Here is a 57,671-nt window from a genome sequence, read left to right as displayed (position 1 = left end):
ATCTGCAACGGTTCCTCCTGTCCCACGTTAACGGTGGTTACATGCAGGTGGTCGGAATCGGGGTGATCTATGCAAGTAAGCACTTCACCGATAACAAGGCCTTCCAGCCCGCCTTTGACAGTTTCTACTTCTTCCACACCGCCTGTTTCCAAACCCAAAGATGTAAGGGCAGCGGATGTTTCCTCCGGAGTTAAATCGAAATCAAGGTAATCTTTCAACCAATTGTACGAAATATTCATTATATGATAGTTTATATTTTTTTATTTTATTTGCACTCAACACAATCAAAATAAATGTTGCTTCTGATATTGCTTTTTGAAACGTTCAAAAAAAGTCCGTCAAAAATACAAAATATATTTTAGTAAACAGTAATCAGAAATAAGCAAACAACGGACATAAGATATAAAAGGTAACAAAAAATAACAGATATATCAGTTAGCAGTCAACAGTTATCAGTTAACAATAAAATTCTCTTTATACATCTTGCTCTACATTTTCAGTTTTCCATTCTCTATTTTTCAATTCAAAAAGGTAACACATGTAACACCTTCCTACCATTTTTCAATCTAATTTTAACAACAACTCCTTCAAACACCTCATTAAATTAAGTGACATTTACACAATATAGTTAAAAGGTAACAGAAGTAACAGATATTTCAGCTATTAGCTGATAGCTTTTAGCCGTTAGTGGTGCGAAGCGACAAAACTCGTAATTTATTATCTTGTTTACGTTATTAACCATATTAACCATGTTTAGTTAAAACCTGACACATCTGACAACTTTGTTACAAGATATACCGCCCCTACAGTTTTTTCAAAAAGTAACAAAGGTAACACGGAAAGCAATTAAGAATGAATAATTAATAATTAGCTTGTCATGCTGAACAGTGTGAAGCATCTCGTCAGTGAATAGTTGTCTGCTCGTATCTCATATAACTTTCAACTTATTACTCAATACTTACTACTTTGAAAAGGTAACAAAAGTTACAGCTTTTCTCAGTACATGACGGCAAATCAGAAAGCAACTTGCCGCATTGCGTTTGCTAATTAATTACGTCAAAGAGCTGACAGCTATCAACTAACGGCTAAAAGCTATCATACACATATAGATAATTATTTTCCGCAAGAATCGGGTTTATTTTCTAATTCCCCTACCCTAACTTCGCTTTATAATATTTAAATTTGTTTCTTATGAACCAGCAAAACAATATAGACTTCGACCGCATCAAAGATGCTATCGGATATATAAATGATAATTACAGATCACAACCCGGCTTAGACGATGTTGCTGCCCATGTTGCGCTTAGCCCTTACCATCTTCAACGTATGTTTACCGAATGGGCGGGAGTAAGCCCTAAAAAGTTTCTCCAATACATCAGCCTCGAAAATGCCAAGAAGATACTCAAAGAGAGTCGTGCCACGCTTTTCGATGCTGCTTTTGAAGTCGGACTATCGGGTACCGGACGCTTACATGACCTGTTTGTAAAAATAGAAGGGATGACGCCCGGAGAATATAAAAACGGTGGAGAAAACCTGACTATCAACTACAGTTTTGCAGAAACACCCTTCGGCGAGATTCTGATAGCATCTACTGCGAAAGGTATCTGCTATATGGCTTTTTCTGATAATGAAACGATCGCACTGGAAGAACTACAAAGAATATTTCCGAACGCAAGCTATAAGCAACTGACAGACAACAATCAACAAAGCGCACTCTATATATTCAGACAAAACTGGCTACAACCGGAACAAATAAAACTACATGTGAAAGGTACCGATTTTCAGCTCAAAGTATGGGAGTCCCTACTGAAAATACCAATGGGTAAACTATTAACCTATAGCGATATTGCCAGACAAACAGGCAATCCCAGGGCAAGCAGAGCTGTAGGATCGGCTGTAGGGGACAATCCCATAGCTTACCTTATTCCATGCCACCGGGTAATACTATCTTCGGGAGCATTCGGTCAGTATCACTGGGACAGCGGCCGTAAGGCTGCAATAATAGGATGGGAAAATATAAACACACATAATCATTGAAAAGCGTTTTACATCTTTTGCGAGAGATTTCTTTATTTAAATAATAGAATCAGCCGTTGAGTTTTAACGTTGGATTATTTTACACATAAATCCTACCCCTGTTTGCAACTTGCAACCTTATCTCATTACTGCCGCGCCCTCCCGGGCTTGTCCTCACTTTTGGCATTGCCCAAAAGTAAGCAAAAGGCTAGCGCTCCGTTCCTCGGCGCCCCACAACCGTTTTGCCGGCTGAAAGTGACAAACGGGCTATCGCCCAGTCCCTTTCTAAGCCGGCTGCGTCACTAATGCGCAGGGGCTGACGCATGACAAGGCTTGCGCATATCAGGTGTAGGGGCTTTCCCTCCTGTCGAGCGTCAGCCCGCGCCGTTAGCTTCATGGACGGGGTACCCGTAGGATTAAAAGACGAAAAAAACGGAAACGTGTTTGAGCTTATCCACTAATTTGGGTTATACGATCTTTCCAGCGAGTTTTTCCGTTTCGTCTTTTTTTCCGTTACGGGTCGGCCTTTGAAGCGGGCGCTAAAGAGCTTTTGATTACTTTTGGGGCTTTGGCCAAAAGTGATACAAGGAATTTTCAATTCCGCGTAGAAAAAATGTTTAAAAGAGTTCAACGTTAAATCTCAACTACTGATTCGCATTAATATCTAAAAAAGCAAACTTTCTGAAATATTTTTATTTCATTACCTTTCAATACTATTGTATATTTCGGAAAAAATCTTATTTTTGTATTAAGCTAAAAAAGCGAAAATAAACTATTAACAAAGAACTGCCATGAAAGAGTTTTTTTCAAGTATGGATGCTACACAACAGTTTTATTGGTATGTAGCTATAGGAGCTAGCGTTATATTTATAATCCAGACCATTATGACTTTTATCGGTGCCGATTCCGATACAGGAGTAGATGCTGACTTTGACGGCAATCTGGATAGTGCAGATGCTCCTTTTCAGTTATTCTCTCTCCGTAATCTGATCAATTTCCTTTTAGGATTCGGATGGACAGGCGCGGTATTATACAATGCATTCGAAAGCAAGTTCGTAGTGGGCATAGTATCCTTTTTGGTAGGAAGTGTGTTCATATTGCTTTTCTTTGTTATAATGCGTTTTATATGGAAACTATCCGAAGATAACACATTCAAGATGGAAGACACAATAGGAAAAACCGCAGACGTATATATGAATATTCCCGCATCAAAAAGTGGAAGAGGAAAAATATTTGTCAGTGTAAAAGGTTCTTCCCGTGAATTATATGCCGTTACAACAGCCGGCGAAGCGCTAAAAAGCGGATCATTGGTGAAAATTATCGGCATAGAAGGGGATATATTGGTCGTAGAACCATTCAGTAATATGAATAACTAAATTTTTTAACCCATATAATTTATACTAACATGTTTGAAGATCTATTAAATGGAGGAGGCGTCGGAATACTGGTTGTTGTTCTGGTTGTTGTCCTCATTGTTACTGCTTTGGCGATGATATCGAGATATAAACGATGTCCGTCCGATAAAATCCTGGTAGTATATGGAAAGACAGGTGGTGCATCAGCCAAATGTATTCACGGTGGCGGTGCATTCATTATTCCCGTTATACAGGATTTCGCGTATCTGGATTTGAAACCCATATCTATCGAAGCCAATCTGACCAGCGCACTGAGTAAACAGAATATCCGTGTAGATGTTCCGTGTCGCTTTACAATCGCCATTTCCACCGAAAAGGAGAATATGAACAATGCGGCTGAAAGACTTCTGGGTCTGACTACTTCGCAAATACAGGAACTGGCTAAAGACATCCTGTTCGGACAATTGCGTTTGGTTATCGCTACCATGATGATTGAAGAAATCAACTCCGACCGTGACAAATTCTTAGATAACATTGCGAAAAATGTTGACACAGAGTTACGCAAGATAGGTCTGAAACTGATAAATGTAAACGTTACCGACATCAATGACGAATCAGGCTACATCGAAGCTTTAGGAAAAGAAGCCGCTGCAAAAGCGATCAATGAAGCGAAGATCAGTGTGGCAGAGCAAGAAAAAATCGGGGAAACAGGTAAGGCTGTCGCTGACAGAATGCGCGATGTACAAATTGCCGAAACTCACAGAGACAGGGACGTATCTATCGCTGTGGCTCAAAAGGACAGAGAAGTAAGCATTGCTGGTGCTGCCAGAGACGAGTCTATTGGTAAAGCTGAAGCAGACAGAGATACCCGTGTAAAAACAGCCGAAGCAAACGCTATAGCTGTTAAAGGAGAGAATACTGCCAAAATTGAGATCGCCGGCTCAGATGCACTTCGTCGCGAAAAAGAAGCCGAAGCCGCACGCCTGGCTGTTGCCGCAGAGAAAGTGCAACAGGCAAAGGCTCTCGAAGAAGCATATCTGGCTGAACAAAAAGCTGAGTTGGCACGTTCGGAAAGAGAGCGTTCGACACAGATAGCCAATGTTGTTGTTCCTGCCGAGATAGAAAAGCAAAGAATTATCATTGAAGCGCAGGCTGCCGCCGAACGTGTACGTGAACAGGCTAAAGGAGATGCAGACGCTATCTTCGCCAAAATGGATGCGGAAGCACGCGGTTTGTATGAAATACTGACCAAACAGGCTGAAGGTTACAGGGATGTGGTAAATGCGGCTAAAGGTGATCCTGTGGCAGCTTACCAGCTATTGTTGATAGAGAAACTGCCAGAACTGGTTAAAACACAGGTTGAGGCCGTTAAGAATATTAAGATTGACAAAGTTACTGTTTGGGATACAGGAAACGGTGCGGGTGACGACGGCAGGACATCTACCGCCAACTTTATATCCGGACTGATGAAATCCGTACCTCCGTTGAACGACTTGTTCGGCATGGCAGGAATGAACCTTCCGTCTTATCTGAAAGGACAGGCAGAAAAGGATAAAGAGGTAATAATTCCACTGGCTCCTACACCTACTGAAGATGAGAAAAAGAAAAAGTAATATCAGTAAATAGTTAAAGAAAAGCCTTGCATGAAAGATTCTGCGAGGTTTTTTTTATGTTCAGGCTTTATGGCAAATCAATAATACCTTCCTTTCATCGGCTAATGTGGTAGCAAATATGTATATATCTCCCCCATCCTTCAGCCCTGTTTTTTTTCTAATTTCCTGAACGGACAAAGGAAAATTACGAGTAGTAATATTCGCCTGCTTAATACCTAACAAAAAAGCTTTTACATCTTTCTTATTCAAAGAGCAGATATTGTCAACAACAAACTTTCGCCCCGGAAAATCCTCATACAATACATCCGACATATACAGATGGCTGCTGGGGTGCAGCTTGTCCAGAGAATATGCCTTTGCAATACTCTTGTATGCACCGCCTTTCAGTATCGAGGCATTAGATTCATACAGGTATTTTGCAATTTTAGTAGCATAATCTAAAAAGAGATTGTCTTCATCCTCTTTCCGGAAAGTATAGATATCCGTATTACTATTCTGTATGTTTACGCAATGGTAGAGAGTTTTATCCGTATTCCCCTTCTTCTTGATAAAGAGTAACTCTTTGCACTCATTATTCACGCTGATAATATACACATCCGATACAGATTTCATTGATCTTACTGCAAGAGAAATATCCAGCATCGGCGACAGTTTTATCATTACCTCTTCCGATTTTTCTTCCAGCAACGATTCTATATCGAGAACGTTCGGAGTACAGTCTTCTATCTGTACTGTCTTTTTACCTGTATTGTCCCTGCGGGCAGGATCGATATATATCAGGCTGGCAGGAGACATGGCTGACAGATACTTTACCGCATCTTCATTTACCACCTTTATATCCTGCTCCAATATTTTAAAATTATGGACAGCTATTTCAGCCAATTCCGATTGCTGTTCTACGTAAGTGACATCCTTGAAACTATGTGCAAGAAAAGAACAATCTACCCCAAAACCTCCGGTAAGATCAACCATAGATTCTCCTCGGCATAGCGAAGCCTTAAACCGTGCTGTCTGCTCCGACGAGCATTGTTCCATCGACAGATGTTTCGGATAAACTATGTTGTTATTGGCATGCCATGAAGGTATTTTCTCTTTAGCGATCTTGCGTCCGGCAATCTGACGAATAGCCATTTGCATATCTATACCGGGATATTGCTTTGCCTGTAAAGCGAGTGAATGCACATCATCAGCCTCATGAGTATGTATAAAAGCCTTTAATTCGTCACTGAGGTTCATTTTTTCTTCATCTTGATGAAAGGACTTAATGCACTACCTTTTTGTGTAGAGTCAGGCACAATCGGAGGAGGTGGCAAGACAGTATCTTTTTTGTGTCTTATCCATGGATAGTCAAACAAGTCACGTAGACCATCAAAGTCTTTCTTATAGATGATACCCACACCTTGCGTCTGTGTCGCATGATCCAGATAGTAAAATTTCTCGTTATAGTGATTATAAGCCTTTATTCGCCATGTACCGGCGTTATTGAGTAAGTATTCGATGTCTATATCGGTTATCATGGCTTCATTTTTCAAATTAATGTCGTTTCGGTAACCGAAGTTTCCGTTTATAAGAAGCCTGTCGTTCAATAATTTACTCGACAATAACAATTCAGCCTCCGTATACATCAATTCGGCATCACTATACCGTATGTTTGTACCCAGTTGCCATCTGTCATCGATGTTGCTCACTATTTTTGTCAACTGATTGGATAAGGTAGCAGAAGCCACTGCTGCAAAATCTGATGTCTGTGCACCTGGCGTCGCATAATTAGGCGCTTTGAATTTGGATAATATCAGCAGGTATGCAACCTGTTTATTTATTTCGTCCTGCGTATTCAACAGATTTTTCACCTGTCGCTCTACCTCCGCATCTGTAGATGGCAATGCTATATCCAGGTCTACATTAGGGTGCTTGAGCGGACCACTCAGATTGAGTACGCAATTGACCGGGATAGTTGTTTGCCCTACCCTTTTAGCCAAATCGTCATCCAAATCGTTAAGGCTCGCATTCACTTTATATACAGCACTCACATTCAGGGTTGCATCAAATGGGTCTCCTCTGAATTGTACATTGCTTCCATCCTGAATATCGAACCGTCTTTCCATCAGTCGCTGGAAAGTGAAGTTATAACTTCCTCTATTGATATTATATGTACCATAAAGACGTGGGGAGGACTTCAGATTCCATTCGAAGCGCATAGCTCCGCTACCGGTACCCCTCAGTATATCGCCGCCCACAGGGTCCATTAACAATTCCAATGTAGCATCAGGAGTAACATCAGCATAAATATTCATATTGATGTCCATTCCTGTATCATTGCGGGGAGCCAGCATCGATGGTTTTACCTGTTTTACGGTATCTTGGTCCTGTTTTTCCTTATATGTTATAAAAGAATATTCGGTAACCACATCTTCCATAAAATTCATACGTACAAGCGTATTGGGTTCTGTACGCATTCTGATATTTACATCCACAGCGCTTTCATCACCGCCTATAGTACCATTCCCACTACCGAACACTTTTCCGTAAAACAACGGATTCACGGATGATGAAGCATTATATACAAGGAAATTATCAGCCCTCAGGTCGACCTGATACATAAATTTACTGAAAAAATCGTGTGCCACTTTTCCACTTGCATGCGCTCTGTTATTGAACTGGTCTATCAGTGTTATATCATTAAAATAGATAAGATCTTTCTTCAAATAAACGGTATCGGAAAACGAGTATCGGGTATTTAGAAAACGGATTCCCATACTTCCGTCTTTGATAAATGCTTTCCCTTCTACCGTTACATTCGAAAAATCACCATATAAATGCACTTTTCCTGTACCCCGTCCTGTTATATTATCAAAAATTGTTTCGGCATACTTATTCAGGAAGCCGATATTGATACTATCGGCATCGAAATTAATGGATAATCTTTGCTTTACAGGGTCTAGGGTTCCATCTACTTTTGTCCGTTTATTCTCCTTGCTCACAATCAACCCATCGAGCATAACCTGATTGGTCTCATCATCCAGTTCACTGAATATATTCAGTTTGCCTAATTCCGCCCCGTTAAATTTAAAATCAGTTATTTCGAGGCGTGTATTGGCATATGGTTTTTTCTCTATACTGGACACGAACAGGCTGCCTGTAGCTGCCCCGCCAAACTGGAGAGCATCTATAGCCAATGTCTGGAAAACATATTCGAGGTTAATATTTTTGAGTTCGGCTTTTAATATGTCGTTCGAATCTTTTTGGGTATATTTCCCATTCACTTTTACCTCCTGACTACCATCTTCATTATATATCCGGAAATTATCCACAGCCACCAAGCCATCCTGTATCGCTATATGTGACTGGTTCATCTTCCAATCGGCATTATTCAACAATAATTCGCTTGGCAAGGTGTTTATATCTATCCTGAGCGGCTCTGCTTCATTTTTAGTGAGCAGCGTACTTATGGAAAAATTACCCATGGCTTTCTGCGCACCTGTATTCACTAGGGATATATTGGTATTGATCAGGTTATCTTTCACTTTAGCGTTGATAGCAACATCGTTGATTGTGTTTTTCTTACCTGCGATCAATACATTAACCTTAGCATCTATTGTATCGTGCGGATTTCGTATGGCAACATATCCCGACTGTATACTCATCCCCGCAGCTTTTACCGATGGTGCAAATATTTCGAGGTTAAACCTGTCATTTATATTATTATAAGACCCGATTATTTTAGAAGTACTCAGCACTGTAACAGGTAGATTGAGTATATTGCTTAATGATTCGCTATTGCTTATCTGTAACTCAAAATTAAGCATATTCGGCTTCTCTTCCGGTCTTTTCTTATTATCAGGCTTTATCAAAGCGGGTAAATACATGCTCAATGTCTGCTTCACACTATTTATCATCGACGACATGGAATACACCCCATTGATATCTCCTTTCAGTAAATCAGACCTTATACTCAACCTGCGATTGTCGGGAAAACCTGCAACCCTTGCAACAAGGCTATCCATCTGAAATAACTTATCTTCACGGATAAAATCTATAGAGTCTACCCTTACATATCCTTCTGCATTATCGATATGGCTACCTATAAAATCTGCATCTATCGCAAAAGAAAGATAAGAATGCTGCATCTTTTCGGCCAAATGCAGATTAGCCAGCTGAACGTTCTTTACTCTGGCCTTGAAATTCAACTCCGGATTTTCTTTATCTGTCAGATCAAACAGCCCGTTAACATTTAATATACCGTTCTCATCATTTACATCCAGTTGTCCGTCTACCCGTAAGCCGTCGTAAGCAGCATCCAGCGAAATTTCTTTATAGGTATATCCCTTGAAATCGAAATTGTGAATATCTCCGTCCGCTGTTCCACGGATTTTACCATATGTGGGTTTCTCTAAATCGACAGACAGATTCAATGATATCTTATTCAGATCTTTATTATCAAGAAGTTTTCCCAATTCGAAATCTGACATATAAACTTTCCCATGCACAAAGGAGCTTATACCATTTCTCGGATTCAGGCCAAAAAGCACATCCGTTTTGACAATACCTAAGTCGGTATCCAAACTACCAAAAGCTGTAAGTTGTTTTAAATAGCCCGAAATATCACCGATAAACGACAGTGTACCGAGTTTCTGCAATTGAGATGGTAACTGCGTCTTATTTTTAGAGAAGTTATTAAGAATGCTTTCTACTTCCCTGATTCCGATTGTTAATTCATCGACACTGCCCAAAAGATACGTTTTTTCGGAATCCCTTATATCTTTGACCTCTGCATTAGCAATCAAATGCATCTTTTCCCCATAGTCCACAGACAATTCCGAGAGAACCAGATTATCGAACGAACCTGAAATATGCGCGCGTATATTCACTAAGTCTTTGAAGTTCTGTAATACAGGCACAAATGCTGAGATATCTTTCGGAGCGATATATGAGGGTGCTACCCGGCAATCGACAACTGCATAATCGAGTATTTTAGCTGTATCACTGGTCGGCGTAAGATCTATTTCGCATCTTTCCAACGCCAAATGGGAGGATGGCAGGTTTAACTCAAACCCCCTGACCGATACCTTTTTTCCCTGACTTATTACTCTAAATACAAGGTCAGATATTTCCAGGCCGCTTCGTTCCTTCAGGCTAATTTTTTTCACCTGAATATTAAGAGAGTCTTCCAATACTGACTTTACGGTAAACTTAGCATCTAAACCTGATACTTGTATGTGATTTGCGTCAAATTGATTTTCCTTTAAAGGGCGGTCTTTTACATCATATGAAAAGCGTCCGTTAGACAAATTGATTGCATTCAGCTTAATATCCAGTCTGGCTTTCGGTTTATCGTCTTTCGATTTAAAAGCATCAATTACATACTGTATATTCAGCGGCGCATTTGTATTATCTTTTGATAAGTGAACTTCAAAATCAGTGAGCCAGGCGGAAGTGATTACTATCTTACCGTTTATAAGGGCAAGAATATCAACACCTGCCGAAACCTTATCAGCCATCAAAACTTTCTCGTTGGATTGGTCGTAAAGATACAGACTATCGATCGCAATAGTATTGAAAGGCTCAAAATGAAGACTGCCTATCCCCAGTTCTGTCCCCAATTTAGCCTTCAGTTCTTTCACAATAAGGCCTTTGGCATATTCCTGAACAGCGGGTGTGTTCAATAAGCCAAACAACAGGATAATCAGACCGAAAATTATCCCGAAAATGGTGAGAAATATTTTCTTAAACCGTTTTATAACTCTTTCCTTTAAGGTCGTCGACCTATTTTTTACTTTGGTAAGTATAATAACTAATGCAAGTTACCGCTCGAAGATATATCACAAAATACTTTCTTCTACTTGATAGTGCAAAAGTATTAAAAAAATGAGATTTTTCCCTATCCCCATATCGCTATCTTGAACAAAAGGAATGAAGTTAAGATAATTTATAGAAAATTCCTTTTCATCGCAAAAAGAACCGGTTTATGAACCGGTTCTTTTTGTGTGTTAATTAATCGTTATCCGTTTTTGGTTTCATCTCTTTTTTTATTCGTCCTGCTTTGCGAAGCGCCTGATCGAGAATATACTGTATCTGTCCGTTGGTACTGCGAAACTCGTCGGCAGCCCATTTTTCGATTGCATCCATCATCTCCGGATCGATACGCAGGACGAAACTTTTTACAGTAGATTCTTTTTCTTTTTTAGCCACAATAATATTAAATTCAAAATTGAATGATTTCAAAATTTCAAAATGATATTCCTTTCAGTTTTGAAATCTTGAAACCTGAAATAGGATTAATGATGCAGTGTTCCCGCATTCACAATCGGTTGAGCCGCCTCATCAGCACAAAGAACCACCAGCAAATTGCTCACCATAGCAGCCTTACGCTCCTCGTCAAGTTCCACAATCTGATCTTTTTGTAATTTATCCAGAGCTAGCTGTACCATACTTACAGCTCCCTCAACAATCTTTTCACGGGCGGCAATAATCGCATCAGCCTGTTGACGACGAAGCATTACGCTAGCTATTTCGGAGGCATACGCAAGGTAATTGATTCGCGCTTCTATAACTTCAATACCAGCGATGGCTATCCGGCTATTAAGCTCATCTTCTAACCGTTGGCTCACTTCATCACTATCCGATCTCAGGGTTATAGCATCTTTATCGTTATCGTTATTATCATAAGCATACATACCCGCTACCTGACGCAGAGCAGCATCGCTTTGTATCTGCACAAAATCAGTTGGTCCCGATGCAATATCGAACATCACCTTGTAAGTATCCTTTATCCTCCATACCAATACGGCTCCGATCATAATAGGGTTACCCATTTTATCATTCACCTTTATAGGCTCAATATCCAAATTGCGCGCGCGTAAAGTCGTTTTTCTTTTACTCAAAAAAGGATTTACCCAAAAGAATCCGTTATCGGCCAGTGTACCTTTGTATCTTCCAAACAACACCATCACACGCACATTGTTAGGCTCAACGATAATAAGTCCTTTGGTCAGCACAATGAACATTAGAAAAACAATCAAAGAGCCACATGTAATGAAGATAGGATCCTTTTGATAAATACATACCCCCAGTATGACAAGCACTAAAACCAAGGCTATCGCGATAGCCGAAAATGCTGAAATTCTAATTCCCGCAAACTTTTTCTCCTGTGTTTCCATATTATCTATATTTTGATATTAAAATGATATCATAAAGATATAAATAATTTATTATATACAAATAGGACAGGATATATTTAAATAAAAAATGTATCATAATATAATACCATAAAACTTTACTTAAATAATATTATATTTGAATCAGATAAGTTCAAACTCCGATATCTGCCCATACTCCGACAAATCATCGAAGGCCCCGGCCAAATCTGTTTTACCGAAATACACTTTAAAGCAGTTTATTACCCCGCCATGAGCAAAAACTGCCACAGTAGAATGATCCTGCCCTTTAAGTTCGTCAAGGAAAGACGCTATACGCTTATACATTTGTGCAAAAGATTCTCCGTTGGGTGCAGGAGTATTTATCCAGTCTTTCTCCCATTCGGTCATGTCTATCTTATCCCACTCCTGCATTTCCCATTCGCCGAAATTCAATTCCTTTAACCGGTCTTTAAGTCGTATATTTTCATAACCGCAATACTCGGCAAGTTTTTTTGCCCGGCTCAAGGGGCTGGAAAATACAGCATCGAAAGCTATGTCTTTCAGGTTTTGTTTTACTATTTCCGCCTCACTTTCAAAAGTTTCTTTCAGTGGCACGTCAGTTTGCCCGTAACAAACTCCGTTTACACCAACTGCTGTATGTCGTATAATATATATTTTCATAAAATCAATCAGTAAATCAGCCAATTTGAATATTTAGCCTATTAAACAGCTAAACAATTCAATATTACCATAACTCCCAGATAAAAAGACAATTCACACATCAGAAATGTAGCGCCACAACAGTCACCTGTATAGCCCCCGATTTTCTTCTTCATCAGGAATATCAATCCGGCAAAAACAAAGATAGGAAATATTATAGCCGGCAAAAAGTCAATTTTTAGTAATAAAATAAAAGGAAGCAGTCCGAATACAACAGAGATAACACCCGTACTGGCTGACATTTTATTATAAACAACCTTCGATTTGCTTGTTTCCTCATTCCGGGCATATGGCAGGAACAAAGTTATCAGTGATGCTATAAACTTACATAACGGATCTGCCGATAACACTACCAGACAAGCCATTTCCAAACTAAGATTACTCAGAAGCAAATAAAAGAATGAAAAATAAAATATCAGACTGATAACCCCATATGTACCGATGTGCGAATCCTTCATTATCTCCAACGTTCGCTCACGGGTATTTCCACCGCCAAATCCATCGAAGAAATCAGCTAATCCGTCTTCGTGCAATGCTCCTGTGACCAGCAAACGACTCAATATTGCCACTACAACAGCAATCGGATACGGCAGAATCTGCGCCGCACCCCAAAGTACTCCTGCCATCACAGCAGCCGTAAGCCATCCGGCAACAGGCCAATAATTGATTACCTGCTTATAATACACAGCAGGTACATTAAAGGCCTTTAACCGCCAAAATGGTAAACGGGTAAAGAAAACAAGGGAGGCAGCGATATTTTTCATCCGTTAGAAATACTTCGTTACTTTTATTTCCTTAAAAGAATGCATTTCATTTATCATATGCAGAGCAGAAGCCACAATAGGATAAGCACATAACGCGCCTGTCCCCTCTCCCAATCTGAGGCCAAGATTCAGTATAGATTTTGCTTTCAGGTAGTCCAGAACCAGCTTGTGGCCTGCTTCATCGCCCTGATGACCGAATATAGCATAATGCAATACATTTGCGTTTAACTTAGATGCTACAAGCATACAATTAGTCATAATGAAGCCATCGACCAGAACCATCATTTTCAGTTCGGCAGCTTTGAGCATAGCTCCCACAGTCATCACCATTTCGTAACCACCAAAGTAGCGCATGATATCCTCTACGGAAGCATCTCCTTTGTAATTCTCCATCGATTGTTTCAGCACATTGTATTTGTGGCTGATGATCTTTCCTGTATGGTCACATCCTGCGCCGATACACTGATCTAACGGAATTCCTGTAAGATAGGTCATCCATAGGGAAGAGGACGAAGTATTGGTTATACCCATCTCTCCAAAACCAATAACATTACAACCCTCATCGTAGCATGTCTGTACACATTCTGCTCCACGTTGTATAGCCAGCTCCATTTCTTCATATGTCATGGCCGCTTCGTGCAGATAATTACGTGTACTCTTCCGTATTTTCTTATCTATGATAGGGTCTCCATCTTTGAAATCAAAATTAACACCGGAATCCACCACTTTAAGATTGAATCCATGCTGACGGGCCAGAAAATTAATACCCGCACCTCCTGCCCAGAAATTAAGTATCATCTGGTATGTTACTTCCTGTGGTGAAGGGCTTACGCCTTCGGCGGCTATACCATGATCGCCTGCAAATACAATATGGCAGGGATTCGTCAGTTTAGGATTGAGGGATTGTTGCACCCAACCGATTTGCATGGCAAGGTCCTCCAATACTCCCAATGAACCTTTTGGTTTAGTAAGGTTATCAATTTTTTCCTGTAAATACGAACGAACTTCGTCGTTTGGTTTTTCGATGTTAAATTGTTGCATTCTATGTTAGTTTATACTGCCAGTGGAAACGGGCAGATTATATTAGTCTCTTTCGTCCCTCCAGATTCACAATCCGAAAGTTTTATACCATTCATAATCAGTATATATTTTGTTAAAAAGTAACAAAGGTAACACATATACCAGTTATCAGTTAACAACTCGTATCTCGTATAACTTAAAACTTACGACTTGTTAAAAAGTAACAAAGGTTACAGCTTTTTCAGTCAACAACTTGTATCTTGTCTACTTGTAACCTTTTTCAAAAGGTAACAAAGGTAACAACCTTTCGAAATATTTCACACTGTTACTTTTCTATCGACAACACGCTTGTTATCTGCACCATATAGATAAAATAATATTAAAAAAGCAACAGTTTCCGGGTCTGTAGGGACAAAAAACATTCACCCATTAATCAGGGCAAATTCTTTGTTCCTATGGAATCACTCGCAACTATTCTATTTATACCCGAAAGCATTCAATGCATCGGCCACTACAAAATTACTGCCACCGATAAATACAAAATCATTTGATGCCGCCCAATCTTTTGCCGCACGTACAGCTTCCGCCACAGTAGGGTACGAATATCCCATAAGTCCCTTTTTCTGAGCCATCATTTGCAACTCCCGCTCATTCATGGCACGTGGGACTGACGCTTTGGTGAAATAATAAATGGCTTTACGTGGCAATAGTTCGAGCACGGATGCAATATCCTTGTCATTTACCATTCCCAGCACAATATGCAATGTATCATATTTTTCATTTGCCAGTTGATCGGCTATATATTTTATTCCTGCAACATTATGTCCCGTATCGCACACGATCTTGGGATGCAACTCCTGTAATATCTGCCAGCGTCCCATCAGCCCGGTCAGTTTGGTTACATATGCAAACCCGTTATAAACAGCTTTGGATGGAATAGTATATCCTATTTTCTGTAATTCCTTGACAGCGCATAATACTGTAGCTGCATTCTTTATTTGCGCATAGCCAGATAGTTCGCCCTTCAGGTGCAGATAATATTTCGTATCGAAAAGCCAGCCGCTTGCAGTTTTCAGGCTCGATTGTATGATATGTTCGTCTTCAGCAAAAAGAATGGGAGCTCCTACCCTTTCGGCTGTATCAGTAAATACATTTTTCACCTCACCTTCTGCTTCCCCTATAATTACAGGTATATTTTTCTTTATAATACCGGCTTTTTCGGTGGCAATCTTTTCCAGTGTATTGCCAAGGAACTGCATGTGGTCGAAACTGATATTTGTTATTACGCTCAGGTCAGGCGTTATAATATTCGTACTATCGAGCCTGCCCCCGAGTCCCACTTCTATGATGGCAACATCTACGTGCATATCTGCAAAGTAGAGAAATGACATCATCATTGTCAGTTCAAAAAACGAAGGCTCTATCGGTTCGAAATATTCACGATGCTTATCTACAAAGTCGACTACATACTGTTGCGATATTTTTTCCCCATTAACACGTATACGTTCCCTGAAGTCTACCAAATGCGGCGAAGTGTACAATCCTACCTTATATCCGGCTTCCTGCAATATCGCCGCCAGCAAATGCGAAGTAGAACCTTTACCATTCGTTCCGGCTATATGGATTGTTTTATATTTAGTGTGAGGATGAGCGAAGTATGTATCGAGGGCAAGGCTGTTGTCCAATCCTTCTTTATAAGCACTTCCTCCTATTTTTTGATATACGGGTAATTGATTATATAAATATTCTATGGTCTCCTGATAGGTCATTATCCTGATTATATTTAATGTGAATGGATGCTATCGTGTAATTTATCCAGAAATTGTGCGACATGCAATCCATCCATTATAGCATGGTTTACAGTTATAGAAACAGGTAAAAGTATTTTTTGTTCTTCTGTGAAAAATTTACCTGTCGATATTTTAGGTATAGCACCATTATTACCAAACGACACAGCATGTTTCATATCCGTAAAACGTATCCAGGGTACAGATGAATAATGTACAACATCAGTACGTTCAGAGTTTTCGTCTAATCCCAATCCGGATGATTGTTTTACTTTAGCTATGATTTGCAGGGCATTTTCTTCAAAATCTTTCAGATCCGGGTAATAGTCAAAAAAAGAAAAACTAAATGTACCGTCATCACGTCCGACTGTGGGCGCAGAATGTACAGTATCGTATGAAACGACATCATCACCTTCTATCCTGAAGCGGAATACGTCTATGGCATTCACTGTCTGCATAATCTTGTGTAACGAATGAAGAAAAAATGAGGACTTCTTATCTTTGCTATAGTTATAAACAGGGGTAAAATCTACATTTGCCGTCATGCCGAAAAAAGGATCATCAAACGTTTTGAAGAAATTGAAATGTTCCTTCCTGTTCCATTTTTCGATATCTATGGGAGTTCTCACTGTTCTGTCGCTTTGTTTATAGGTGTATATCCTGTTTTTTCTATTAGATATTGTCCTTGTTCTGATAAAATCCAGTTTACAAAGTTAGTTACATTTTTGTTATTTGCGCCTGTTGTTATAGCATAAAAATCACCGGTAAAAGGATATGTATTGTTTTCTATCGTATTTTTGTCCGGGTACACTCCGTTTACCTTTATCAGTTTAATTTGATTATTCCCTATCATCTCTGTAGCAAAGAAAAGGAATGTATATCCTATCGCATTATTAAAGTTCTTATACTCAGCTGTACGATCAATAATTTCCCCCATACCTCCCGCAATATCATTTGTCGGCGGGCTCATTAATTCTTTATCTTCCATTATTTTTTCCAACATGGTCTGACTGCCACTGTTTACCGGGCGCTGAAAGGCTTTTATCTCTTCATCTTTTCCTCCCAGTTCATTCCAGTTTGTTTTTTTTCCCGAATAAACATCCTGAATTTGTTCGATTGTCAATTCCGATACGGGATTTTTAGCATTCACAAAAAAAACAAATGCTTCCTTACCTATTGGCGTCATACTGTATTCTATGCCTAGGGCAGCAGCCTTTTCGACCTGTGACCTTGATGGTGCGGCACAAAAGATAATATCAGCCACCCCACTGAGTAGATTATCATATGCTTCGGGTGTAGTATGACTAGACACAATACTATTGTAAGGGTTATATTCACCCCGAGGATAAGTCGCCTGAGCAAAAGCTGCATAAACTGGATACAAAGCCGTAGCTCCATCCAGCACAGGCAGGCTATCCGTAAACAAGAAAGCAGACTGTTCGCTTAATTTTGCCACTTTACTTCCATCCGAAAAAGGCTGGTAATCATATAAGTTTACACCTTGATCATCGACTGTCGGGATACTTTTGATATAGCTCCTGTACCCCTCATATACAGAGATAGACACGGCACAGACTAAGACTATTCCTAAAAGGCTAAACCATATAATTTTTGATTTGAGTAACCGAAATAATGCTATAATTATCCAAACAACAAGTAACAGTGTAACGATAAGAACTAAAGGCACATAAAAACCTTTACTTACACTAAACGCTGCTACAAGCATCATCCAAAATCCTAAAAACAGAGTAATGCCAATTAGTATAAAAGCAATGAAACCTCGTATAATACTATTTCCCATTTTCGCCGTAAGTAATATTTAAGCAACAAAAAAACGACCTGCTACTAACCGAAAAGCTGCCTGAAAGCCTCTTCTACCTTTCTCACCTGAATGATTTCGATATTGACTTTCGATGTAAATCCTTTCAAATTATTCTGTGGCACAAGTATTTTTGAGAACCCGAGTTTTTCGGCTTCCAGGATACGTTGTTCGATACGATTTACCGGACGGATTTCTCCGGACAGACCGACTTCACCCGTCATACAAACATGTTTCTCTATAGAAATATCGAGACTGGACGATAATACGGCACTGATAACGGATAAGTCCATGCCGGGATCGTTTACTTTCAATCCTCCCGCAATATTCAGGAAAACATCTTTTTGGATAAGTTTGAAACCCGCCCGTTTTTCCAACACTGCAAGAAGCATATTCATCCGACGAAGATCAAACCCGGTGGCCGAACGTTGCGGCGTACCGTATGCAGCCGTGCTGACCAATGCCTGCGTTTCGATTAAGAAGGGGCGGATACCTTCGATAGAGGCAGAAATGGATACACCGCTCAATCCTTCATGATTTTGAGTTAATAACAACTCTGAAGGATTGCTGACTTCACGTAATCCATTTTGACGCATCTCGTAAATACCTAGCTCTGCAGTACTACCAAAACGGTTTTTAATACTGCGCAGGATACGGTACATATAGTGCTGATCGCCCTCGAACTGGAGTACTGTATCCACTATATGCTCCAATACCTTTGGCCCGGCTATACTACCTTCTTTATTGATGTGTCCTATCAGTACAACAGGTGTATTTGTTTCTTTCGCAAACTTGAGTATTGCGGCAGAGCATTCGCGCACTTGCGATACGCTACCCGGTGAAGATTCCACTGCATCGGTAAAAACCGTCTGAATGGAATCGATAATGACAAATTCGGGATTCAGATTCTGTATATGCACGAATATATGTTCCAGATTAGTTTCGCAGACTATAAAACAATTTTCACTGTTAGAATTGATACGGTCGGCACGTAGTTTCAACTGGCGTGCGCTCTCTTCTCCCGATATATATAACGTCTTTATTCCGTTCAGACCTAATACAGTCTGCAATATCAAAGTAGACTTACCGATACCGGGCTCCCCTCCTATCAATACAAGAGAGCCTGGAACAAGCCCTCCTCCCAGCACTCGGTTGAGCTCTCCGTCGTGCAAGTCGATGCGCGGCTCTTCACCTGTCTGTACATCTTTCAGGAGCAAAGGTTTTGCTTTCGTGGTGTCGAATATATGCAAACCGCTTTTAGCCGTTGATTTTTCTTTACTTATTATTTCTTCTACATATGTATTCCATTCACCGCATACAGGACATTTACCCAGCCATTTGGGTGAATCGTTTCCACAATTGCTGCAAACATATACTGATTTTGTTTTTACCATGTTATTTTCTCCGCTTTCTTTGCCCCGTTCTTTGTCATAGTTTGTATGATATATGTATCCCTTGGTAAAATACTCATATCTATTACCTGTTCTTTTACATCAAGGCCTTTTTTATCAATGACCGTATCGCCGTTCAGATTGATTATTCGAACCCGCTTGATAGAATCGTCTTCCTTGTTAAGTGTTACTGTAAGTGTTTTTGTCCCTGTAATAGCATATTTCACTGTGCTGACCACCTGAACTTTTATTGCAGCCATTTTACTTTTTTTATCTCTAACCTCAATGATTGCCGCCCCATACTTAAGAGCCTTTATCGTGATCTTGTTATCATTTATTTCTGCTGCTACAATTTTATTATCCGATGATGAAACTGTATAATCACCATTACCATCAAGAATTGTAACCTCTGAATTTGTATTCAAGATAATGGATAAATCGTTATTATCTAAAACAATATTCTTTTCTATATCATCATTATTATTCAGCCCGGCCAGTTTCGTTACACCGGAGTTGGCAGGGTCTAAATATTTGCTCATATGCCTGCTCGCATCCGGATATTGATCCCAATGGTACCACAATTTTCCATAATAATCAGGCTCGGTCAGATTACAAAGCTGATTGTTACCACCTGTCAGTGTGCCTATTATTAACCCTGCCGAATTGAAAATAGGGCTACCTGATGAACCGCCCTGAGTTGCCCCTTTCGAATAGGTAACGACCCAATGTGTACCGGATGGCGAACTTGAGTTCCATCTGCCGGATACAGGTTCTTTTTCATAAAATGATATTTTCTTAACATCTCCCATCGGATGGTGGATCACAGCTCCACTGCTAGTTGCTTTATTCTCCCTGTTCCATCCGTTAAAATATACATCCCAATCGTCAGGAATACTCTCTGAGAGTTTGAGCAACGCCCCATCACTACCGCCGCTTATCGGATTTATTACCATAACTTCCGAACCTTTGTGGTATTTATATTTCGGAGCCTGCGCCCCTGTTTCCATTTGGCAGGTAGGATATTCATATTCAAAGATAAATGATGTATTGTCAGGAATTTGAGCTACACTCATATTTTCGAAACAATGGTCGGCCGTAAGTAAATATGGAGTCTTATCATTGTTTGTATTATTAATAAGAGAACCCGAACACAAGTAAGTTTTATTATCGCTTTTTGTCATTCTCAATAGTACCACTCCTTTCTTTTGGTATTGCCAATTTTCAGCATCAGGGCAATTTACATTAATCATACATGAAGCAGATGTATTGAAATCGGAATGCTCGCCATTTCCATTTGTATATTTATACCCAACATCGGATAAAAGTATACGGGGAAGTTCGGTCACTTTGTCCGAAACAACATATTCCAGTACCACATTATCACCTTTTAAATTTTCTATAGAATACGCTCCACCGGAAGGATTATCACTATGGATATACACAACAGCATCGCTCGTGTTATCTTTATTGTAAACATATAGCTTAGCCCCTTCGGGTAAATAAAAATCATCGAACCGGACAAAGAATCCTGTTGCCTGAGGTACATCTATGTTCAACTTCCAAATTTTATTTTTGTTCGATAAGGCCGACCAGGAGCCGATAGTATCCATATTGATACCGAGTGTATACACTTTGGCTTCTAATAGCGCGGTCCCCCGTTTATTGTATTGGATGTCGGCAACAGTGTATTTGGTCTGCTTTAGATCGACAATCAATGAAACCTTTGACTTATCTTCATTCAGTGAGTATTGTTTATCCTGGGCAATAGCAAAAACAGCGGATGTAAGCATTATTAGACCTGCTAAAAACTTCTTCGATAGATTAGATTTCATAATTTATCAATTAATTGCTGAACATATTTATTAACATCATTCCGATTTACCAGTTCTTCCGTTTCGAATATAATCTGCGCCTGGGTATAATACGGATTTCTTTTCTCCAGACTCTCTACTACGAAAGCGAAAAGCTCCTCTTCATTTTTATCTTTTATGAGCGGACGTTTTTCCTTACATGTGTTTAACCGTGCAGCGAGTGCCTCAGGCGCAGCATTCAGATACACCGTAGTGCCGGCCTTATTCATATACTCCATATTATCAAAGAAACATGGAGTCCCCCCTCCTGTAGAAATGACTACGTTTTCAAATTCGCCAACTTCTTTCAGTACACTGCTTTCTATTTTTCGAAATTCTCCTTCGCCAACATCCTGAAATAGTTGGCTCACTGTTTTCTGGTAGCGCGCTTGTATAAAGTGGTCTAAATCTATAAATTCAAGTTCCAGAACTTTTGCAAGTTCTTTTCCGGCAGTAGTTTTCCCGGCACCCATATACCCAATCAGGAATATTCTCTTCATTTATATTATTCGATATATACTAATCGTACAAAAATAGGAATAAAATAGTTAAAGAAGATTAGAGACCTTAATATTATTATGTTTTAACGACTGTAAATATTCTTTATCGAAATCTAAGAAGCTACGGAGTAATTTTACTATTATAAGCGTAGTGTTTCGGTGTAGCCGACAGAAGGAGGCCGACGCGACGCGAAGCTTTTGCCACTTACCTCTAAAATGTTAAAATTTTGTATGGATAGAAATTCCGTTTATCTATAAAGAAACTGATTAGCAAATTAGCAGATTTGTAAATAGCGCAAAGCGATATACCCGGAATTCATTTGCTAATATGCTAATATTCAAATTAAAAAATTTACTATGGCAAAGTACAGTACGGAATTGACAGAAAAGATTGTAAACCTGCTTGAAGACGAGTTTTTCACCGTATCGCAGGTATGTAAGGCAACAGGCATCAGCCGTGAGACATATTATTGCTGGATGAATACCAGAAGCGATTTCCGCAGCGAAGTGGAACAGGCGGTAGCGCGCCGCGAAGCCGAACTGATGACGATGGTGCATGCTTCGCTGAAAAAGAAACTTGAAGGCTATTACACCACGGTAGAAAAAGACATCTATGTCCCCGATGGACATACAGGCGAACTTGTTTTCAAACAAAAGACTGTTACGAAGAAGGAATGCCCGCCCGACCTGCGTACGATAAAGATGCTGCTTGACAGACAGGATAAGAGCCGGCAAGGAGAGGAGAAGTCCGCTAAAGAATGCGTAATGAAGAGTAAACCCGAAACCCTGAAGAAAAGAGTAGAACCTGAAGAAGAAATTATCCTGAATCCGGCGGAAGAAATATTGGAAACCTGCGCGGAGGCCATCACAGAGTTCCCCCCGAAAAACGAACATACAAAAAAGGATATGCAAATACTTACATCTTCACAAAAAAGAAAGGCCGAACACAAAAAGAAGAAAAATATGACAACCGAAAAAATTAAGAAAACTGTCAGATGTGTCAGGTTTTAACAAAAACAGATAAGTGATATAATTCAAACAGCTTCTGAGATTCCCACGTCTCAAAATAATAAAAACTGTTAGTCGACTAATCACCTGCTTTTTGTCTAAAAAAATAGTCCAGAAAATTTCATCGTCTAAAAATTTAGACATACATTTGCATTGTAATCAATAAATATAGTATGCAACTCACAAAAGCCGAAGAACAGATAATGCAGATACTGTGGACCATGGAAGAAGGCACAGTACAGGATATACTGAAAGGATTTACCGATAACAAGCCTGCCAGAACGACAATAGCTACAGTATTAACCATACTGGAAGGAAAAGATTTCGTATCGCACCGTAGCGAAGGACGTGTTAATATATATAAAGCCCTTATTTCTAAAGAGAATTACTCAAAAAAACAACTATTCGGATTTGTGAAAGACTATTTCAACGGGTCATTCTCTTCTATGGTTTCATTTTTTGCAAAAGAGACCAACCTCTCTATTGAACAGATGGATGAAATGCTGGATGAAACGCGTAAAGCACTTGAAGAAGAAACCAATAAAACTAAATAGCCATGGAAACATTCATTATTTACATAGCTAAAGCCGGCATTTGTCTGGGTATATTTCTCGTTATATACTCCTTATTTTTGCGTCCGACTACATTCTTTCGTTTCAATAGGATATTCCTGCTCTCCGGTTTTGTGGCGTCATTGATTATCCCTGCTATTAAGTATACTTATGAGGTGGTCATTCCGGTCTCTGTAGTCCAAAATATAGAAACGGCTTCAGAGTCTGCGCCTGTAACATCTGCCTCCGCCATCAATATCTGGATCGTATTATCAAGTCTGTATATGATCGGTACATTAATGTTGATAGGACGCAATATATATGCATATACAAAACTCCGGAAACTGGTAAAAAGCGGAGTGAAATACAATAACAAAGGTTTTAAACTTGTAGAGAACACTGATATAAACTCTCCATTCACGGTATTGAATTATATATTAATGAATACAAGTAATCTGAGCCAGATAGAAAAAGATTTGATCCTCAAGCACGAAATAACTCATGTAAACCAAAAACATTGGATAGACCTCTTATGTAGTGAATGTATACTGATATTACAATGGTTCAATCCGTTGGCTTGGGTTTATGTAAAACTATTGAAAGAAAATCATGAGTTTCTGGCGGATAAGGCTGTGATAGATTCCGGGGTTTCCCCTGCACTTTATCAAGCAGTGTTGATTAACCAAAAATTTCAGGGACCTGTGTTCTCGTTTTCCAATTCATTCAATTATTCCAAACCGTTAAATCGTTTATCTATGATAAAAAAAGCCAAAAGTTCACCATGGAAAAGGGCTATAGTTTTAGCCATCATCCCTATCTTCGGATTGTTTCTGTGGGCTTCGTCGAAACCTCGTTATGTATTTGACGAGCCGGATGTACAAGCCGTTCCTGACGACTCTATTGTTGTAATCGGATATGGATCAAAGAGCAATGTTCCCGCCGATTCTCTGATTAAAACCAAAAAGATAATTATAACGAAGAAAAAAGACTCCATTAATTCGGATAAAAGCAATACAAAAATAGAGATCAAAGGGGTATATACTATGACCGGAGGAGATGCAGACCCTATAGTTTTTATCGACGGTAAAAAATCGGATAAGGTAAAAATGGAAACTATAAATCCTGCAGACGTAGAATCTGTTTCAGTACTTAAAGATGTTCTCGCAGCAGAGATGTATGGAGAAGACGCTAAACAAGGCGTTATCCATATCAAGACGAAGGAATATGTGAAGAAGCATCCAGAGTTGAAAGGCAGCAACAAAGTTGAACTAAAAATGACTGGAAGGATGACATTGAAGGGAGATAGTATAAGTGTGAATGGAGTTCCAAGTAAAATAATAAAACATTGGAAATCAAATGAACCTGTAATTTATCTCGATGGTGTAAAAATAAAGAATTTAGAAAATATAAACCCCAACGATATAGAAAGTATCGACGTACTTAAGGACAAGAGCGCCATTTCCATATATGGCACCGAAGGAAAAAATGGTGTGATACTAATAACCTCAAAGAAGAAAGATAACACTAAACAGAGATAAATGATGAATAGGGACTGAAAATAAAAAATGTTCTGAAATTTAGATACCTTAAAGTTATTGTTACGTAACACACAAACAGAATGTGTCTGTGCGAGCAGGCCTATCATATGCTTTCAATCTCTTTTGAAGCATTGATAACTTCTTCGTCCAATCTACCCGCTTTTATACCTGCGACTAAATCTCCAATAGTAAGTTCTTTCTTTTTGGGATTTAAACAAGGCAATATTTTTCTTAAAAGATATATAATAATTTCCTCTGGAGTAAAATATATTTTAAAGTTAAAACTACTTGTATCAACCTCAAATTTCTTTCCATAGTAATAAATTAATTCAGCTGCTTCATCTCCATAGAAGCCTAAATCTTTTTCTATCCCCACATTAAAAGAAAAGTCAATGTCAAATTCTTCTTTACATAATCTATCAAGTATAAACCTTTTTAAATCTTCGATTTTATTCTCCATACAAATTTATTTATGAAAATTTACTTCCTTGGCGGTTTAACAATTGGGACTGGAATTGTAGGACTAAATATATTCCTTAACCATAAAGGACCTATTTCACCCCTCACTACAGCATCTCCTCCATACCAATATCCTAGTTTGCGGCCAATTGACCAAGATTCATATAAAGCAAAACCAGCTCCTACATATCCAATCGGTGCAGCTAATCTACTTAATTGCCCTGCATACGTTGTTCCGCTAGTCCAGGAAAGTGCTCTTTTTGCAGTAATTTTCCCATATCCTTTACGGTGAAGAATTAGAGAATATAAAGATGTTGTTTTTTTTGCTTCTCCAACAAGCCTACTTGGGGGCCAAATTGCTTTTGCTACAATAGAACTCTTATGAACCCCTCCGCCCAATGCATACCAAAAAGCTGAACCAGTTCCTAATCCTGTTAAATTACCATCTAAATTTAGTCCAGCTTCTCCCTCTGGTGCAAAAAGGCCATCCATATCAGAAGATGTTATGTAAGCATAATTTGTTTCCTTACTTCTCATTCCTGCTTTAAAATTTCCCTGATAACCCTCTAAATTGATATTAAAATTGAACGTATCATCATTAAATGAAACAGATTCATCTTTATTATGTTCTTTATATTCATCATCAGTCATGCGATTCCAACCTCCATAATCGAATGGGTTAGATGTCTTATTTCCTGAAACAGCTTGTAGATGATTTAAGAATCGAGCAATCTGGTCAGGATCATTTGTTGTCCAAACATCCGTTCCAAAAGGATCAATATTTCTCATCGGATTATTCCCCACCCAAGCATACGGGCTCCAGCTATAATAATTCTCCGCATGCGGGTCTGGTGTAGGCGTATGCGGTACTACAGGGTCGTACAGTCGAGCAAGATTATCGTACATATTCAGTCCATTCCTGCCATCCAATTCCTTATTTATACTTGTACGGCTGTACATTCTGCCCCGTAGCATCCGCAAACGGCATCCCGAAAGGATAATACTGCGTACTCTGCACCACCGAGGCCGCCGCATTGGCTACGATCCAGTTGTTGCCGAGATGGTCATTTATGTAAAAGTAATAATTTCTTGATTCATAATAACCGCCATCCACTAGAATTCTTTTAAATGACAGGAGTTATACCGCCAGCTCAAAAAGGTAACAAACGTAACAGTCTTTTCAATAGTTTTCATGCTGTTTCTTTTTTGCTCCGCTGAACAAAAGGTATATGCTATAGATAAATTATCCGGCTGATGATAAGACAGGATTGTTATTATTGTAGTGGTGGCATAGACAGAGTTTACGCTGAACGGGTAATTTAATCTATACCAATATAGATACCAGCCTGTTTACTCTTTTTCTTATTTTTTTCATAAGTTTTAATAAAATCTGAAATATAAAAAAGAATATCGGACTTGTTATAATGTTCATTATTTTTTAAATAAGTAATTAGCTTTTCCAAATTAGCGTTAAATGGTTCCCGCATATTAATTATCTGAAACCTTTTTTTATCAATTAGCAAATAATGTATATATCCATGTGCAGAAAAAGATGGAATATAGAAAATACCGGTTTTTCCATTTTCTATGTGAGATCTGTCTTTCACTTCTGTCAATATCGTATTAGGTATATAGTCTATTGTATAATTGCCTGGTATATCTTTTGTTTGTTTTAAAAATAATAGTAGACTATCTTTAATATTTCTTACTGGTATATCACTTGCATAAATAGCAGTAAATAGAATATTAAATATAACTAAAAAATAAATTCTTTTTTTCATATTATTTATTTTATTCGTTTATTTTATTTTTTTGAATTTCATCCAGAATCTGTTTTTCAATTTCGTAAGGCTTCTTTTCTAAATCAGTATCATCGACTGTCAGCAAAATGTGAGTTGTGCAACAGACACGGGACGTCTGCGCGAGCGGGCTTTGAGTTCGCTTACTTATAAATTTATATTATCAAATTGATAAAGTATTCAATGAAAATTAATAGCTAGAACATCAAAAGATTTAGCCTGTTCTTCAAACTTTTCTGAATCGAGATAGTATGCTTCTTTAGAAACTAATAAATCTATTTTTTGATAAATAGCTAATTCTATAATTATATTAGAACATTTTTGATCAATATTTATACTCTCAAAAAATATCTCATCAAAACTTCCTTTATCCTTTACTTCAAAATCTAAAATTTTATAGTTGTTATTAAGTACATCTAGAGGTATTACCAGTTTTATTTCACAATGTGGATTTATAGGAGTAAAACTATAAAGTGTTTTATATCTCTTTACTATTTTATCTTTCCCCAATATTATCACATCTGAAAGTTTCACTGATAAATAAGGAATTAAAGGTAGAGTTGATAATTTACACTTCTCTACATCCGCATTATAGCGATGAATATATTTCGATTTTATTAGCTCTGGAGTCAAATAGCTATCAAATAAATAAATAGTATCTGAGGTGTTGTTACAGATTTCTATAATAAAGTCATTTTTTACAATTCTCTTATTCACATAAATTTCATTGTTATACCTATCTTGTAGGTAAGTTTGACTTTTTTTGTCTTCTATTAAACTATTTTGTCCCCAAAGTGAAAACGAAAACAAAATAAAAACGAAAATAAAATAAATTTTCTCTCTCATATTCTATTTTATTGTTTTGTTATGTGTCTCATCTGGTTTTCTTACAGGATGTCCAAACATCCTTCTGAATATATTATTATACTTAAGAACCTTATCTTGACTTTGGCCTTGGTAAATAACATGCCCCAATTCATGATAGAATAAGTCTTGAATAGTTGTATATAAAGGTGCCTGTCTAAATCTAGGTCCATTGGCAGGACTTATCGGAGTTTTATAATATGCAGAAGTCACTTCCATTACGGTAGTTGTTTTATGATGCATACTTGGGTCTATTAAAATTGTATTTTGAGCAACCCCTGGATTCTCACTAGCAAGAACTGCTAAAGCCCCTCCTCCTTGAGATGCTTGAACTGTCTGCGTTGAACCATCTGCAAGTGAAATTTCCGTTTCTTTACCATAGATTACATTGGTTGTCATCTCTTCACTCATTACAGAATTCATCCCTTTAAAAAGATTCTTTTGATCTTTAGTCATCCCTTTAGTTGATCCATTATATACTAACATCCCGCTTTCTGTATAACTGAAATTTTTTGCATACCTACCAAATGCACTCGCTAATCCAATATAAAATAATTCCCTATACTCTTCAGCTACACTTATACTATCTCCTCTCAGATCTATATATCTAATAGGATTATTCGCCACATAGGCATACGGACTGATAGAATAATATTTCTCACTCATTGGATCAACCATCGGCATAACAGGAAAATCAAAAGCCAAATACCTCGCACTATAATCATACCAATTCAGCCCGTTCCTGCCATCCAACTTTTTGTTATTATATTTATATGGTTGAATATTCTGCCCCGTAGCATCCGCGAGCGGCATCCCGAACAGATAATACTACGTACTCTGCACCACCGATGCCGCTGCATTGGCTACTATCCGGTTGTTACCCAGATGGTCGTTGATGTAAAAGTAATAATTTCCTGATTCATAATAACCTCCATCAACCAGAATTCTTTTCAGGTTTCCGTTTTCGTAAATGATATTGCCTACATAATCTGTAGTACTGCTCATTGTCAAAGCACTTATATTTACATCAGAACCTATGACAGGCGCACTATTATAGTTTGGGTTCCATCGTTGTACCGCTTTCAGCTTTTGCCCTGATACTGAGTAAGTATATTCATTACGTCCTTCGGCTGTCTTACTCTTTATATCCACTATCCAGGGCAGGTTCAGGGAGTTATAAGCTATAGCTGATATTCCTTTATTCAGGTCTTTTACCATTGCCCCATTGGCATTGTAAGTATATTCGGTACCTGTCCCCTTGGTATAATCCTTAAAGTCCATAGAAGCATTCAGGGTTACATTAGGTCCTGCATCGGTGATATATTTTAACTGATTTCCGGTATGATCCGCCGTCAGGTTGTCTATTATCCCGTAGGTGGAGGCCGCCGTCATACCGTAGCGTTGCAGGGTCTTGATATTGCCGTGCTTGTCGTAGGTATACGAGGTATTGAAATTGCCGTCGCCTGTATAGGCTGCGGCTTTCAGGCGGGAAAGGTTGTCATAGGTGAAATTATATTTTCTGGTTTTGCCTGCCTGCCCCCACTGCATGGATGAAACATTACCGTTATAGCTATAGGTCAAGGCCTCGTTAAAATGCGCATTGGCTATGCTGTTTGTCCACGACCTGACATTATAGGCATAAGTAGTATTCAGGTTTGCCTGTCCTCCTTTCTTATTTGTCTTTAGCCTTCCCAGTTCGTCATAGGTGTTCTCCGCCAGTGTTACCTGCGGTTTTACCGTTGTCCCATCTGTCAGTTGATGAGTGGTTTTCAACAGGCGTCCTGCATGGTCGTAAATATAAGCATAGACTTCTGTCTGGGTGTTCTTGCCTGTAACCTGATGCACATGTTTCCTTTGGGTCGGCTGTCCAGTATAGTTGTACTCGAAGTATTCCTTTTCAACCCCCATTAAATGATTGTTCGATTTGGATTGGATGAGTTGCCCCCGGTCGTCATAATATATCACCGAATACAGGTACGCAGATGATACGGTTCCGTCAGCGTTCATCTGTGCGGTAAGGTTTCCTGTCAGCATACCCTTATTTTTGTACTTGTTAGCATCGGTATAGTCTGTCCCGTACCAAGTGCCGTAGCCGCTTTCCGCATTGTATTTGAAGTTTACATCCGTATTGGCAGGTATACTATTCAAGCCCATAAATTCATAGTTGTCATAATAGCTGGCTGACAAGACAGTGGGTGTCGTTAATGAAATTCCGGTAATAGTATAGCCTTTATATGTATTTGTTACTTTTCCCCATGCGGCTTTCAGCACTATAGCCTTCAAGGGATCGGCTGTATAGTTCAGGGAATTTCTACATATCCCGGTTAATACCGTCCGCCCCAATGCATCCGGTATAGTAAATGCCCATTCTCCCTTTTTCCGCTGTTCGCCGTCCTGTGTAAATATAAGCTGGTCTGCCATATCGTAAATACAACTATAATCTAAAACGAGCATCTATCAGTTATGATAAGAAACTGGATATATTAACAATCTCCGTATTAGGTGACTACATTCGGAATTAAAAATCTGGCCAATGGAAATATTGGATAAAAAATCAGAAAAGATAAATACCTTGTTTCGGGTGTTAGATGAAATTCAGGAAGTCATTAGGAACGCTCTGAAACGGAGAACTCTGCAACTAAATGGAGAGAAGTATTTAACAAATAACGAGGTTAGCAAGTTGCTTAAGCTAAGTACTCGTACACTACAAAATTGGAGGGATAACGGGACTATCAGTTATATACAGATTAAAGGAAGGATTCGTTATCGTCAGTCTGATGTTTTGAAGTTGTTAGAAGATAATTTTGAGAAGTCGTGGCGAGAGGAATAACGTAAATAAGAAAAGCGAGTTTTTAAGGCTCGCTTTTCTTGTTTTGGGTGTTGGTAACGAAATTAACTGAATTTCGCTTCAACAGATTGCATATCCCGAAGGATCGAACTATCCAATACCTTTGCATAATGCTGTGTCATTTTTGTACTGGAATGACCGAGTATTTTGGCTACATTTTCAATAGAGACATTGTTTGCTAAAAATACTGTGGTAGCCGCCGTATGGCGGGCGACATGCGAGCTCATTTTCTTTGTAATTCCGCACAAATCAGCGATTTCTTTCAAGTATGCGTTAGTCTTTTGGTTACTCAAAACTGGTAATAAAACATTCTTTTTTATACACTCGGGATGTTCCTTATATTTTTCAAGAATTGCTTTTGCTGGCTGAATAACAGGAATGTTACACATATTATCTGTTTTTTGACGGGGTTTGCGAATCCACAGTGCACCATTGCCGTCCGCAATCAAATGTGAAGAATCTAATTGTTTTACATCTATGAAGGCGAGCCCTGTGTACGTGCAAAATAAAAATATATCTCGCACAACTTCCAATCGCCTAATAGTAAACACTTTATTTTTAATTCGCTCTAATTCATCTTGACTTAGAAAATCTACATCTATTTTATCGTGTTTGAACTGAATTCCGACAAATGGGTCTTTCTTTATCCATTCATTAGCAAGAGCAATACGAACAATCTTCTTTAAGTTTTTCAGGTGTTTCAGAGCCGAGTTATGTTGCATATTGCGGTCAGCCTTCAAAAAGAACTCAAAATCTTGAATGAATACACGGTTTATCTCTTTTAACAAAATATCTTCCTTTTTCATGGAGTGTTTGAGAAATGCTTTCAGCATATTTAAAGAGGTATCAAACTTTTCGACAGTAGAAACGGAAAAGTCCTTTCCAATCAAAGCTCGACAGCGCTTATTGTGTTCAGCATAGACTTCGATAAGCGTTTTCTGTGACTCATCTCGACCGTACAATTTATCTCGGATAGCGTCAGCCGTAATACGAATACCATCTATCTCCAATTCTCTATGGATTTGGAGAATCTTAGCCCTCATTGTATCAATGTAGCGATTCAATTCTTTTCCGACTTTACCGGTGGATGTACAACATTCCCTTGTCTGATTCCAGTACTCAACAGCAACACTTCTTTTGATAGAAATATCAACCGCCTGACAATTAACAGAGATGCGCATACATATGGGTGCTTCTCCGTTCTTCAACATCTTGTGCTTTCTAAGTAGAAAGTTCACATTAAAGGTACTTTTCTTTGATCCCATAATAAACTCTTTTCTTTGGTTACAAAATTACTATTAAGAGTTCATTTTGTTGTTAGGTAAAAATCTGAAATACAGCGAGAAATAAACCTAAAAGTGGGACATTTTATATAAATCTGGAAGTCCCACGGATTAACCTTTTTTATCTGCGTTTTAATGGGATTTTTTGCTGGGGTAGGTAAAATAAAAAAGTCATGCAATCGACTGATTTACAGGACTTTTATTTGATTTTCTAAATCTATTGGCGGTATGGACGGAATCCATTATTCTTTAGTTAAATAGCTACATTTCAAATATTTGCTTCTCTCGTTTTTTCTAAGGTGAACACTTTAGGATATTTCAAAACATCACATTTTGTCTTAGCATTAGACACACTTGTCTGTACATTAGTTACTCCTTACAAATATAATATATTTTAATTGTATATATTAAAGCTGTCTAATAGTTTATTTTTTATTTACAATAAACCTGCTCTAAAAAAAGACAATGACATCCTTAGTTAAAAATACGGCTTCAACGATAAGCTTATAAGAAAGGCTATCGTTGAAGCTGAAATTGTAAAGAAAGGAAAGGAATATATTGAATTTGAAATACTAACGATAAGGGTCAATAATTAAATAAACTCCATACAGCAAAGCTGGCGAGGTTAGTCTTTTATAGCGAAGTTATTCACTTCGGGATAAAATGTCCTATAAGTATAAGAAGGGAGTACCCCCCCTTAGCGGTTATAGGTCTTGTGTTTTTACTGAATCTACTCTAATAATATAAAATCATAACTATAACTGATTTTGTTCTGCATCACTATTAATGCAGAATAAAATTAGTTGTAATGAGGTGGTTAGTTATTGATTTTTAGAGAGGTGGTCGTATGTGGCGTAGGGTTGGAGGTGTGTGGCGTTATGAAGATATGATTTTAAAGTATATAGGAGATTATACTTTATGATTCTTAAATATTTGCTAAATTTGGAGGCTGTTTAACGACGGTAATTTCTCTGAGAAAAAAATTTCACAATCAATTGTTAAAGGCTATATAAATTATAATATTTGGGATCATGGAAGAATCAATTGTCATAAAAAATTTCGGACCGATCAAGAATATCGAAATTAAGAATATACATCCTCTTACTATTTTTATTGGAGAGTCAGGAAGTGGAAAAAGCACAATAATGAAAGTAATTGTGTTATTTCGATGGATATATAAGATGGTAAATATTCGTTCGTATTTGAAACATGCAAATATTACAGAATCACCATTTAAATTTGATTTTAAACAATATCTCAAAAATGGAGGATTTGACGAAGATGCATATTTAAGTTCTGAAACCGAAATAATTTATAGAAAAGGAAATAATGAAATATCTTATCGAGGATCATTGAATACAAACATTATAATTCCAGAAGATGAATTAAGTTTAGAAAAAATGAGTTTCATAGCGGATAAGCGTAATATTATTTCTGAAATTCTTTCAAAAAATGCAGAGGTTAATAGTTTCTTTTTAAATGAAACATACGAAGATTTTAGAAAAGCATATCCATTTATAAAAGAATTAGCGATAGATTATTTAGGAGTGAAATATTCACGTAAAAAAGTGGGTAATACTACTCGACATTACATTGAAAATATTGATGGTCAAAAGCAATTTCCCCCTATAAAATTGGAAGAAGCTTCTTCAGGTATGCAAACAGTTACTCCTCTATCCGTTATCATAGAATATTTCTCTAAGCACTATGACTTCACTAGTCGTTTTAATAGTATCGTTGTTGGGTATTTATCTCAAAATGATAGTCTAAAAGATTTCAGGACTGGACAAAATATAGGTGATATAAAACATCGAAACATTAATATTCATATAGAGGAACCAGAATTAAGCTTATATCCTGAGAGTCAACGTAGTTTAATTAACTTTATTGTAAAGAGTTGCTTTATTGAGAATCATCGTGATTATAAAATGACAGTTATGATGGCAACGCATAGTCCATATATCATTAATCATCTTAATTTGTTAATCAAAGCGAGTGACAAAAACAAGCTAATTGAAGGAGCAAAAATCAGTTTCGAAGATATTTCAGTTTTTCAAGTAATAGACGGGAAGATAATTGACTTGAAAATAGAAAATGAACGATTGATAAATACAAACCCTTTATCAGAAATGATTAATGACATTTATGACCAATATAATTTGTTATGATGGACAGTTTGTTAAAAAGTGATTTCGTCGCTCATTACTCATTGAGTAGATGTACAATCTGCTCCGCTACGACAAATGATAAAGATTTTGATCTCGTTGATGATTCCCAAATGATTCATCCAACAAGAACAGGAGTAGCAAAATATAAAAATCCAAACTACAAGGAAGTAAAAATAATCAACTACGAATTATTTATAGATTCATTATCAGCCACCTTTAGGCAAGGAAGAGAAAAATGCGATTTAATAGCATATACTACTGATTGGACTCATTTTTATCTGAATGAATTAACAGATACTGATCCTAAATATATTCCCGCTTTTGCATTAGCTAATGGGACGCCAAAAATTGGAAAAAGGAATAAAGCAATAGCTCAATTATGTAAATCACTTATTGATATTTCTAATGTACCTTCAATCCTATATTTCCTTAATAATCATAAAATAAAAAAATGTTGTTTTTTTAATAAACAAATTAATTCTCCTCTTAGTATTACAGCTACAACAGCATTTAATCGGCTTTCCACATTAACAACAAATGGATTTAAAATTTCTAATTCTCTTATTGAATCTTTCGGATTTGAATTATGGGAATTTTCAGGAAATCAAGTTTGTGAACTATCAAGTATTAAGGTAATTATAAAGATTAAACAAGTTAAAAGTAGAATTGGAATGCCTATTGACCAAAAGCGAACACTTGATGCTCTAGGACTTCGTAAGCTGAATCGCATTGTTGAGCATGAAGCGACTCCTTCAATTCTTGGTATGATTAATAAAGTAAAGCATTTGGTTACTATAATAGAATAATATTATTAAAAAAGCAAAAGGCACCAAGGTATCCCTCTCCATAGTGTCGCCCCTTCAAAAACTCAACAGCTATCTCTCTGATAGAGATTAATTATATTCTGTATTAATAGTGATGTAGAACAAAATCGATGGCCCTTCAACTAAGAAGTTCATGTCTACTGTTTTAATGAGAAATTATTAAGTTTGGTTACTTTTATTTTTTTTAGTCGAGGCACTATAGTTTCGGTTTGGAAGTGTATGGCGCTATGGAATATATATTTCTCTGTATCTTAAATATTTGCTAAATTTACAGGCTTATATAATTATTCTTATTAGTTAATGTGTATTTCGAATAATTATTGCATATTTTTATTAGATGTGGCAAACTTAAAAAAGACATATGAGCTATAATATTGTTTCAGGAATTACACAACATTTTTATCACACTGTTCCTAGTGAGTTGGACTTAATTACAACAACACCAACAAGAGAAGGTATTTTTAAATATTTATCACAAATTGGTTATGATAAATTCCCTGAATTTATTTTTGATATTTTAATTAAAGTTGAAGGACATACGCCGGTTGATGTCACAGATGGTCAAGGCGATGAAAAACAAGACATTTTAACAATAAATCCTAAAGGTGAGCGCTGTCTTACTCAATGTAAACACACAGTAGATTATAAATCTCATTATAATGGTGACGACCTAGATTTACTTGTTGTAGCTTGTATGCGAAAAGCCTGCAAACAGGCTATATTTGTTACAAATGCAGATTTGACGCCACAAGGTAAAAAGTATGTGAATGACAGAGAATATAATAGAGGATATGATAATCCTGCTGATTGCCCTACCATCGACTATTGGAACGGATTTAAGATTTGGGATAAAATAAAAAATAATAAAGACATTATAAACAAATGGTTCAGTGGACTTGGGCAAGTTCACGGATTGAGAAGTTTCAAATTTGATTTGACAATTCAAGAATTACCCTTTAAAAAGGACTCAAATCATGAAAACAATTCGTTTGATGCTATCCTAAAATTATTGTCGGGAAAATCATGGATGACCGAAACAGTACCAGGGTTTGAATACAAAGCAGATATTTCAAAAGATTATGAAGTAAATATAAAAAAATGGTTTCAATTTACAGGCGAATTGGATATAAATTATTTACTACCCAACCAAGATGTTTCCTTTTTGAATCAGCCAGCGTATGCACTAACTATTGAAGTTCATATTAATTCAAGCATAGAGAAATACTCACCATCTGAAATAAGAGGTGAAATTGTAAATAAAATAGCCAATGAAATCCTGACGAATAATACAACTGAAAAGTGGTGGCATATAACTTCTAGTCAAATAAGAAGTATAATTTATCTTCATGATATTTCTGAACCTAGAGAAATACAACTAACACAAGCAACTACTTTTGTAAAAACACATTACAAAGCGACATCTAATGAATTGAGCTATTGTTCATTGTTGGAAACCCAATTTGACTTATCTGAAAATGATGAAGATTCAATTTGGAGACATAAAATGTCTGGTATTCAGGTTGTACAAATGTTCGAACAACCGATAAATCCTGTCGAACAATATAATTATCAGTTAATTCAATACAGACAACTAGAGAACATTAAATCCCATAATTTCTACGCTGTAGAAAATATTGACTCATCTTTACTAATGAGAATAAGAAGAATACTCGATCACGAGTGGATTGCATTCCAACACAATGAAAATAACTTAATTTGGGGAGTTCCACCGGAGTATAATCTTAAAAAAGTAGAGTTAATCAATAAGAAGTTAGAATTATTAAATCTGAAAGTTTTAAAAGTGAGACAAGAAGACGTTACTTTCATACTTGAAAATGTTCAAAAGGATATTATGCCAAGCAGTTGGATGTTTACTTCAGATATGAAAAGCATTAGCTTTCCTATTTTGCTTAATCAAAGAATTTTTTGGCTATCTAAAGAGCTGCCATTAAAGTCAAAAATCGGTATAGACAATGCGATGAAACTTTTGGAATACAAATACTCACTTGAAGACGAATATGGATTTAACCATCTTCAAGGAAAAAACGAGATGAAACTTAATTCTTCTGAATTGAGAGAGTTGCTATTTGATTTTTTCACTTTTAGAGGCAAAAGAATGTTAGATATCTCAATATATGATGAACCAATATCTATCAATGTTAGGTTTAGTGAAAAATCTACAGAATCCTCACAAAATTTAGCTACTAAATATATTGACGATTTTTTAAAAATATACGATTATATCAACAATCTCATTAATTGATATAATATAATGCTACAAACTTTAATTATGCACCAGATGTTCTGATAGAATGTCAAACGAAACTTCGCCTGTCCTTTTCGGTATCTCTTTAAAGTAATCGATAACTGATTCTGCCTGAACAATATCCTTTTTTATATTGTAGATTTCAATATCTCCATTTTCTTTAACTGAATAAGAACAATTGTCACTATCTCGAAAAATCAAATATGGTCCGCATTTATCAACAATATTATATGTCTTATTCAATTTTCCATTCTCGTATATGCGAACATTTTCGCATGTTGATATAAACGGATAGTACTTAACCTTATCAGCTCCATAACTATAGCTTCTTCCATTACTAAATGTGATGCTATATCCGTTGTCGGTACGGGTAACTGCTGAAATATCTCTTTTGTATTCATACTCTTGGGATGTTTTATTTTTCAAGTATATTAGGAATGGGTACTTCATGGTTCTCTCTTATTATAAATTAGGCAATAGAACTAGGATAACAATTACAGTATTGAAATCTTATTCTTCATAAAGAACGTCTTTATGGTCAACCAAAACTTCGACAATGAGCTTAATAGATTTTCGTAATCACCAGTAAATATAATTTTATTGGTTTATATCAGCTTAGTATTATTTATATAATCCTCCTTATAATGATCTCCCCATTGCCACATCTGATCAATAATTGGAATTAACCCTTTACCTGCTTCGGTCAAAGAGTATTCTACTTTCAAAGGCAATACAGGATATACCTTTTTCTCCAGAATCCCCATCTTCTCCAATTCGCCTAGCTGCTTTGTCAGCACTCGTTTTGGTGCAATACTTATACTTCGCTGTAAATCACACGGTCTTACAACTCCTTTGCTGATCTCTGATATCAACCAAGCATTCCAACTGGATGATAAAACATCAATTGCAATGCGTACCGGACAATCAGAATAGTCCATTGGGTTCTTCTTTACATACATAATATTTCCCTTTTTCTCCTGTATTACAAAGGTAATTAATTCTTAATCAAGTGGAGATTAATTTATCACCCGATGAAAGATTTATCCCTTATTGATCAGATAATTAAGAGTGCCTAACTTTGTAAGAAAGAATTAGGACGAATGGACACGCAGGAAATAATAGTAAAAGGAGCAAGAGAAAACAATCTCAAAAATATTTCAGTTAGAATACCTAAAAAGCAGATAACTGTATTTACTGGAGTATCAGGTTCCGGAAAAACTTCATTAATCTTTGATACAATAGCAGCAGAATCGCAAAGATTATTGAATGAGACCTATGATAGTTTTATCCGGCATCGGCTACAACAATATGGTAAACCCGATGTCGATAAACTTGAAAATCTATCTGTTGCGATTATAGTTAATCAAAAAAAGATAGAAGGTAATGCCCGTTCCACTGTTGGAACAATTACCGACATATATTCATTATTGAGATTATTGTTTTCCCGTATCGGACAACCCTTTGTTGGTCATTCATCTGTTTTTTCTTTTAATAACCCTCTCGGAATGTGTTCCTGTTGTGAAGGTCTCGGTAAAACCAATGTTGTTGACTTGGATGAATTAATAGATAAAGAAAAATCTCTGAATGAAGGAGCGATAAGATTCCCCACATTTGAAGTCGGTGGATGGCGTTGGACACGTTATGTATATTCAGGATTGTTTGATAATGATAAAAAAATAAAAGACTATACCAAAGAAGAGTGGCATAATCTAATCTATGCAAATGATTTAAAATTACCACATCCTGATCCCCGATTCCCAAAGACGGGAATATATGAAGGTGTACTTCCTCGTTTTGAGCGAAGCTTTTTCAAAAAAGAATCAAAAGAGATTATAGGTAAAAATACAAATAGATACAAAGAAGTTGTGAAACAAGGTATTTGCCCTGAATGCAACGGAAATCGCTTGAGCCATCAAGTTCTATCATGTAGAATAGACGGGAAAAATATCGCTGATTGCTATAATATGCAGATTGACGATTTACTCATGTTTGTAAAAACGATTAAAGATAACTCGGTTTCACCACTATTGGATACAATCATAGAGAATCTTGAAAATCTATTATCTATTGGCTTAGGCTATTTGACTTTGGGTAGAGACACATCTTCCTTATCGGGAGGAGAATCTCAACGGATAAAGCTTGTTCGGCATTTAGGCAGTAGTTTGACCGATCTTACTTATATTTTTGATGAGCCGAGCGTAGGACTTCATCCGAATGATGTACAACGACTAAATAAGTTGTTGATAGAATTACGGGATAAAGGAAATACAGTACTAATTATAGAGCATGATCCGGATGTTGTTGCGATTGCTGATTATATTGTTGATATGGGAATTGGTGCCGGTAAAAACGGAGGTAGTATTGTTTATGAAGGAGACTTTGAGGGGTTGAAGAAAGCAGACACTCCAACCGGAAATTATCTCAATTGTAAAACTTCTCTAAAAAAAGAATATCGAAAGCCATCGGGTTACCTTTCTATAAAAAACAGTTCTCTTCACAATTTGAAAGAAGTATCAGTCCAGATACCGAAGCAGGTATTAACAGTCGTTACAGGTGTGGCTGGTTCAGGAAAAAGTTCACTTGTAAAATCATTGATAAATCAGTACAAAGAAATTGTTGTAATAGACCAAAGTGCATTAAGAGGAAGTAAAAGGTCAAACATATCAACCTATACCGGAATATTGGATGTGATAAGAACTATGTTTGCAAAACAGAATAAAGTGATGCAATCTTTATTCAGTAATAATTCGGATGGAGCTTGTCCCGAATGCAAAGGACTGGGGGTTATATCTACCGATTTGGCTTTCTTGGATGCTGTTGAAGTGCGTTGCGAACATTGTAATGGAACAGGCTTTAAACCGGAAGTTCTGAAATATAGACTAAAGGGGAAATCTATTACTGATATTATGTCTATGACCATCAGTGAAGCAAATGCTTTTTTCAATGAACAGGAAATAACACAACCATTAAATAGGCTTTGTGAAGTTGGGCTAGAGTACCTGACATTAGGCCAATCATTAAACACATTTTCTGGAGGAGAACGCCAACGGCTAAAACTGGCAACAGAATTGGGTAGTAGAGGAAACACATATATATTTGATGAACCAACAACTGGGCTACATGGCTCAGATATAATTAAACTCATAAAACTTTTTAATAGATTGGTAGATGATAGAAATACAGTCATTATTATTGAACATAATATAGATATTATCTCTCAAGCCGATTGGATTATAGACATGGGACTTGCTGCTGGTAAAGATGGAGGTAAAGTCATATTTGAAGGCTTGCCTATTGATCTAATAACAAGTAATGTTTCATTAACGGGAAAACATCTAAAAAGGTATATAATTCAGAGTAATGGAATGAAAACTTAAGTTGAAAGAAAAAAAATAAAAATTACAAGTATACCTATTTTTCTTATTTCTTCTAAATGTACCTTAATCTCAATATTTCAATAAGCTTAGTCTATCATTTTTTATTATGTCGTTTTTATATATTTAAACCTGTAAAGCATAAGGTAAGTAGAAGTTATCTTATGCTTTTTATTATTTTTGTAAAAAGAATGATCATGAATGCAGAACAGATATTAAAACAACATGGAATAAAAAAGACAGTTTGTCGCAAATGTATTATCGATAAACTAATAGAAAGTGATGATACAGCCTTAACTGAAAATGAAATCAAAGATGCATTTTTAGATTTATTTGATCGTGTTACTTTCTATCGTTCTCTTAAAACATTAGAAGAAGCCAAAGTAATACATCGTATTGTTCTAAATAACACAATTGTAAAATATGCCTTAAGCAGCCAGTTGGTTTTATCAAGGATACATCCGCATTTTCACTGTACTCGTTGTGATAAAGTTACTTGTTTAGACTCTTCTCTATTAGATAGAAACCTACATTTACCTTCAGGATATCATGTTGAATCGGCTCAAATCTTGCTTGAGGGTATATGTCCTGATTGTATAAAAAGTAAGAGGAGCTAAATATAGCATCCTCTTTTAAACTTTATTATTATAGTTAAAGACTTAGATCATTATTCAAAAGCATGCATAAATATAGGATTTCCACTTGTTGAAACCACAGGGCTATCACTGACTACACCTGTTGAAGGATTATAACTAAAGAATCCTGCACTCTTATCTCCATAAGCTGCAAAAATAACGTTGTCTTTATATGTATCAATGAATACACTATGTCCATCACTCAAAGGTATCCCATCAATTTTCTTTATAGTTCTCGTTTTTAGATCCATTAATACAGCCATTGAATATTTGGCAGTATATGGATTATCCGCCATGAGTTCAGTGATACTTACATAAGCGGCGAGCTTTCCATTTCCAATATACTTACAATTAGAGAGTGATCCCGGTTTATAAGATGTTCCTTCTATCATTGTCTGAGAGATATCCCATGACGCAGATCCATCAAATTCGGTTTCACCCGAACGGATACAAATAAATCCAGATTCAGGGAAGCGAGGATCAAGTCCGAAACCTCCGGCACACCCGATATACAGATCATTACTTTCATCCGTGAAAATCATGTCTTTAAGGAACGGGCGGGTTGGAAAAGTCATTCCTGATGCCTTTTCAGATACAATCTTAACTACTTTATCTGTTTTTAAATTCACAATAGCTACATCTGCTTGTTTGTAATCAATATAAGGCATCCAGTTAGGACCTATTTGATCCAAAGGGACATATAATAATTCATCCCGAATAAACATAAAAGCAGGATCCGGATTGTTATCCTCATAGCCATAAGAAGCTAAATCGATTTCCCCTGTTTTAGCCATTGTACTAGGATTGAATATTAAAATTTTACCTAAATTATATAAAGGAGTATAAGCCTTTTCGTCATTATATTTTACAAAACTATATGCCCCTGACATTGGCGGTAAACTTAACGACCCTGATTTTGTCAATCCCGTTGTTTCATTGTAGGTATATTTTAATATTTCCTGCGTTCCGTCTTTTCCAAATTCAGGAAAAATATAAATATCTTTTCCATATATCCGTACTCCTGCATCGAATCCTACCTGAATACTATTTTTATTATCAATAGTTTGTTTGGTAAAATCAGATATGAGTTGAATATAAGAAGAGCCGCTAGCTCCATCTGGATTTTTCACAGTGGTTTCAATCAGGATTTTCCCAACGCTCTGTTCTGAATTAGAACCATCATTGTCATCACATGCTGTTAAACTCAGAAAAAGAGTATTAATGCATAAAGCTGATAAAAAATTAATTTTCATTTTTTTAAATATTAGTATGTTATTTAAATATGTACCGAATCTTAAAACCTAGACTTCTTCCGGGTAAAGGGCGGTTAAATTCCGAAAGAAGGTTCTTGTCTGTTAAATTTTTAATTTTACCTGATAGGAAAAGTCTGTTGTTCATCAAACTGTGTTCAAATCCGATATCGAATGTCAGACTTTGGGGTATTCTTCGCTGGCTGTTTGTGGTCATCTCAAAATCATAGAAATATTCTTCTATATATGATGCATCAGAGAATATACGGGTATTTTGTCCTCTTCCTCCAAACAGGTTTTCCTTATGAAATTCTAGTCCGGCATTTCCCATTAAGTAAGGGATATTAGGCATCCGTTTTCCTTTTGTCGGATTTGGTAATTCACTTTCCTCTTCATATTTACGTACATCCCTCAAATCCTGGAATGTTGTATTGAAATAGCCATACAGCCATGGAAATAAATCCATTTTTACATCAAACTCAACACCCAATGTCCGCATTTCCCCAAAATTCTGATATTGGGCATCAATAAATCCTTTTGTAAAGCGAATCATATTCTCTAAATGCATATAAAAGAGACTTAACTCAATCTGGAGATCGTTCGAGGAAATACCCACCCGATCATAAAGTAGCCCTAAATTAACACTTGTATTCCGCTCCGGAACGAGCCCTTCTGATGGAGAGATAGAATATCCGTCTCCTAATAACTCCGTTTCGGATGGAATCCTCACATCATATCCTACCGAGAACTTTGCCATCAAATCCGGCTTAAATTTATACCGCATTGCATTGCTGATACCAAAATCATTTTTAGATAAATCAATATCTTTTACATTATCACCTCCATATATCTGGGATTTTTTGGTATTCATCGAATATATATAGTAACGAGCCGTAACCGAGTTTAAGAATTTATCATCTTTGGTTCTGAAATCATAGTTTATACCGCCGACCCAACTCCTCATCTTTGAATCAAAAACACTCTGCCTGCCTAAACTAAGATTGCGAAGACTATCTTCCGGATATCCGTTCGCTAGATTGAAAACTGAATTGAAATTCACTGAGTGTGACTCATTGATCATATACTCCAGATTAATTTTATTAATAAGGGTAAACTTCTTATCATTCGAATTTGCTGCGTATTGATTACCCAATTCCCCGCCATACTTTGTCGTTGTGTATGGATTTCCGTCCCAGTCATATCTGACTTTGGCTGTATCTATCAAATTAATCTTAGTGAAAGCTACTGCCGTGGAGAAGTCAAGGTCAAGACCGGGAAGAAGGAAATCTTCCTTTTTTAATGTATTGGCAAATAGAAACGCCCGAGAATTGGTCTCTGCTTTACGGATATCTGTTTCAATTCCTTGTATTTCCTTTTTCGTATCAATAAATACAGGTTCGAATTCGACTTCATCAAACCACCATTTCGTAGCTTTAAAACTTCCTCCTATCAAAATCTTTTGAAACCGATCATGATTCCGCTTGATTTTTAATCCTTCCTGATAGGGTGAAGTCATTGTATAATCGTTATCGGCATAAGTATATCCCCCTCCGACACCGAAAATCAAGCCTTTGTCTTTCAGGTTACGTTTGGATACAACTTGTAGCTTGTTTGAATTAAATGACTCTCTCATATAGCTGACATCCATATATTTGTCCGGATATTCCTTAATTTTTATATTGACAGCTCCTCCCATCGATGACCCTCCGAAACGGGCAGGTACAACCCCCTTATAGATCTCGATGCGCTCAATCATATCTACTGGTATATCATTCAGGTCTATAAAGTCACTTTGGTCGTTTAATGGAATCTCATCAATGAAGAACCCAATCCTTTTTCCTTCAAGTCCTCGCACTGAGATTCTCGAGGCACTTCCGACTCCACCTGATGTACGGATAGTCATACCCACAGTCTTGGATAGAATGTCAGATATACTTGTTACAGTTCCCTGTAAACTGGACATATTGATTACTGTAACCGGCATTCCTTCTTCTTTTAGTTTCCGGGCTTCTGTCTTTGCGGTAACAGTTACTTCCGAAAGACTGTTCTCATCCGGAATTAGCCTGATTTTAATTTCTTTCGTTTCACCTGTTTTTAATTCAACCTGTTTTGATTGAGACTTATATCCCATAAATGATATTTGCAGTAAATATTTCCCTTCCGGAATATTATTGAAACTAAATTCACCATTTTCATCAGAGACTCCGCTTCGGTTAACAGAATTAATGTGAATGGATGCACCAATCAGTTCTGCATCATTCTCACTATCACAGACCATCCCTTTTATATTTCCTGAAGATGATTGGGCAAACACAGTTGCAGTTGAGAATAAGACACAACCTATGAAAATGAGTATTTTATTCTTATCCATATTTTAGTTTATTTATTAGTGTTTATACAATAGCAATATCTGTTATTTATTGAAGAATTTATAAATAGCAGATTTTATATCTTTTTCTGATCCGGTATCACTCCCAATGAGATAATCTTAGAACCTTTTCCAAAAACAGGAATATAACTTAACAGACGAACCATAAAATTATAGGGGCGCATTCCATGCATAATATAAAATACCTTATCCATCCTTAAAGCTGGATCCCATTTTTCAAATACGAGGTTGTCATCAAATCCCCAAGCAAAAACCGCTTTTGCTTTTCTTAGGGTATCGTGCTTATCCGAATGGCGACTAAGATATTCGGATAATCCGTCGAAAATAACGGTTGATTCCGGAAAGCGATTAGCTATAGCGATTAGCAAGTTTCTGACCTTTTCTTCGGGAAAGTACATAAATACTCCTTCTGCGATAAAAATGAAATGTCTATCGGGATGCTTCTCTTGCAAATTGTCTAACCAATCTGTTTCAAAAGCAGATCCGGCTATTAGATATTGATTTTCTCGTGTTGGGATTAACTGCTCCCGCAATTGAATAGATTCCGGAATATCCAGTTCATAAAAAATTGCTTCAGAAGCATTCTTTATCCGGTTATATCTGTCATCCAAGCCACAACCAATATTTACGACAATTGTATTTTGATGGGTAGAGATGAACTTTTCCAGTTCATTGTCTATATATTTAAGGCGAACACAAGTCCCCAAACGACTCATTGTTTTGATTCCAGAATATTTTTCGAACGGATAATCTATCCTGTTCATCAACTCTAAACTCTTATTGTCTCCCAAAACAGGATGTTCTTGTTGAGCATCTAAAGCTCTCATGTAGACTGTGATGAAAAGTGTATCAGCGATATTATCACTGATGGAGGGAACTAATTTTTTCATAATTTGGATTTGATTAAGATAGCTCAAAGGTAGATGTTACAATAACTAAATTAAATCGCCATTTTTTGTGATAATTTCTGTTGAAATAATTATTATTAGGTATTCATAACTGTGAAAGATAAAGTTTAAACGCATAAGCTAACAGGTGTATATGACTGTTTATAAACCCAATAAACAGTCATATACAGATTGTTGACATTATTCTATATATTAGAGTTTGAATTATAAATTATAGTTTCAATCCCTGTCTTTTATCTTCAGGCTTACAGCTTTCAATTGTTGCCACCCGGCCTTATCTGTCAGTCGAACCATAAAATGATAGTCTCCGGTATCTACATCCGAGGGTATTGAAATCTCATTATTTGCTTCAAATATTGTTTTCCCTGAAGGGATAGAGAAATCCTGATTGTAAACGAATGCCTTTACAGGAGTCTTCTTTGGCTCCAGATCGCACTCCACATCATCTGTACTGTGCGAATGATGATCGAAATTATTATGTATTTCGATATTATAGTTTCCCAATTCCTGATTATCAGCAAATACCGCTCTGAATGGAAAACTTTCGCCCCGATACAAAATAATGCAGTTCTGAGGAAAAGCATTGCTGCCACTCATATCGATGGAAGGCTTTTCCATATCCTGACTATCATCATCGTCGTTGCTACACCCCATAACAAAAAGGCAAACAAGACAGTATAAAATGATTTTTCTATTTATCATATTCTTTATTTTTAGCGAATAGTCCTTTTTCAAAAACTATCCGCTATTGATATTTAATAATTTATTATGCTCCAGTAATAGTCAATTTCTCTTTTATGGTTTTATTGGCTCCTTTCGCATCATTTGTTCTTATTTCAATTACATATTCTCCAGCTACAGCACCAGTTGCGTTTAAATGCTTATGGAAAGTGTACTCTTTTACATCTCCGGTTGCAAACTCATCAGAATATGTCTCATTGAATACATAGGTTGTCGGAGTTGCAGCTTTATAAATACGGACACGAATAGAGGTCAAAGGATCTGAAGCATTCACCTTAAATTCGGTATGAATGTTAGATGCTACTGCCGAATTATTACTTCCTATTTCTAAACCGGATATAGCAATTCCTGTTTCTCTAATTTCTATATCCATTGACTTTTCAAGAGATTTACCGTTCTTATCGTATATCTTGAAGTGTAGATGGTAGTCTCCTGCAGGAGCATTTTCTGGGATCGATATATGTTTGTGAAAATCTTTTAATTCGGTTTCACCGGCATAAGTATAAGTTGTATCGAGTTCAAAAGCAGTTGTTTCGCCTTCGCTGTGAATTTCTACAAATATCTTGTCAATTCCATTTTCAGCTTTAATAGATGTAGCCTCTACAACAGGGGCAGTACCGATATATCCGATTTTATTATCGGCAAAATCATGTCCTGCTCCGAAAGTCAAACCGTCTATACTAATATTCACAGGTTCAGCTTCGATTGTCAGTTCCGATTCTACCGTTGTAGTTTGTCCGAATTGATCTGTAACCGTAAAATGCAGGTGATAATCTCCCGCAGGGGCATCAGCCGGAATATCGATATGCTCGTGGAAATCGGCATTCTTGACTCCGATATATTTCCCGTCTTTATATGATTCTTCAATTTTAAAGCTGCCTCCACTTTCCTGATGAATTTCAACATCAATTTGCTTTATCATCCCATCAGCCACGATAGTGCCTTCCAGATGCAGATCGCTTCCGGCAACTCCAATCTTGCTATTTTCACTACCGACTTCAGTCAGGTTTATAACCGGTTTTGCCGGATTGTCATCATCGTCATCACTGCTACATGATGAAAAGATGAATAATGACGTACTTAGAAAAAGGATTGTTCCCCATAGAAATTTTTGTTTCATAACATTTAATTAATTAAGTGGGCTATATATGCCCGGTTAGAGAATAAATAATACTTAGTGTATTGTGTTAAAAATTATATCTGATCATAACTGATATATTCCGTCCCGGTTCGGGAACATCTATCAGCCGGTAATAACTTGTATGATCGTAATACCGCTTATTCAATAGATTTTGTCCTTGTATGCGTATTTTTATTTGTTTCTGATTTATTTGCCAACTACGCCCCAACGACATATTTATCGTCTGATATTCTTTTGTCTTGTTTTCAGGCGGAACAATTCTGTCCTGCGCTCCTACTATTTTATACTCCAACCCGATATCACCATCTGTCCCGAATATTTTGTTTTTGGGGTGGTAAGTAACCGTTAAATTGGAAGACCAAGGAGGAGAAAACGGAAGCGTATAACCTTTCTTATCTCCGGAAAGCTGCTCTGCATACAAATATTCACCTTGCACACTCAGAGTAAACTGTTGGGTTAGTTTGTATTCCAGACTGGCTTCAAATCCATATCTTATTACTTTAGCCTGTGTATAATAATACATCTGTAAACCTTCGTAATAACCCGAAGTCGGATTCAAATAGATATAGTTAGGGAAATAATTCAGGTAAGGTTCTACCTGAATATCTAAAACATCATTTTTCCAGTTAATACCCAGGTCTATCTGATAAGACTCTTCTGCATTCAGGTTCTTATCTCCTTTTTCGTAGCGGAATATGTGATAGTTCACGCCATCAGACCCCAGCTCTTTGGGGGTTGGAGCCCGGAAACTTTTACCCACATTAGCTTTAAGCATCCATTTGCTTTTATTGAAATTAACTCCGGCTGACCAGGTGAAGCTATTGAAACTCCTTTTCAGGTTTGCAGCCCGCTCTTTATATACCCAATCTCCATTTTCCACAGGAGTCTGATACCAGTCGTAATAGCTGTCTATATAAATATCCGTTTGGTCAGCACGTATACCTGCACTTACAATTAAATCTTCCGAAATAAAATAGCGGTCATAGAGGAAAGCTCCTATACCTGTTGTCCGAAAATCAGGTATAATAAAACCCCATCCATCTCTTGAGTTATGCTGATGTTCAATATTAATTCCACCTTGCAGAGAGTGTTTTTCCTTTAATGGCAGCTTGAAGGAGATATTGGATGTGTATGTATTCTTATTAAACTTACGCTCCAAAGCATCGGGTGGGATAGGCATATATCCATGCGATACAGGTTCTGACAGTTCCTTTCTCAGATTATTTTGATAAGCAAAATTACCATCAAGATGTAATGTCCCGATCTGCAAATGGGAGTTGTTGATTACTTTGAAATGGTTCACCGAATGATAGGGCAGGTCGATATCCCGAGAGGATTTATCATAGTCGATATCGGACATGCGCACTTCAAGACCATGTGCATCGGCAAAGAAGCCACTCTTCGAATATACATCAGATATCAGAAAATTACTTCTAAAGTTTTTATCAATATATCCCAGTGTAATTCCGGCGTTCCGATCTTTTCCGGCTGTATTTCTGAGTCGCCTGTCTTTGAGTTTTATATAATAAGAATAATATTGTATGCTATCAGTGGGAACTTTGTAATCACCATAATCCATATAGGTGGCATTCACTTTATAATAAAATCGATTCTTTCGTCCGGCTATCTGACCGGAAAAACCAAGTGATTCATTATTGCTTCTGCCATACAGATTTATATTTCCTTCGGTTTTAGCTGAAGGGACATAATTATTGCGTAAACTGATTACTCCACCTATGGCATCGCCTCCGTATAATAGAGAACTCGGACCTTTTAATATTTCAATATCATCTACCGAAAACTGATCTATTTCTAAACCGTGATCTTCACCCCATTGCTGTCCTTCGTGCTTGATTCCATTCTCGGTAACCATCATCCTATTAAAGCCAAGCCCCCTGATAGCAGGTTTGGACTGTCCCGAACCAATAGTCATGGCTCTGACTCCTGGTATTTTCTCCAGACTTTGCATCAGGCTACCGGAGAAATTATCTTCGATATATGATTTATCAACCTGAACAAGATTCTGAGCCGATTTCATTTGAAGACTTCTTTTATTATTTCCGCTGACGATGACCTCTTCCAGCTCTATATTGTTCTTTCTGAGAATAAAGTCTCGACGTATACTACTGTTTACCTTTAGTTGTGTTGACAAAGGGAAGTACCCTAAAGCGTCAATATGGAGTGTTATAGTCCCCGAAGTTGACAGCGTAAGTTCAAAAAAGCCATTTTGGTCACTTTGTATTGTATTGTTATTCCCTACCACAGAAATAGGTACTGCTTCTATCGGCATCCTATCTTCATTCATCACAAACCCGTTGATTTTGAATGAAGATTGAGCTGATAGATTGAAACAGCATAAAACCAAAGTCAGTAGTGTATAAGTAAATCTCATTAAATATTTTTTTATAAAAAATCCCAGTTATTATCTGTCAATAGTTCATTCTGATAAGCATTGTATTCAATGTCCGTACAAAGACAGTATTCCATTTCTTGTCTGATCTTTTTCTCATCCATATCTTGTCCGATGAATACAATCTCATTCATCCGGTCACCCCATGTCTTATCCCAACGACCCATGATATATTCCTCATTTGCCTGAAACGAAGGATGTTGATTTCTTTCTTTTGTTGGAAAAGAAGCCCACCATGAACCGATACGTTCCACCACGATAGAACCTCCGGCCTGACTTAGTAATAATGCCTCATTCTTTCGGCTTGCCAGCCAGAAGAATCCTTTGCTGCGGACAATGCCTGCATCCCAGTTTTTGCTTAAATATTCCTTGAACCTTCTGGGATGTAAGGGACGATGTTCACGAAAGACAAATGAACCGATGCCGTATTCATCTGTTTCGGGAGTATGCTTATTCTGTAGTTCTTTCTGCCAGCCCGAACTTTGAGCAGCCTCAGCAAAATCAAATAAATGGGTATTTAGTATTTCTTTCGGATCAATCTTTCCATGATCAGCTTGAATAATCTTTGCATCCGGATTTAGTTTTCGGATAATATGTTTCATCTCTTCTTGTTGATGGGCCGAGATCAGGTCTACTTTATTCAGTACGATGACATTCGCAAATTCAATTTGTTCCACGAGGAGGTCTACAATGGAACGTTCGCTGATTGTATTATCAGGATCCCTGTCCGTTAATGTTTCCGATGATCCGAAATCGTTATAAAAATTAAAGCCATCAACAACGGTTACCATGGTATCCAGACGTGAAATTTTCGTCAGGTCAACACCCAAGTCTTCGAATGCGTAACTGAATGACTGGGCTATCGGCATAGGTTCTGCGATACCCGTTCCCTCTATCAATAAATAGTCGAATTTGCCGTTCTCAACTAAGCGGGTTACTTCTTTTACCAGATCATCGCGCAGAGTACAACATATACAGCCATTGCTGAGTTGTACCAGTTTTTCCTCTGTGCGGGAAAGGGTCGAACCTTTTTCTACTAATTGTGCATCGATATTGACTTCACTCATATCGTTTACTATGACAGCGACTTTCATATTCTCCCGGTTATTGAGAATATGATTTAATATGGTTGTCTTTCCGGCTCCTAAAAAGCCACTTAAGACTGTTACAGGTATCTTGTTCATTGTTTTTTATTTTATTGTTCTGCTCTTAATTTGTATATATTTTCTTCTATTTCCAGATTATCCAGATTACGACCGATAAATACGAGCTTGCAATAACGTTCGTCATCTTGCTGCCATAAATCGCCCCTGTCAAATACATAATTATCTTTTATAGCATGCAGGATGCATTTCTCTGGAACATCTTTGAAACTGAGAATACCTTTTACCCGGTATGGCCTGTATTTAGCAAAGAACAGGATCGTCTCGAACCAGAAGCGGAAACGCTCAAAGTCCAGATCTCCGGGAATAGAGATTCCGATTGATTTGATATCATGCTTCAAATTATTATTACCTAAAAAGGCCAGATTTTTAAAAGTGGAAACTGATTGTTCTATTTTCCTGCCTGAATATTGATGGGTATCTAAAATTTCTAATTGTGAAATATCTGCCTGTGAAGTCGGATATATCGTTGCCAGTTGGTTAAAATCCTGTATCTTACTTATTAGCTCATTGGAATAACCTTGCCTTACCAAATCTATTTTGTTCAGTAGGATAATATCGGCGATAGTAAGTTGTTTACGGGCTTCCGGTTCTGAATCGATCAGATCTTCAATGTTGACGGCATCCGCCAGACAGATAACTGAATCAATAGTAAAACGTTCGATGATCTCATAATCGGAAAGGAAAGCATTTACGATAGATGTCGGATTGGCTATACCCGTTGTTTCAATCAATAAATGGTTGAAATCATAGCCTCCTGTTTGTAACTTATTGATCAGTTCATAAAAATCGGCGTTCAACGAACAGCAGATGCATCCGTTGGACAGTTCGAATATATTTTCATCAGCTCCGATAATAAAGCTTCCGTCCAAGCCAATTTCTCCAAATTCATTTTCGATAATAGCAAATTTTTTATCAGGGTGCTTCTTTATCAGGTTATTGATAAGAGTAGTCTTTCCGACTCCGAGGAAACCGGTTATTATTGTCACAGGTATTTTGCCCTTCATTGTTTGATTGGATAATTCGTTTTATAATAATGATTTTTGCATAGATTTGAATTTCATCCAGATCAGGGCATTGACGCAAGCTACCACACAGATATTAACCGCTCCCAGATATAGTACCTCCATATTAAAGCCGAACTTATATATAATGGGTATCCAATAACTGGGTATACTCCAGACTGAAGACATACAGATAGGGCATTGAAGAATAGGTTTCCGCAGGTATTTATTGAGTCGGTATTGCTCGTCCATTCTGTAAAACCGAAGTAGTCCCTCTTCCATCTCTATCTTTACCCTGTTGTCAATGTGATAGAGTGTATCTTCTATCTTATTAGAATATATCCCTAAAGACCGCCCCCTGCTTATAATTTTCAATCGGCCATCTCCTTCAATCATATCCAAATCGGGTAGCACCATCCGAATTTGACCTATGAGACTCGTAAACTGAGAACCCTCATAGTATATTTTTTCCAGTTTTGTTCGGCTCAGGTATTTTAAAACCGGATATAATATCATCCCCATACGATCTCTTTGTTTTCCGTTGGGTAGAATTTCGGTGCTGTCATCGGCAGCTATTCGCACACCAACAATAAACAGCGATTGTAGTAATACATAGCCTAATGCGGCTAGTATTCCATAGAATAGATTGCTTACCTCCATCTTGTTTTATTTATTATCTAAATGCCTTGCTAATACAGAGACCAGTTCAGGTTCGGATATCTGACCTGAATGTCTCCAAATTTCAGATTCTCCTCTAAGAAGTGTCAATGCAGGTATAGAGCGAACTCCAAACTGTAGGGCTAGACCCGGATGGGAATCTATATCTATTCTTTGAATATTCAGGTTCTCATTTTTCTTCTTGGTCTCGAATGTGCGGCATGGGGCACACCAACTTGCATAGAATTCAATTAATTTATATTCACATTTGATCTCTTCCATTATTAACCCTTTTATATTTTGATGTTAGATTACAAAAACCATTATTGTTCTTCATCTGAATTATTACATGCTTTGCAAATTCCGGTTATAGTTATACTGCATGTCTTTTCCGTATATCCTTGCGGAACAACAGGGATCTGGGCTTCTATCTCCATATCTGTGAGTTTTTGACATTCAGTACAATAAAACTGGACTGCTGTTTCACTGCTATGATTCTCATGACAGAAAGTGTATTTGATTATTTTTCCCTGAGTGATCATACCCTGGATAATATTTGTTTCCAGCAGACTTTTAATCGAACGGTAGAATGTTACCCTGTCAACTTCATGTATTCTTTTTTTTATATCGGATTCACTTAAAGGAGCCTCACTATCTATAATCGTATTCAAGATGGCGACACGCGCTGCTGTTCCTTTTAAATTATTCCTATGTAATATTTCTTTAACAGATTCCATAATGATGTATTTTAAATCTGAAATGAATCGACAATGCAAATGTAGTATAAATTCATTTGCAACTGTGTTGCAAATATGGAAAAATAATTACATTTGTTGAAAATTTTATTGGTTATGGAAAAAAACTTAATAACAAATAGTGTTCAATATTCTTATAATAAGAACTATACGTTCGTGTTTCCGGATATTGTGTGTGAAAAAGGAGAACATTTACTTATTACCGGAGCTTCGGGTTGTGGGAAAACAACATTGCTTCACCTGATTGCAGGTTTGGTTACACCCAAAAGGGGGAGTATTTTGATAAAAGGAAATGACATTGCTCAATTAAGAGGTACCAAGTTGGATAAATACAGAGGACGGGAAATCGGAATTGTTTTTCAAACGCCTCAATTTATAAAATCGTTAACAGCAGAGGAAAATCTAAAGATGGCAGTATCTCTTAATAACCTGTCAGTAGATAATATATATCTGGATAGTCTTTTTAATACTTTAAATATAGTGCATTGTCGGAATCGTAAAACAAATGAGATGAGTCAGGGAGAATTACAACGCCTGTCTATAGCACGGGCTGTTATAAATAAACCCTCGCTAATCCTCGCAGATGAACCGACTTCCAGCCTCGATGATAAAAATTGTAAAGAAGCTATAAAGCTGCTTCGCTACCAAGCTGAAAAACTTCAGGCGGGGTTAGTAATTGTCACACATGACAACAGGCTTATTCAGGATTTCTCAAAAATCGTTCATTTAGAATCTTAAAAAAACAGGTATGAATATTGTACAATTCAACTTCAAACAAATAAAGAGCCGTCCGTTATCCTCGGTTTTGAATATAATTCTTTTTGCAACCGGAGTTACTATTATCTCTTTGGTTTTCCTCCTTAAAGACTCATTTGAAAACCAAATGGATAAAAATGCCGGAGGAATTGACCTTGTAGTGGGGGCTAAAGGTAGCCCTCTACAACTGATACTATCCGGTATTTATCATGTAGATTATCCAACCGGAAATATAGATTATAATGAGTCAATAGAACTGAGCAAGAATCCCTTGATAAAACAGGCTATTCCTCTTGCCCTTGGAGATAACTTTAACAGGTTCCGCATTGTTGGAACCAATAAGGCATACCCCACTATTTATAATGGACAAATACAAGCGGGAAGCTTGTGGCAAAAAGACTTTGAGGTAACGATAGGTTCGAAAGTCGCCTCAAAAACAGGCTTAGTAATAGGCCGGCAATTTGCAGGGGTACACGGGCTATCGGCAGAGTCGGATGATGTACATGAGAGTACTCCTTATACAGTAACGGGCATCTTTAAAGAAACAGGAACGGTGCTCGACCAATTGATCTTAACCAATATTGAGAGTGTATGGAAAATACATGATAGTCATGAGCATAACGAGGCAGAAAAAGATCATGAGCATGATACGGATGGGGGACATGAGCACGAGCACGATGCAGATTGTGATCACAGCCATGAGGAACGTGAACACGAGGAAGGGGAGCATCCTAAAGAAATAACAACATTGTTGATCCAGTACCAAAATCCGATGGGTGCTATCAGCCTGCCGCGTCTTATCAATAAGTCAACAAATATGCAGGCTGCATCTCCCGTACAGGAAATAAATCGCCTGTATTCCTTGTTGGGGCTTGGGATAGAAGCTTTGACTTATATAAGCGGATTTATAATCCTAATCTCAGCCTTGAGTATATTTATCTCTCTCTTAAACTCCTTAAAAGAAAGAAAATATGAATTGGCTTTAATACGCGTTATGGGAGGAAGTCGATTCCGATTGTTTGTTATCGTTATTCTGGAAGGGATCAGTTTTGCTATTATCGGATATATTGTCGGATTTGTGGCCAGCCGTTTTGTGATGTTTGCTCTATCTACCTATACTGATAATAACTTTAATTACACATTGCAACAATGGGTAACTCCTACGGATCTTTCTTTATTGATCGCTTCTTTGATCATTGGTATCGTTGCCGCAGTCATTCCTGCTATCAAAGCAATGAAAACAAATATATCAAAAACACTTAGTCAATGAAAAAAGTATTTTTTGCCATAATCCTCACTTGTTGTTTTTGTTCGGTAAAAGCACAGAAACCGATTGCCTGGCAGGCATTAAATGACGTAACGTGGAAACGCAGCTATGTTAAAGCGTTGGATGGATATTATGATGTAGCACGTTTTGGAGCGAGCATTGAAGCTCTCAACAATAAAGAGATATTGATTAAAGGTTTTTATGTACCGATTGATATGGAAGGCAAAATATTTGCCCTTTCTAAATCTCCGTCAAACATGTGTTTCTTCTGTGGCACGGGAGGTATAGAAACCGTTATGGAGATATTTGTAAAAAAAGGCCACAAGGAACTAAAGCGAGTCAAAACAGATAAATATATTGAAATAAAAGGAATTCTACGACTAAACAGAAATGACCCTTACCATTTGATGTATATGCTATATGATGCAGAACTGGTACGCGTTATTAAATAAATTAAAATTACAACTACAGATATGGAAATTAATAATGCTTTATATGCGATATTAAGCGCATGTTTTGTCAGTGCCCTGTCATTTGTCGGGGTATTTCTTTTATATTTTAAATCGAACAAATTAAGTGTAATATTGAATCTGCTGATTTGCTTCGCTATAGGGACCTTACTCGGAAATGCTTTTTTTCAGCTAGTCCCCGAATCTTATTTTCACATGGAATCAGCCAGATTAACTTCGTGGCTTATCCTCGGAGGTTTCTTTGTGTTTTTTATACTGGAACAATTATTACATATCAGCCATAAAAACAAAAAGGCTATTAAGCCATATGGATATTTGAGCCTCTATGCCGATGGAATACACAATTTTGTAGACGGTATACAACACTAACAAGAGGAGGTGCTACACACATAACACTTAGTGATTATGATATAAAGAAACCTGAGAATGTATGTAGAAGTGAATATTCTTTCACTACTGGTAATCAAATTAAAACAGTCGAGTTAAGAGAAAGATTACTCTCTATTTCTCCCTTTATAGAGGTCGATACTCTTGAACATTTATATTGGGAAAGAACAGTGAAAAATAAATTTAGAACCACTCATAAGACTGTGGAAGAGGAAAAAGTATTAGAAAAACTACTTGATTATGATTACATAATAGATTGTAGTACTGATAATGGACTAATGTGTATAATATAATTGAAAAGTAGTCCACTTAGTAATTGAAAAGTATACCACTAAGTGTCTCGGACGAGATTGGTTAAAGATATTTATTCCTCATTAGATTGTAACATTTTTTTAGTTTCTTTAACTCTGTAAGATTGTCCATTCATATTGATAAGATATGCTTTATGCGTGAGTCTGTCTACCATGGCAGCCACGAGAACTTTATCCTTTACTATTTCCCCCCATCTGTCAAAAGCAAGATTTGTTGTAATGATTGTAGACCTCTTACCGGCTCTTAGGGACAGATGGTTAAAGAGCAGTTCTCCTCCTTCCTTATCACAAGAGACATATCCAAACTCGTCACAGATGACCATATCGTATCTCTGGAAGCGCATTTCAAGCTGCCTGAGACTTTTTTGTAGACCTGCATTCCCTGATTTGTGTAAGCAGTCGCGGTACGGAAGTAAAAAGAACCGTATAGCCCTCCAGGCAAGCTTTAATCCCCACGCCCTATGGACATATGCG

The 57,671-nt window shown here is 37.2% G+C and carries 51 protein-coding genes and 1 pseudogene (1 of these 52 running past the window's edge); 16 read left to right on the top strand and 36 right to left on the bottom strand.

What is annotated here, in order from left to right; all coding sequences use genetic code 11:
- Positions 1–239, bottom strand: partial view of a phenylalanine--tRNA ligase subunit beta gene (pheT, locus tag HMPREF9455_RS20155; RefSeq protein WP_006801615.1) — the 5' portion only. Its footprint begins 2,227 nt before the window's first position; 239 of the gene's 2,466 nt are visible here — the first part of the coding sequence; its start codon is at positions 237–239; its stop codon lies off the left edge, out of view.
- Between the two features lie 952 nt (positions 240–1,191).
- On the opposite strand from pheT, the gene HMPREF9455_RS20150 reads away from it, so the two are divergent.
- From HMPREF9455_RS20150 to HMPREF9455_RS20135, 3 genes are all read left to right on the top strand, one after another.
- Complete coding sequence (locus HMPREF9455_RS20150; RefSeq protein WP_006801614.1) at positions 1,192–2,037, top strand: methylated-DNA--[protein]-cysteine S-methyltransferase; 846 nt, start codon at positions 1,192–1,194, stop codon at positions 2,035–2,037.
- Between the two features lie 770 nt (positions 2,038–2,807).
- Positions 2,808–3,392, top strand: a complete 585-nt coding sequence (locus tag HMPREF9455_RS20140) for an NfeD family protein (protein ID WP_006801613.1) — start codon at positions 2,808–2,810, stop codon at positions 3,390–3,392.
- A 29-nt stretch (positions 3,393–3,421) separates the two neighbouring features.
- Positions 3,422–4,984 (top strand): flotillin family protein, encoded by a 1,563-nt coding sequence (locus HMPREF9455_RS20135; RefSeq protein ID WP_006801612.1) that lies wholly within the window; start codon positions 3,422–3,424, stop codon positions 4,982–4,984.
- Positions 4,985–5,044: 60 nt separating this feature from the next.
- On the opposite strand, the gene HMPREF9455_RS20130 is transcribed toward HMPREF9455_RS20135, so the two are convergent.
- The 13 genes from HMPREF9455_RS20130 to HMPREF9455_RS20070 all read right to left on the bottom strand — a co-directional run bounded on the left by HMPREF9455_RS20130 (position 5,045) and on the right by HMPREF9455_RS20070 (position 21,971).
- The gene (locus HMPREF9455_RS20130) at positions 5,045–6,220 is read right to left on the bottom strand and encodes a THUMP-like domain-containing protein (protein ID WP_006801611.1); all 1,176 of its coding nucleotides are present in this window, start codon (positions 6,218–6,220) and stop codon (positions 5,045–5,047) included.
- Positions 6,217–10,722 (bottom strand): translocation/assembly module TamB domain-containing protein, encoded by a 4,506-nt coding sequence (locus HMPREF9455_RS20125; RefSeq protein WP_455423431.1) that lies wholly within the window; start codon positions 10,720–10,722, stop codon positions 6,217–6,219. The genes HMPREF9455_RS20130 and HMPREF9455_RS20125 overlap by 4 nt, the downstream gene beginning before the upstream one ends.
- Before the next feature lie 253 nt (positions 10,723–10,975).
- Positions 10,976–11,173 carry a type II toxin-antitoxin system antitoxin gene (locus tag HMPREF9455_RS20120; RefSeq protein WP_006801609.1) on the bottom strand — a complete coding sequence of 66 codons (198 nt, stop codon included), beginning with the start codon at positions 11,171–11,173 and terminating at the stop codon, positions 10,976–10,978.
- Positions 11,174–11,259: 86 nt separating this feature from the next.
- The gene (locus HMPREF9455_RS20115) at positions 11,260–12,141 is read right to left on the bottom strand and encodes an SPFH domain-containing protein (protein ID WP_006801608.1); all 882 of its coding nucleotides are present in this window, start codon (positions 12,139–12,141) and stop codon (positions 11,260–11,262) included.
- A gap of 141 nt (positions 12,142–12,282) precedes the next feature.
- On the bottom strand, positions 12,283–12,801 hold the full coding sequence (cobC, locus tag HMPREF9455_RS20110; RefSeq protein WP_044216905.1) for an alpha-ribazole phosphatase: 519 nt from the start codon (positions 12,799–12,801) through the stop codon (positions 12,283–12,285).
- A 41-nt stretch (positions 12,802–12,842) separates the two neighbouring features.
- Entirely contained in the window at positions 12,843–13,604 is a 762-nt protein-coding gene (gene cobS, locus HMPREF9455_RS20105) for an adenosylcobinamide-GDP ribazoletransferase (protein WP_006801606.1), read from the bottom strand.
- A gap of 3 nt (positions 13,605–13,607) precedes the next feature.
- Positions 13,608–14,645 (bottom strand): nicotinate-nucleotide--dimethylbenzimidazole phosphoribosyltransferase, encoded by a 1,038-nt coding sequence (gene cobT / locus HMPREF9455_RS20100; RefSeq protein WP_006801605.1) that lies wholly within the window; start codon positions 14,643–14,645, stop codon positions 13,608–13,610.
- 455 nt (positions 14,646–15,100) lie between these two features.
- Positions 15,101–16,393, bottom strand: coding sequence for a bifunctional folylpolyglutamate synthase/dihydrofolate synthase (locus tag HMPREF9455_RS20095; protein WP_006801604.1), 1,293 nt, complete (start codon positions 16,391–16,393; stop codon positions 15,101–15,103).
- 14 nt (positions 16,394–16,407) lie between these two features.
- Entirely contained in the window at positions 16,408–17,040 is a 633-nt protein-coding gene (locus HMPREF9455_RS20090; RefSeq protein ID WP_006801603.1) for a chloramphenicol acetyltransferase, read from the bottom strand.
- Entirely contained in the window at positions 17,037–18,212 is a 1,176-nt protein-coding gene (locus HMPREF9455_RS20085; RefSeq protein ID WP_006801602.1) for a PstS family phosphate ABC transporter substrate-binding protein, read from the bottom strand. The genes HMPREF9455_RS20090 and HMPREF9455_RS20085 overlap by 4 nt, the downstream gene beginning before the upstream one ends.
- Positions 18,213–18,256: 44 nt before the next feature.
- Positions 18,257–19,624, bottom strand: a complete 1,368-nt coding sequence (gene radA, locus HMPREF9455_RS20080) for a DNA repair protein RadA (protein ID WP_006801601.1) — start codon at positions 19,622–19,624, stop codon at positions 18,257–18,259.
- Complete coding sequence (locus HMPREF9455_RS20075) at positions 19,618–21,453, bottom strand: trypsin-like serine peptidase (RefSeq protein ID WP_006801600.1); 1,836 nt, start codon at positions 21,451–21,453, stop codon at positions 19,618–19,620. The genes radA and HMPREF9455_RS20075 overlap by 7 nt, the downstream gene beginning before the upstream one ends.
- A complete protein-coding gene (locus tag HMPREF9455_RS20070; protein WP_006801599.1) occupies positions 21,450–21,971 on the bottom strand; it encodes a shikimate kinase in 522 nt (173 codons plus the stop codon). The genes HMPREF9455_RS20075 and HMPREF9455_RS20070 overlap by 4 nt, the downstream gene beginning before the upstream one ends.
- 357 nt (positions 21,972–22,328) lie before the next feature.
- On the opposite strand from HMPREF9455_RS20070, the gene HMPREF9455_RS20905 reads away from it, so the two are divergent.
- From HMPREF9455_RS20905 to HMPREF9455_RS20055, 3 genes are all read left to right on the top strand, one after another.
- A complete protein-coding gene (locus HMPREF9455_RS20905; protein ID WP_006801598.1) occupies positions 22,329–22,982 on the top strand; it encodes a transposase in 654 nt (217 codons plus the stop codon).
- Between the two features lie 170 nt (positions 22,983–23,152).
- Positions 23,153–23,533 (top strand): BlaI/MecI/CopY family transcriptional regulator, encoded by a 381-nt coding sequence (locus HMPREF9455_RS20060; protein WP_006801597.1) that lies wholly within the window; start codon positions 23,153–23,155, stop codon positions 23,531–23,533.
- Positions 23,534–23,535: 2 nt separating this feature from the next.
- Positions 23,536–25,068 carry a M56 family metallopeptidase gene (locus HMPREF9455_RS20055; protein WP_006801596.1) on the top strand — a complete coding sequence of 511 codons (1,533 nt, stop codon included), beginning with the start codon at positions 23,536–23,538 and terminating at the stop codon, positions 25,066–25,068.
- A gap of 103 nt (positions 25,069–25,171) precedes the next feature.
- Here HMPREF9455_RS20055 and HMPREF9455_RS20050 read toward each other — a convergent pair whose 3' ends face one another.
- From HMPREF9455_RS20050 to HMPREF9455_RS20885, 7 genes are all read right to left on the bottom strand, one after another.
- Positions 25,172–25,528 (bottom strand): DUF1493 family protein, encoded by a 357-nt coding sequence (locus tag HMPREF9455_RS20050; RefSeq protein ID WP_006801595.1) that lies wholly within the window; start codon positions 25,526–25,528, stop codon positions 25,172–25,174.
- A gap of 20 nt (positions 25,529–25,548) precedes the next feature.
- Complete coding sequence (locus HMPREF9455_RS20900) at positions 25,549–26,316, bottom strand: hypothetical protein (protein WP_148401934.1); 768 nt, start codon at positions 26,314–26,316, stop codon at positions 25,549–25,551.
- Between the two features lie 145 nt (positions 26,317–26,461).
- Positions 26,462–26,641, bottom strand: a complete 180-nt coding sequence (locus HMPREF9455_RS20895; RefSeq protein WP_052303120.1) for a hypothetical protein — start codon at positions 26,639–26,641, stop codon at positions 26,462–26,464.
- A gap of 205 nt (positions 26,642–26,846) precedes the next feature.
- Positions 26,847–27,308, bottom strand: a complete 462-nt coding sequence (locus HMPREF9455_RS20040) for a hypothetical protein (protein ID WP_006801593.1) — start codon at positions 27,306–27,308, stop codon at positions 26,847–26,849.
- Positions 27,309–27,506: 198 nt separating this feature from the next.
- Positions 27,507–28,172, bottom strand: coding sequence for a hypothetical protein (locus HMPREF9455_RS20035; protein WP_006801592.1), 666 nt, complete (start codon positions 28,170–28,172; stop codon positions 27,507–27,509).
- Positions 28,173–28,175: 3 nt separating this feature from the next.
- A complete protein-coding gene (locus HMPREF9455_RS20890) occupies positions 28,176–29,012 on the bottom strand; it encodes an RHS repeat-associated core domain-containing protein (RefSeq protein ID WP_317174769.1) in 837 nt (278 codons plus the stop codon).
- 6 nt (positions 29,013–29,018) lie between these two features.
- Complete coding sequence (locus HMPREF9455_RS20885) at positions 29,019–30,611, bottom strand: RHS repeat domain-containing protein (protein ID WP_052303119.1); 1,593 nt, start codon at positions 30,609–30,611, stop codon at positions 29,019–29,021.
- 112 nt (positions 30,612–30,723) lie between these two features.
- Between HMPREF9455_RS20885 and HMPREF9455_RS20025 the strand changes: the two genes are divergently transcribed.
- Positions 30,724–31,020, top strand: coding sequence for a helix-turn-helix domain-containing protein (locus HMPREF9455_RS20025; protein ID WP_006801589.1), 297 nt, complete (start codon positions 30,724–30,726; stop codon positions 31,018–31,020).
- Positions 31,021–31,082: 62 nt separating this feature from the next.
- Here HMPREF9455_RS20025 and HMPREF9455_RS20020 read toward each other — a convergent pair whose 3' ends face one another.
- Positions 31,083–32,303 carry a site-specific integrase gene (locus tag HMPREF9455_RS20020; RefSeq protein WP_006801588.1) on the bottom strand — a complete coding sequence of 407 codons (1,221 nt, stop codon included), beginning with the start codon at positions 32,301–32,303 and terminating at the stop codon, positions 31,083–31,085.
- 1,049 nt (positions 32,304–33,352) lie between these two features.
- Between HMPREF9455_RS20020 and HMPREF9455_RS21210 the strand changes: the two genes are divergently transcribed.
- The 3 genes from HMPREF9455_RS21210 to HMPREF9455_RS20005 all read left to right on the top strand — a co-directional run bounded on the left by HMPREF9455_RS21210 (position 33,353) and on the right by HMPREF9455_RS20005 (position 37,576).
- Positions 33,353–34,489: an AAA family ATPase gene (locus tag HMPREF9455_RS21210; protein ID WP_006801587.1), complete on the top strand. Its 1,137-nt coding sequence runs from the start codon at positions 33,353–33,355 to the stop codon at positions 34,487–34,489.
- 635 nt (positions 34,490–35,124) lie between these two features.
- Complete coding sequence (rpmD, locus tag HMPREF9455_RS21205) at positions 35,125–35,295, top strand: 50S ribosomal protein L30 (RefSeq protein ID WP_280985170.1); 171 nt, start codon at positions 35,125–35,127, stop codon at positions 35,293–35,295.
- A gap of 379 nt (positions 35,296–35,674) precedes the next feature.
- Positions 35,675–37,576, top strand: coding sequence for a restriction endonuclease (locus HMPREF9455_RS20005; protein WP_006801585.1), 1,902 nt, complete (start codon positions 35,675–35,677; stop codon positions 37,574–37,576).
- Positions 37,577–37,597: 21 nt separating this feature from the next.
- Here HMPREF9455_RS20005 and HMPREF9455_RS20000 read toward each other — a convergent pair whose 3' ends face one another.
- Positions 37,598–38,029, bottom strand: coding sequence for a hypothetical protein (locus tag HMPREF9455_RS20000; RefSeq protein WP_006801584.1), 432 nt, complete (start codon positions 38,027–38,029; stop codon positions 37,598–37,600).
- A gap of 155 nt (positions 38,030–38,184) precedes the next feature.
- Positions 38,185–38,538 (bottom strand): winged helix-turn-helix transcriptional regulator, encoded by a 354-nt coding sequence (locus HMPREF9455_RS19995; RefSeq protein ID WP_006801583.1) that lies wholly within the window; start codon positions 38,536–38,538, stop codon positions 38,185–38,187.
- Between the two features lie 141 nt (positions 38,539–38,679).
- Between HMPREF9455_RS19995 and HMPREF9455_RS19990 the strand changes: the two genes are divergently transcribed.
- A complete protein-coding gene (locus HMPREF9455_RS19990) occupies positions 38,680–40,956 on the top strand; it encodes an ATP-binding cassette domain-containing protein (protein ID WP_006801582.1) in 2,277 nt (758 codons plus the stop codon).
- A gap of 194 nt (positions 40,957–41,150) precedes the next feature.
- Positions 41,151–41,570 carry a Fur family transcriptional regulator gene (locus tag HMPREF9455_RS19985; protein ID WP_006801581.1) on the top strand — a complete coding sequence of 140 codons (420 nt, stop codon included), beginning with the start codon at positions 41,151–41,153 and terminating at the stop codon, positions 41,568–41,570.
- Positions 41,571–41,620: 50 nt separating this feature from the next.
- Here HMPREF9455_RS19985 and HMPREF9455_RS19980 read toward each other — a convergent pair whose 3' ends face one another.
- From HMPREF9455_RS19980 to HMPREF9455_RS19930, 11 genes are all read right to left on the bottom strand, one after another.
- On the bottom strand, positions 41,621–42,841 hold the full coding sequence (locus tag HMPREF9455_RS19980; protein ID WP_006801580.1) for a hypothetical protein: 1,221 nt from the start codon (positions 42,839–42,841) through the stop codon (positions 41,621–41,623).
- Between the two features lie 19 nt (positions 42,842–42,860).
- Positions 42,861–45,209 (bottom strand): TonB-dependent receptor, encoded by a 2,349-nt coding sequence (locus tag HMPREF9455_RS19975; RefSeq protein WP_006801579.1) that lies wholly within the window; start codon positions 45,207–45,209, stop codon positions 42,861–42,863.
- 74 nt (positions 45,210–45,283) lie between these two features.
- Positions 45,284–46,117, bottom strand: coding sequence for a class I SAM-dependent methyltransferase (locus HMPREF9455_RS19970; protein ID WP_006801578.1), 834 nt, complete (start codon positions 46,115–46,117; stop codon positions 45,284–45,286).
- Positions 46,118–46,354: 237 nt separating this feature from the next.
- Positions 46,355–46,837: a DUF4625 domain-containing protein gene (locus HMPREF9455_RS19965; RefSeq protein WP_006801577.1), complete on the bottom strand. Its 483-nt coding sequence runs from the start codon at positions 46,835–46,837 to the stop codon at positions 46,355–46,357.
- A 64-nt stretch (positions 46,838–46,901) separates the two neighbouring features.
- Entirely contained in the window at positions 46,902–47,996 is a 1,095-nt protein-coding gene (locus tag HMPREF9455_RS19960) for a DUF4625 domain-containing protein (protein WP_006801576.1), read from the bottom strand.
- Between the two features lie 67 nt (positions 47,997–48,063).
- Positions 48,064–50,409, bottom strand: a complete 2,346-nt coding sequence (locus HMPREF9455_RS19955; protein ID WP_006801575.1) for a TonB-dependent receptor — start codon at positions 50,407–50,409, stop codon at positions 48,064–48,066.
- A gap of 11 nt (positions 50,410–50,420) precedes the next feature.
- On the bottom strand, positions 50,421–51,611 hold the full coding sequence (locus tag HMPREF9455_RS19950; protein WP_006801574.1) for a GTP-binding protein: 1,191 nt from the start codon (positions 51,609–51,611) through the stop codon (positions 50,421–50,423).
- Between the two features lie 11 nt (positions 51,612–51,622).
- Entirely contained in the window at positions 51,623–52,597 is a 975-nt protein-coding gene (locus HMPREF9455_RS19945; RefSeq protein WP_006801573.1) for a CobW family GTP-binding protein, read from the bottom strand.
- Positions 52,598–52,618: 21 nt separating this feature from the next.
- A complete protein-coding gene (locus tag HMPREF9455_RS19940; protein ID WP_006801572.1) occupies positions 52,619–53,254 on the bottom strand; it encodes a hypothetical protein in 636 nt (211 codons plus the stop codon).
- A gap of 6 nt (positions 53,255–53,260) precedes the next feature.
- Positions 53,261–53,533: a thioredoxin family protein gene (locus tag HMPREF9455_RS19935; protein WP_006801571.1), complete on the bottom strand. Its 273-nt coding sequence runs from the start codon at positions 53,531–53,533 to the stop codon at positions 53,261–53,263.
- A 41-nt stretch (positions 53,534–53,574) separates the two neighbouring features.
- Entirely contained in the window at positions 53,575–53,988 is a 414-nt protein-coding gene (locus HMPREF9455_RS19930) for a Fur family transcriptional regulator (protein WP_006801570.1), read from the bottom strand.
- A 114-nt stretch (positions 53,989–54,102) separates the two neighbouring features.
- Here HMPREF9455_RS19930 and HMPREF9455_RS19925 point away from each other — a divergent pair, with 114 nt between their 5' ends.
- Genes HMPREF9455_RS19925 through HMPREF9455_RS19910 form a run of 4 tightly spaced genes read left to right on the top strand, consistent with a single transcriptional unit; the run spans position 54,103 to position 56,868 of the window.
- Positions 54,103–54,744 carry an ABC transporter ATP-binding protein gene (locus HMPREF9455_RS19925; protein WP_006801569.1) on the top strand — a complete coding sequence of 214 codons (642 nt, stop codon included), beginning with the start codon at positions 54,103–54,105 and terminating at the stop codon, positions 54,742–54,744.
- A gap of 10 nt (positions 54,745–54,754) precedes the next feature.
- Entirely contained in the window at positions 54,755–56,032 is a 1,278-nt protein-coding gene (locus HMPREF9455_RS19920; RefSeq protein WP_006801568.1) for an ABC transporter permease, read from the top strand.
- Positions 56,029–56,481, top strand: a complete 453-nt coding sequence (locus HMPREF9455_RS19915) for a hypothetical protein (protein WP_006801567.1) — start codon at positions 56,029–56,031, stop codon at positions 56,479–56,481. Before HMPREF9455_RS19920 ends, HMPREF9455_RS19915 begins: the two co-directional genes overlap by 4 nt.
- 21 nt (positions 56,482–56,502) lie before the next feature.
- Positions 56,503–56,868, top strand: a complete 366-nt coding sequence (locus tag HMPREF9455_RS19910) for a ZIP family metal transporter (protein WP_006801566.1) — start codon at positions 56,503–56,505, stop codon at positions 56,866–56,868.
- Positions 56,869–57,250: 382 nt separating this feature from the next.
- On the opposite strand, the pseudogene HMPREF9455_RS19905 reads toward HMPREF9455_RS19910, so the two are convergent.
- Positions 57,251–57,653: pseudogene (locus HMPREF9455_RS19905) on the bottom strand (ATP-binding protein); the annotation flags it as partial.
- Positions 57,654–57,671 lie beyond the last annotated feature (18 nt).

The sequence above is a fragment of the Dysgonomonas gadei ATCC BAA-286 genome (genome assembly GCF_000213555.1).
Classification (GTDB): Bacteria; Bacteroidota; Bacteroidia; order Bacteroidales; family Dysgonomonadaceae; genus Dysgonomonas; species Dysgonomonas gadei.
This window is presented reverse-complemented; position numbering and strand designations above follow the sequence as displayed.

Coding starts and splice junctions, on each gene's coding strand:
- HMPREF9455_RS19930 (WP_006801570.1), bottom strand. CDS start 53,988: ATGGAATCTGTTAAAGAAATATTACATAGGAATAATTTAAAAGGAACA.
- HMPREF9455_RS19925 (WP_006801569.1), top strand. CDS start 54,103: ATGGAAAAAAACTTAATAACAAATAGTGTTCAATATTCTTATAATAAG.
- HMPREF9455_RS19985 (WP_006801581.1), top strand. CDS start 41,151: ATGAATGCAGAACAGATATTAAAACAACATGGAATAAAAAAGACAGTT.
- HMPREF9455_RS19975 (WP_006801579.1), bottom strand. CDS start 45,209: ATGGATAAGAATAAAATACTCATTTTCATAGGTTGTGTCTTATTCTCA.
- HMPREF9455_RS19960 (WP_006801576.1), bottom strand. CDS start 47,996: ATGAAACAAAAATTTCTATGGGGAACAATCCTTTTTCTAAGTACGTCA.
- HMPREF9455_RS19920 (WP_006801568.1), top strand. CDS start 54,755: ATGAATATTGTACAATTCAACTTCAAACAAATAAAGAGCCGTCCGTTA.
- HMPREF9455_RS19990 (WP_006801582.1), top strand. CDS start 38,680: ATGGACACGCAGGAAATAATAGTAAAAGGAGCAAGAGAAAACAATCTC.
- cobS (WP_006801606.1), bottom strand. CDS start 13,604: ATGAAAAATATCGCTGCCTCCCTTGTTTTCTTTACCCGTTTACCATTT.
- HMPREF9455_RS20140 (WP_006801613.1), top strand. CDS start 2,808: ATGAAAGAGTTTTTTTCAAGTATGGATGCTACACAACAGTTTTATTGG.
- HMPREF9455_RS19945 (WP_006801573.1), bottom strand. CDS start 52,597: ATGAAGGGCAAAATACCTGTGACAATAATAACCGGTTTCCTCGGAGTC.
- HMPREF9455_RS20020 (WP_006801588.1), bottom strand. CDS start 32,303: ATGGGATCAAAGAAAAGTACCTTTAATGTGAACTTTCTACTTAGAAAG.
- HMPREF9455_RS20035 (WP_006801592.1), bottom strand. CDS start 28,172: ATGAGAGAGAAAATTTATTTTATTTTCGTTTTTATTTTGTTTTCGTTT.
- HMPREF9455_RS20905 (WP_006801598.1), top strand. CDS start 22,329: ATGGCAAAGTACAGTACGGAATTGACAGAAAAGATTGTAAACCTGCTT.
- HMPREF9455_RS19915 (WP_006801567.1), top strand. CDS start 56,029: ATGAAAAAAGTATTTTTTGCCATAATCCTCACTTGTTGTTTTTGTTCG.
- HMPREF9455_RS20075 (WP_006801600.1), bottom strand. CDS start 21,453: ATGAAATCTAATCTATCGAAGAAGTTTTTAGCAGGTCTAATAATGCTT.
- HMPREF9455_RS20130 (WP_006801611.1), bottom strand. CDS start 6,220: ATGAACCTCAGTGACGAATTAAAGGCTTTTATACATACTCATGAGGCT.
- HMPREF9455_RS20060 (WP_006801597.1), top strand. CDS start 23,153: ATGCAACTCACAAAAGCCGAAGAACAGATAATGCAGATACTGTGGACC.
- HMPREF9455_RS20055 (WP_006801596.1), top strand. CDS start 23,536: ATGGAAACATTCATTATTTACATAGCTAAAGCCGGCATTTGTCTGGGT.
- HMPREF9455_RS19995 (WP_006801583.1), bottom strand. CDS start 38,538: ATGTATGTAAAGAAGAACCCAATGGACTATTCTGATTGTCCGGTACGC.
- HMPREF9455_RS19940 (WP_006801572.1), bottom strand. CDS start 53,254: ATGGAGGTAAGCAATCTATTCTATGGAATACTAGCCGCATTAGGCTAT.
- HMPREF9455_RS19965 (WP_006801577.1), bottom strand. CDS start 46,837: ATGATAAATAGAAAAATCATTTTATACTGTCTTGTTTGCCTTTTTGTT.
- HMPREF9455_RS20095 (WP_006801604.1), bottom strand. CDS start 16,393: ATGACCTATCAGGAGACCATAGAATATTTATATAATCAATTACCCGTA.
- HMPREF9455_RS19950 (WP_006801574.1), bottom strand. CDS start 51,611: ATGAACAAGATACCTGTAACAGTCTTAAGTGGCTTTTTAGGAGCCGGA.
- HMPREF9455_RS19910 (WP_006801566.1), top strand. CDS start 56,503: ATGGAAATTAATAATGCTTTATATGCGATATTAAGCGCATGTTTTGTC.
- HMPREF9455_RS20135 (WP_006801612.1), top strand. CDS start 3,422: ATGTTTGAAGATCTATTAAATGGAGGAGGCGTCGGAATACTGGTTGTT.
- HMPREF9455_RS21210 (WP_006801587.1), top strand. CDS start 33,353: ATGGAAGAATCAATTGTCATAAAAAATTTCGGACCGATCAAGAATATC.
- HMPREF9455_RS20070 (WP_006801599.1), bottom strand. CDS start 21,971: ATGAAGAGAATATTCCTGATTGGGTATATGGGTGCCGGGAAAACTACT.
- HMPREF9455_RS19970 (WP_006801578.1), bottom strand. CDS start 46,117: ATGAAAAAATTAGTTCCCTCCATCAGTGATAATATCGCTGATACACTT.
- HMPREF9455_RS19935 (WP_006801571.1), bottom strand. CDS start 53,533: ATGGAAGAGATCAAATGTGAATATAAATTAATTGAATTCTATGCAAGT.
- HMPREF9455_RS20005 (WP_006801585.1), top strand. CDS start 35,675: ATGAGCTATAATATTGTTTCAGGAATTACACAACATTTTTATCACACT.
- radA (WP_006801601.1), bottom strand. CDS start 19,624: ATGGTAAAAACAAAATCAGTATATGTTTGCAGCAATTGTGGAAACGAT.
- cobC (WP_044216905.1), bottom strand. CDS start 12,801: ATGAAAATATATATTATACGACATACAGCAGTTGGTGTAAACGGAGTT.
- HMPREF9455_RS19980 (WP_006801580.1), bottom strand. CDS start 42,841: ATGAAAATTAATTTTTTATCAGCTTTATGCATTAATACTCTTTTTCTG.
- HMPREF9455_RS20025 (WP_006801589.1), top strand. CDS start 30,724: ATGGAAATATTGGATAAAAAATCAGAAAAGATAAATACCTTGTTTCGG.
- HMPREF9455_RS20040 (WP_006801593.1), bottom strand. CDS start 27,308: ATGAAAAAAAGAATTTATTTTTTAGTTATATTTAATATTCTATTTACT.
- HMPREF9455_RS20115 (WP_006801608.1), bottom strand. CDS start 12,141: ATGGAAACACAGGAGAAAAAGTTTGCGGGAATTAGAATTTCAGCATTT.
- cobT (WP_006801605.1), bottom strand. CDS start 14,645: ATGCAACAATTTAACATCGAAAAACCAAACGACGAAGTTCGTTCGTAT.
- HMPREF9455_RS20085 (WP_006801602.1), bottom strand. CDS start 18,212: ATGGGAAATAGTATTATACGAGGTTTCATTGCTTTTATACTAATTGGC.
- HMPREF9455_RS20885 (WP_052303119.1), bottom strand. CDS start 30,611: ATGGCAGACCAGCTTATATTTACACAGGACGGCGAACAGCGGAAAAAG.
- HMPREF9455_RS20900 (WP_148401934.1), bottom strand. CDS start 26,316: ATGAGAAATATTGATCCTTTTGGAACGGATGTTTGGACAACAAATGAT.
- HMPREF9455_RS20150 (WP_006801614.1), top strand. CDS start 1,192: ATGAACCAGCAAAACAATATAGACTTCGACCGCATCAAAGATGCTATC.
- HMPREF9455_RS20050 (WP_006801595.1), bottom strand. CDS start 25,528: ATGGAGAATAAAATCGAAGATTTAAAAAGGTTTATACTTGATAGATTA.
- HMPREF9455_RS20000 (WP_006801584.1), bottom strand. CDS start 38,029: ATGAAGTACCCATTCCTAATATACTTGAAAAATAAAACATCCCAAGAG.
- HMPREF9455_RS19955 (WP_006801575.1), bottom strand. CDS start 50,409: ATGAGATTTACTTATACACTACTGACTTTGGTTTTATGCTGTTTCAAT.